At 72.0% G+C, this 57,671-nt stretch carries 46 protein-coding genes and 3 tRNA genes (2 of these 49 running past the window's edge); 26 read left to right on the forward strand and 23 right to left on the reverse strand.

All coding sequences use genetic code 11. The features are described 5' to 3' along the window. Positions 1–1,302 carry the start of a hypothetical protein gene (locus AB0E05_RS21210; protein ID WP_361965653.1) on the reverse strand. The gene continues 3,789 nt to the left of window position 1, outside the view, so only the first 1,302 of its 5,091 coding nucleotides appear in the window; it begins with the start codon at positions 1,300–1,302; its stop codon lies beyond the left edge, outside the window. Then, positions 1,299–2,174: a DUF4132 domain-containing protein gene (locus AB0E05_RS21215; RefSeq protein ID WP_361965655.1), complete on the reverse strand. Its 876-nt coding sequence runs from the start codon at positions 2,172–2,174 to the stop codon at positions 1,299–1,301. Before AB0E05_RS21215 ends, AB0E05_RS21210 begins: the two co-directional genes overlap by 4 nt. A 150-nt stretch (positions 2,175–2,324) precedes the next feature. Between AB0E05_RS21215 and AB0E05_RS21220 the strand changes: the two genes are divergently transcribed. From AB0E05_RS21220 to AB0E05_RS21235, 4 genes are all read left to right on the forward strand, one after another. Then, a complete protein-coding gene (locus tag AB0E05_RS21220; RefSeq protein WP_361965657.1) occupies positions 2,325–3,686 on the forward strand; it encodes a deoxyguanosinetriphosphate triphosphohydrolase in 1,362 nt (453 codons plus the stop codon). A gap of 147 nt (positions 3,687–3,833) precedes the next feature. After that, complete coding sequence (locus AB0E05_RS21225) at positions 3,834–5,108, forward strand: FAD-dependent oxidoreductase (RefSeq protein WP_361965659.1); 1,275 nt, start codon at positions 3,834–3,836, stop codon at positions 5,106–5,108. Between the two features lie 100 nt (positions 5,109–5,208). Then, positions 5,209–7,137, forward strand: coding sequence for a DNA primase (gene dnaG, locus AB0E05_RS21230; RefSeq protein WP_361965661.1), 1,929 nt, complete (start codon positions 5,209–5,211; stop codon positions 7,135–7,137). Positions 7,138–7,278: 141 nt separating this feature from the next. Continuing rightward, positions 7,279–8,601, forward strand: a complete 1,323-nt coding sequence (locus AB0E05_RS21235) for a sigma-70 family RNA polymerase sigma factor (RefSeq protein WP_361965663.1) — start codon at positions 7,279–7,281, stop codon at positions 8,599–8,601. A 32-nt stretch (positions 8,602–8,633) separates the two neighbouring features. Here the strand turns inward: AB0E05_RS21235 and AB0E05_RS21240 are convergent, their stop codons facing one another. The 4 genes from AB0E05_RS21240 to AB0E05_RS21255 all read right to left on the reverse strand — a co-directional run bounded on the left by AB0E05_RS21240 (position 8,634) and on the right by AB0E05_RS21255 (position 14,569). Beyond that, positions 8,634–10,622, reverse strand: a complete 1,989-nt coding sequence (locus AB0E05_RS21240) for an ABC transporter ATP-binding protein (protein ID WP_361965665.1) — start codon at positions 10,620–10,622, stop codon at positions 8,634–8,636. Beyond that, positions 10,619–12,352: an ABC transporter ATP-binding protein gene (locus AB0E05_RS21245; protein WP_361965667.1), complete on the reverse strand. Its 1,734-nt coding sequence runs from the start codon at positions 12,350–12,352 to the stop codon at positions 10,619–10,621. The genes AB0E05_RS21240 and AB0E05_RS21245 overlap by 4 nt, the downstream gene beginning before the upstream one ends. Before the next feature lie 343 nt (positions 12,353–12,695). Next, positions 12,696–14,198 carry an FGGY family carbohydrate kinase gene (locus AB0E05_RS21250; protein WP_361965669.1) on the reverse strand — a complete coding sequence of 501 codons (1,503 nt, stop codon included), beginning with the start codon at positions 14,196–14,198 and terminating at the stop codon, positions 12,696–12,698. Positions 14,199–14,269: 71 nt separating this feature from the next. Beyond that, complete coding sequence (locus AB0E05_RS21255) at positions 14,270–14,569, reverse strand: YtxH domain-containing protein (protein ID WP_361965671.1); 300 nt, start codon at positions 14,567–14,569, stop codon at positions 14,270–14,272. Positions 14,570–14,747: 178 nt separating this feature from the next. On the opposite strand from AB0E05_RS21255, the gene AB0E05_RS21260 reads away from it, so the two are divergent. From AB0E05_RS21260 to AB0E05_RS21270, 3 genes are all read left to right on the forward strand, one after another. Continuing rightward, a tRNA-Asn gene (locus AB0E05_RS21260) sits at positions 14,748–14,820 on the forward strand. Positions 14,821–14,825: 5 nt separating this feature from the next. After that, positions 14,826–14,898 (forward strand) — tRNA-Asn (locus AB0E05_RS21265). 216 nt (positions 14,899–15,114) lie between these two features. Then, positions 15,115–15,188: transfer RNA gene (locus tag AB0E05_RS21270), tRNA-Ile, on the forward strand. Between the two features lie 172 nt (positions 15,189–15,360). On the opposite strand, the gene AB0E05_RS21275 is transcribed toward AB0E05_RS21270, so the two are convergent. Continuing rightward, positions 15,361–15,783, reverse strand: a complete 423-nt coding sequence (locus AB0E05_RS21275; RefSeq protein WP_361965673.1) for a cupin domain-containing protein — start codon at positions 15,781–15,783, stop codon at positions 15,361–15,363. A gap of 49 nt (positions 15,784–15,832) precedes the next feature. On the opposite strand from AB0E05_RS21275, the gene AB0E05_RS21280 reads away from it, so the two are divergent. From AB0E05_RS21280 to AB0E05_RS21305, 6 genes are all read left to right on the forward strand, one after another. Then, positions 15,833–16,675 (forward strand): AraC family transcriptional regulator, encoded by an 843-nt coding sequence (locus AB0E05_RS21280; protein WP_361965675.1) that lies wholly within the window; start codon positions 15,833–15,835, stop codon positions 16,673–16,675. 216 nt (positions 16,676–16,891) lie between these two features. Next, entirely contained in the window at positions 16,892–17,131 is a 240-nt protein-coding gene (locus AB0E05_RS21285) for a hypothetical protein (protein WP_361965677.1), read from the forward strand. 247 nt (positions 17,132–17,378) lie between these two features. After that, positions 17,379–17,780: a helix-turn-helix transcriptional regulator gene (locus AB0E05_RS21290; protein ID WP_361965679.1), complete on the forward strand. Its 402-nt coding sequence runs from the start codon at positions 17,379–17,381 to the stop codon at positions 17,778–17,780. A 92-nt stretch (positions 17,781–17,872) separates the two neighbouring features. Continuing rightward, entirely contained in the window at positions 17,873–18,682 is an 810-nt protein-coding gene (modA, locus tag AB0E05_RS21295; RefSeq protein ID WP_361965681.1) for a molybdate ABC transporter substrate-binding protein, read from the forward strand. A 30-nt stretch (positions 18,683–18,712) separates the two neighbouring features. After that, the gene (locus tag AB0E05_RS21300) at positions 18,713–20,692 is read left to right on the forward strand and encodes an ABC transporter permease (protein ID WP_361965683.1); all 1,980 of its coding nucleotides are present in this window, start codon (positions 18,713–18,715) and stop codon (positions 20,690–20,692) included. A gap of 299 nt (positions 20,693–20,991) precedes the next feature. Beyond that, positions 20,992–22,767 (forward strand): ricin-type beta-trefoil lectin domain protein, encoded by a 1,776-nt coding sequence (locus tag AB0E05_RS21305; protein ID WP_361965685.1) that lies wholly within the window; start codon positions 20,992–20,994, stop codon positions 22,765–22,767. 31 nt (positions 22,768–22,798) lie between these two features. Here AB0E05_RS21305 and AB0E05_RS21310 read toward each other — a convergent pair whose 3' ends face one another. The 5 genes from AB0E05_RS21310 to AB0E05_RS21330 all read right to left on the reverse strand — a co-directional run bounded on the left by AB0E05_RS21310 (position 22,799) and on the right by AB0E05_RS21330 (position 29,132). Continuing rightward, on the reverse strand, positions 22,799–24,271 hold the full coding sequence (locus AB0E05_RS21310; RefSeq protein ID WP_361965687.1) for an acyl-CoA synthetase: 1,473 nt from the start codon (positions 24,269–24,271) through the stop codon (positions 22,799–22,801). Positions 24,272–24,337: 66 nt separating this feature from the next. Beyond that, positions 24,338–25,519, reverse strand: coding sequence for an MFS transporter (locus AB0E05_RS21315; RefSeq protein WP_361965822.1), 1,182 nt, complete (start codon positions 25,517–25,519; stop codon positions 24,338–24,340). Between the two features lie 119 nt (positions 25,520–25,638). Next, complete coding sequence (locus AB0E05_RS21320) at positions 25,639–27,168, reverse strand: GAF domain-containing protein (protein WP_361965824.1); 1,530 nt, start codon at positions 27,166–27,168, stop codon at positions 25,639–25,641. 218 nt (positions 27,169–27,386) lie between these two features. Continuing rightward, positions 27,387–28,433, reverse strand: coding sequence for a rod shape-determining protein (locus AB0E05_RS21325; protein ID WP_361965689.1), 1,047 nt, complete (start codon positions 28,431–28,433; stop codon positions 27,387–27,389). A 138-nt stretch (positions 28,434–28,571) separates the two neighbouring features. Next, on the reverse strand, positions 28,572–29,132 hold the full coding sequence (locus AB0E05_RS21330; protein ID WP_361965691.1) for a hypothetical protein: 561 nt from the start codon (positions 29,130–29,132) through the stop codon (positions 28,572–28,574). Positions 29,133–29,386: 254 nt separating this feature from the next. On the opposite strand from AB0E05_RS21330, the gene AB0E05_RS21335 reads away from it, so the two are divergent. Continuing rightward, positions 29,387–30,175: a hypothetical protein gene (locus AB0E05_RS21335; protein ID WP_361965693.1), complete on the forward strand. Its 789-nt coding sequence runs from the start codon at positions 29,387–29,389 to the stop codon at positions 30,173–30,175. A gap of 63 nt (positions 30,176–30,238) precedes the next feature. On the opposite strand, the gene AB0E05_RS21340 is transcribed toward AB0E05_RS21335, so the two are convergent. After that, complete coding sequence (locus AB0E05_RS21340; protein WP_361965695.1) at positions 30,239–30,694, reverse strand: MarR family transcriptional regulator; 456 nt, start codon at positions 30,692–30,694, stop codon at positions 30,239–30,241. Positions 30,695–30,802: 108 nt separating this feature from the next. On the opposite strand from AB0E05_RS21340, the gene AB0E05_RS21345 reads away from it, so the two are divergent. Further along, positions 30,803–31,822 (forward strand): NADP-dependent oxidoreductase, encoded by a 1,020-nt coding sequence (locus tag AB0E05_RS21345; RefSeq protein ID WP_361965697.1) that lies wholly within the window; start codon positions 30,803–30,805, stop codon positions 31,820–31,822. Positions 31,823–31,910: 88 nt separating this feature from the next. On the opposite strand, the gene AB0E05_RS21350 is transcribed toward AB0E05_RS21345, so the two are convergent. Then, positions 31,911–34,484 (reverse strand): M14 family zinc carboxypeptidase, encoded by a 2,574-nt coding sequence (locus tag AB0E05_RS21350; protein ID WP_361965699.1) that lies wholly within the window; start codon positions 34,482–34,484, stop codon positions 31,911–31,913. Between the two features lie 196 nt (positions 34,485–34,680). Between AB0E05_RS21350 and AB0E05_RS21355 the strand changes: the two genes are divergently transcribed. The 7 genes from AB0E05_RS21355 (at position 34,681) to AB0E05_RS21385 (ending at position 45,355) form a co-directional block, all read left to right on the forward strand. Next, positions 34,681–35,523 carry an EI24 domain-containing protein gene (locus AB0E05_RS21355; RefSeq protein WP_361965702.1) on the forward strand — a complete coding sequence of 281 codons (843 nt, stop codon included), beginning with the start codon at positions 34,681–34,683 and terminating at the stop codon, positions 35,521–35,523. 497 nt (positions 35,524–36,020) lie between these two features. Further along, positions 36,021–38,555 carry an ABC transporter permease gene (locus AB0E05_RS21360; RefSeq protein WP_361965705.1) on the forward strand — a complete coding sequence of 845 codons (2,535 nt, stop codon included), beginning with the start codon at positions 36,021–36,023 and terminating at the stop codon, positions 38,553–38,555. A gap of 206 nt (positions 38,556–38,761) precedes the next feature. Then, positions 38,762–38,929 carry a hypothetical protein gene (locus tag AB0E05_RS21365; RefSeq protein WP_361965708.1) on the forward strand — a complete coding sequence of 56 codons (168 nt, stop codon included), beginning with the start codon at positions 38,762–38,764 and terminating at the stop codon, positions 38,927–38,929. A 140-nt stretch (positions 38,930–39,069) separates the two neighbouring features. Further along, positions 39,070–42,303 carry a type 2 lanthipeptide synthetase LanM family protein gene (locus AB0E05_RS21370; RefSeq protein ID WP_361965710.1) on the forward strand — a complete coding sequence of 1,078 codons (3,234 nt, stop codon included), beginning with the start codon at positions 39,070–39,072 and terminating at the stop codon, positions 42,301–42,303. A gap of 79 nt (positions 42,304–42,382) precedes the next feature. Continuing rightward, positions 42,383–43,204: a class I SAM-dependent methyltransferase gene (locus AB0E05_RS21375; RefSeq protein WP_361965713.1), complete on the forward strand. Its 822-nt coding sequence runs from the start codon at positions 42,383–42,385 to the stop codon at positions 43,202–43,204. A gap of 77 nt (positions 43,205–43,281) precedes the next feature. Next, positions 43,282–44,343 carry a sulfotransferase gene (locus AB0E05_RS21380; protein ID WP_361965715.1) on the forward strand — a complete coding sequence of 354 codons (1,062 nt, stop codon included), beginning with the start codon at positions 43,282–43,284 and terminating at the stop codon, positions 44,341–44,343. Between the two features lie 280 nt (positions 44,344–44,623). After that, entirely contained in the window at positions 44,624–45,355 is a 732-nt protein-coding gene (locus AB0E05_RS21385; protein WP_361965717.1) for an AfsR/SARP family transcriptional regulator, read from the forward strand. A 363-nt stretch (positions 45,356–45,718) separates the two neighbouring features. Here AB0E05_RS21385 and AB0E05_RS21390 read toward each other — a convergent pair whose 3' ends face one another. From AB0E05_RS21390 to AB0E05_RS21400, 3 genes are all read right to left on the reverse strand, one after another. Further along, positions 45,719–46,447 (reverse strand): carbon-nitrogen hydrolase family protein, encoded by a 729-nt coding sequence (locus AB0E05_RS21390; protein WP_361965719.1) that lies wholly within the window; start codon positions 46,445–46,447, stop codon positions 45,719–45,721. Between the two features lie 31 nt (positions 46,448–46,478). Continuing rightward, positions 46,479–47,687 carry a pyroglutamyl peptidase gene (locus AB0E05_RS21395; protein WP_361965826.1) on the reverse strand — a complete coding sequence of 403 codons (1,209 nt, stop codon included), beginning with the start codon at positions 47,685–47,687 and terminating at the stop codon, positions 46,479–46,481. Positions 47,688–47,881: 194 nt separating this feature from the next. Beyond that, a complete protein-coding gene (locus AB0E05_RS21400; RefSeq protein ID WP_361965721.1) occupies positions 47,882–48,874 on the reverse strand; it encodes an SGNH/GDSL hydrolase family protein in 993 nt (330 codons plus the stop codon). Positions 48,875–49,133: 259 nt separating this feature from the next. Here AB0E05_RS21400 and AB0E05_RS21405 point away from each other — a divergent pair, with 259 nt between their 5' ends. Then, the gene (locus AB0E05_RS21405; protein ID WP_361965727.1) at positions 49,134–49,628 is read left to right on the forward strand and encodes a DUF3145 domain-containing protein; all 495 of its coding nucleotides are present in this window, start codon (positions 49,134–49,136) and stop codon (positions 49,626–49,628) included. A 125-nt stretch (positions 49,629–49,753) separates the two neighbouring features. Here the strand turns inward: AB0E05_RS21405 and fabF are convergent, their stop codons facing one another. The 5 genes from fabF to AB0E05_RS21430 all read right to left on the reverse strand — a co-directional run bounded on the left by fabF (position 49,754) and on the right by AB0E05_RS21430 (position 54,688). Next, a complete protein-coding gene (fabF, locus tag AB0E05_RS21410) occupies positions 49,754–51,016 on the reverse strand; it encodes a beta-ketoacyl-ACP synthase II (protein WP_361965729.1) in 1,263 nt (420 codons plus the stop codon). 88 nt (positions 51,017–51,104) lie between these two features. Further along, positions 51,105–51,353 carry an acyl carrier protein gene (locus tag AB0E05_RS21415; protein WP_361548325.1) on the reverse strand — a complete coding sequence of 83 codons (249 nt, stop codon included), beginning with the start codon at positions 51,351–51,353 and terminating at the stop codon, positions 51,105–51,107. A 98-nt stretch (positions 51,354–51,451) separates the two neighbouring features. Continuing rightward, positions 51,452–52,453 (reverse strand): ketoacyl-ACP synthase III, encoded by a 1,002-nt coding sequence (locus AB0E05_RS21420; protein ID WP_361965731.1) that lies wholly within the window; start codon positions 52,451–52,453, stop codon positions 51,452–51,454. 28 nt (positions 52,454–52,481) lie between these two features. Continuing rightward, positions 52,482–53,414 carry an ACP S-malonyltransferase gene (locus tag AB0E05_RS21425; protein WP_361965733.1) on the reverse strand — a complete coding sequence of 311 codons (933 nt, stop codon included), beginning with the start codon at positions 53,412–53,414 and terminating at the stop codon, positions 52,482–52,484. 89 nt (positions 53,415–53,503) lie between these two features. Then, on the reverse strand, positions 53,504–54,688 hold the full coding sequence (locus AB0E05_RS21430) for a helix-turn-helix domain-containing protein (RefSeq protein ID WP_361965735.1): 1,185 nt from the start codon (positions 54,686–54,688) through the stop codon (positions 53,504–53,506). 81 nt (positions 54,689–54,769) lie between these two features. On the opposite strand from AB0E05_RS21430, the gene AB0E05_RS21435 reads away from it, so the two are divergent. Next, positions 54,770–55,444, forward strand: a complete 675-nt coding sequence (locus AB0E05_RS21435) for a pirin family protein (protein ID WP_361965737.1) — start codon at positions 54,770–54,772, stop codon at positions 55,442–55,444. 228 nt (positions 55,445–55,672) lie between these two features. Here AB0E05_RS21435 and AB0E05_RS21440 read toward each other — a convergent pair whose 3' ends face one another. Further along, positions 55,673–56,500: a serine hydrolase domain-containing protein gene (locus AB0E05_RS21440; RefSeq protein ID WP_361965828.1), complete on the reverse strand. Its 828-nt coding sequence runs from the start codon at positions 56,498–56,500 to the stop codon at positions 55,673–55,675. A gap of 139 nt (positions 56,501–56,639) precedes the next feature. Between AB0E05_RS21440 and AB0E05_RS21445 the strand changes: the two genes are divergently transcribed. Both AB0E05_RS21445 and AB0E05_RS21450 read left to right on the forward strand, forming a co-directional pair. Further along, entirely contained in the window at positions 56,640–57,092 is a 453-nt protein-coding gene (locus AB0E05_RS21445; RefSeq protein ID WP_361965739.1) for a MerR family transcriptional regulator, read from the forward strand. Next, positions 57,089–57,671: the 5' portion of an aldo/keto reductase gene (locus tag AB0E05_RS21450; protein ID WP_361965741.1), read on the forward strand. 473 nt of this gene lie beyond the right edge of the window; only the first 583 of its 1,056 coding nucleotides appear in the window; the start codon lies at positions 57,089–57,091; its stop codon lies off the right edge, out of view. Before AB0E05_RS21445 ends, AB0E05_RS21450 begins: the two co-directional genes overlap by 4 nt.

The raw sequence follows: 57,671 nt of genomic DNA on the forward strand, positions 1-57,671 counted from the left end.
GACGCCGTCCGCCACCAGCCGGTCCGCCAACCGCTCCACCAGCACGAGTTCGTCCTCGATGCGGGCCGTCGCCCGCCAGCCCCGCTGCCGGTGCTCGGCCCACGCGGACAGCCACTGCGCCGCCGGAACCGTCCCGTCCAGGAGCAGGTCCACCGCGCCGCACGCCTTCAGCAGCGCCAGCCACGACGCGTCGAACGTCTCCGGGCTGTCACCGCCCGTCTGCGGCAGCAGCGCCAGCAGCCGCCGGCGCACGGCTTCGTCCTCGGCTGCCAGCACCTTCAGCGCCGGCAGCGCCGACCGCCAGAACCCGCCCGCCGCGCGGTTCACCGCGTCGGTGTCGATGATCTCCTTCACCAGGGAGCGCTCCACGGTCAGCGCGTCGTGCCCCGCGGCCTTCGCCAGCCGCCGCAGGTCCTCCAGCATCCCGGCGTACGGTGTGAGCCCGGAGGCACAGCGCTGCGAGCAGACCGTGCGGAACTCCTCGAACGCCCGCTCCGCGGGAAGGCGCTCCGCCAGCCCCTTCGCGTACTCCCGCAGCACTTTGCCGCTCAGCGCGCCCGCCCCGGCGAACTCCAGGAAGACCTCCCGCAGCCGCTCCTCGTCCACCGGCAGGGCGTGTCGCTGCTCGGCGGCGCGCGCCTTGCCGAAGAAGGTGGACGCCGTCTGCTGCGCCTCCGCTGCCAGGAACAGCCGCGCCACCTGCTCGTAGTACGTCGGCAGGAACTGCGGTACCGAACGGTCCAGCCGGCTCCCGATCTCGTCGAAGCCGTCCTTCGCCTGTCCCGGCTTGGTCGGCACGAGGCGGGTCAGCCGCTCCATCTCCTTCACGACCGCCAGGGCGTGGTGCCCGTTCTTCGGGTCGTGGACCAGGGCCCAGGCGGGGAAGCCCAGCGACTGCCGGCGCACCCGGCCCACCGGCTCCGCGCCGGTGCCCTCGAAGCCCAGGTACTCCAGCGCGAGGTCCTCGGCGGGGCCGATCGACTCCGGCACCAGCCGCACCACCGTGCGCCCCTCCAGCGCGGGATGGACGAACGACCGGGCCGTCAGGACGTCGCCGGCACCGCCCTCTCCCGCTCCTGGATCCGCCGACCTGCCGGCACGGGATCTCGCCGCGCCTTGCGGTCCCTTGGCATCCGGTGTGCCAACGGCACCCGCGGCGTCGAGCGGCAGCACCGCACCCGCCGCCAGCAGTGCGCTCTCCACCCGCTCGGCCCGGTCCACTGTTCCGATCCCCGTACCGTCCATGCCGTCCCCCACCGTCGACCCCTGCTTCCCGCCGTCCGTGTCCGCCGCCCCGCTCACCGCAGCGCCTCTTCCTCGTCCTCGACCACACGGCTCGCGTAGATCAGCGCGGCCATCCGGACGCCCTCGGACCAGGCGACCGGCCCGACCTCGGCGAGGGGCACCCGGCTCCCGCCCTCACCGAGCCACGTCAGCCCGCCCGTCATCGCCTCCGCGTCCGGATAGTCCGCCCCGAGCCAGTACGACGCCTCCAGTGGGCGGCCGTCCTCCACCAGCGGGCACACCGCCCGGCCGTCCCGCACCCGGTACCCCAAGGTGGTCGCGCGGGCGGTGGCGTGCCGAAGCTGGTGGAACCGACCGTTCTGATACGTCTCGCAGACGTCGCCGGAGACCGTCTCCGGCCGCCGCCACACCTCGCGGAACAACTGCTCGACCCGCTGCTCCACGCCCAGCTCCACCGCGAACTCCCGCAGGTCCTCCAGGTCGTCGAGGAGGACCGGATGCGGCACCAGCACCGTGGCGCAATCCCATCGCACCGAGTCACCGTCGAGGTCGACGACCCCCAGGCCCCGGGTGCCGTCCGCGTCCCGCAGGAACCCCGCCCGCGTCAGGTCCGCGGACCCGTCGTCCCCCACCGGGGCGACCACCAGGTCCCGCAGGGCCCGCTGCCACCCGGCGTCCGGCCAGACCTGGGAGAGCACCGCGACCGGCACCGGCAACGAGCGCACCAACCAGGCGTCCACCTGCTCGCGGCACTCGCGCTCATGGCGCTGCAACCACTCCGACAACTGGCGCAGCTGCACGACGACGGAGTCGTCCTTCAGCTTCGGCGGCACCTGCTTCAGCTGCCGCCCCGCCGCATTCCTGCACAGCACTTCGCTGCCGTCCAGCGACACGGTGTATCCACCGCTCTGTGTCTCGATCCAGCCCATGGCGAGACCGCCTCCCCGACGCTTTCGGTTTCGATGACGATCACATTAGGAGCAGCCTGTGACAGTCGCTTGAGCCTGTGGATAACTCACGCCCCGAGCACTCGCCGGCCGGACGGGCGGACAGGCATTCGAGCCGGTTACCTTCGGTGCATGGAAGGTACGACCAGCACACCCACCGGCCCCGCAACCCGCGGCCCGCATTCGTACGACAAGAGCACCTATTCGGAGGGGGGTGACCACCACGACGCCTACGACGAAGCGGCCACCGCCCGCTTCGCTCCCGAACCCGACAAGCGCCTCGGCCGCACCGCCTTCCAACGCGACCGCGCCCGCGTGCTGCACTCCGCCGCGCTGCGCCGCCTCGCCGGCAAGACCCAGGTCGTCACCCCCGGCACCCGCAACGAAGCCTGGGACGCCAGCCCCCGCACCCGGCTCACCCACTCCCTCGAATGCGCCCAGGTCGGCCGGGAACTCGGTGCCGCACTCGGCTGCGACCCCGACCTCGTCGAAGCCGCGTGCCTCGCCCACGACCTCGGCCACCCGCCCTTCGGACACAACGGCGAGGTCGCGCTCAACGAGGTCGCCGAAGGCTGCGGTGGCTTCGAGGGCAACGCGCAGTCCCTGCGCCTGCTGACCCGCATCGAGCCCAAGCGCTTCACCCACACGGCCGCCGGCGACCCGGTCAGCGTCGGCCTGAACCTGACCCGCGCCGCCCTCGACGCCGCCACCAAGTACCCCTGGCCGCGCGGCGGCCACCCCACCGACCCGACCTCCGTGAAGTTCGGGGTGTACGAGGACGACCTGCCCGTCTTCGCCTGGGTGCGCGAGGGCGCGCCCGAACACCGCAAGTGCTTCGAGGCCCAGGTCATGGACTGGTCCGACGACGTCGCGTACTCCGTCCACGACTTCGAGGACGGCCTGCACGCCGGCCACATCGACCCCGCGCTCCTGCGCGACGGGGCCGAACGCGCCGAGATCTGGCGGGTCGCCGTCGGCCGCTACGTGTCCGACGACACCGACCCCGAGGAGCTGGCCGCCGCCCTGGACCGCCTTATCGCCCAGGAGTGGTGGCCGCACCAGTACGACGGCTCCGCCGTGGCGCAGGCCCGCCTCAAGGACGCCACCAGCCAGCTCATCGGCCGCTTCTGCCTGGCCGCCGAGGGCGCCACCCGCAGCGCGTACGGCACCGGACGGCTCACCCGCTACGCCGCCGAACTGGTCGTCCCCCGCGCCGCCCGGAACGAGTGCGCGGTGCTCAAGGCCGTCGCACATCGGTACGTGATGCAGCGCGCCGAACAAAAGACGCTCCGGGCCGACCAGAGGATCCTGCTGGCCGAACTGGCGGAGGCGATCACCAGCCGCGCACCGGACAGCCTCGACCCCCAGTTCCGGGCCCTGTTCCTCGCCGCCCCGGACGACCGGGCGCGCGGTCGGGTGATTGTGGATCAGATCGCGTCGCTCACCGACGCCTCCGCCCGCACCCTCCACGCCCAGCTCACGGCGCGCCGCTGAGCCCCTGCGGGGCTCGTGGGCGGGGCCGCTGACGAGACACGCCAGACGCACTCCCCCTTTCGCCATCACGCTGCGTGCGGGACGCTCGCAGAAGGCTGCGCAGCATGGAACGGGACAGGCGCCGCAGAAGCACGAAGGAGGCATCAAGTGGTCGACGGGCATCGCACATTCGTCATCGTCGGCGGTGGTCTCGCCGGGGCCAAGGCCGCCGAGACCCTGCGTGCCGAGGGATTCACCGGACGAGTGATCCTCATCGGCGACGAAGGCGAGCACCCCTACGAACGGCCTCCGCTGTCCAAGGGATACCTCCAGGGCAAGGAGAGCCGCGACAGCGTCTTCGTCCACGAGCCCGGCTGGTACGCCCAGGCCGACGTGGAGCTCCACCTGGGACAGAGCGTCGTCGCCGTCGACCGCGCGGGCAAGTCCGTACGCCTCGGCGACGGCACCGTGCTGCACTACGACAAGCTCCTGCTCGCCACCGGCGCGGAGCCCCGACGCCTGGACGTCCCCGGCACCGGCCTGGCCGGCGTCCACCACCTGCGCCGGCTCGCCCACGCAGAGCGGCTGCGGCAGGTGCTCACCGCGCTTGGCCGCGAGAACGGCCAGCTCGTCGTCGCGGGCGCGGGCTGGATCGGCCTGGAGGTCGCCGCGGCGGCCCGCGGATACGGCGCCGAGGTGACCATCGTCGAGCCCGAGCCCACCGCCCTCCACCAGGTCATCGGCCCCGAGCTGGGCGCGATCTTCACCGAACTCCACCGCGACCACGGAGTCCGCTTCCACTTCGGCGCCCGCCTCGCCGAGATCACCGGCCAGGACGGCATGGTGCTCGCGGTCCGCACCGACGACGGTGAGGAACACCCCGCGCACGCCGTCCTCGCCGCCATCGGCGCCGCTCCGCGCACCGGGCTCGCCGAAGCCGCCGGCCTCGCGCTCGCCGACCGGGCGCACGGCGGCGGCATCGCCGTCGACGCCTCCCTGCGCACCTCCGACCCCGACGTCTACGCAGCGGGTGACGTCGCCTCCGCCCACCACCCCCTCCTCGACACCGAGCTGCGCGTCGAGCACTGGGCGAACGCGCTCAACGGCGGTCCGGCCGCCGCCCGCGCCATGCTCGGCCAGGAGGTGTCGTACGACCGCGTCCCGTACTTCTTCTCCGACCAGTACGACCTCGGGATGGAGTACTCCGGCTGGGCGCCGGCCGGCTCGTACGACCAGGTCGTCCTGCGCGGAGACGCCGGCCGGCGCGAGTTCATCGCGTTCTGGCTGAAGGACCGGCGCGTGCTGGCCGGCATGAACGTGAACGTGTGGGACGTGACGGAACAGATCCAGGCGCTGATCCGCTCCGGGGCGCCGGTGGACCCCGAGGCCCTGAGCGACCCGTCCGTACCCCTGACCGCGCTCGTCGAACAGCCCACGCCCTGACTCCACCCCGCACCCGGGCAGATCCCGCAGCACAGGGTGCCGGGAGCGAGGTTATCCACAGGCCAGCGGGAGGGCCGCCGGGAAACCGTAGACTTCACGCGTGGCAGGCAGGATCAACGATGACGACGTCAAGGCGGTAAGGGACGCGGTCCCGATCGATGCCGTCGTATCCGAGTACCTCCAGCTGCGCAACGCTGGCGGCGGCAATCTGAAGGGGCTCTGCCCCTTCCACGACGAGAAGTCGCCATCCTTCCAGGTCAGCCCCAGCAAGGGACTCTTCCACTGCTTCGGCTGCCAGGAAGGCGGCGACACGATCGCCTTCGTCATGAAGATCGACCACCTCACCTTCTCCGAGACGGTCGAGCGACTGGCGGCCCGCGCGGGCATCACCCTGCGGTACGAGGAGGGCGGATACAACCCGAGCCACCAGCGGGGCGAGCGCATCCGCCTGGTGGAGGCCCACAAGGTCGCGGCGCAGTTCTACGTCGACCAGTTGGAGAACGGCGCCGAGGCGGAGAAGGGCCGCGCCTTCCTCGCCGAGCGCGGTTTCGACCACGCCGCGGCCCAGCACTTCGGCGTCGGCTACAGCCCCCAGGGCTGGGACCACCTCACCCGTTTCCTGCGCGGCAAGGGCTTCAGCGACAAGGAGCTGGTGCTCTCCGGGCTCTCCCAGGACGGCCGCCGCGGCCCGATCGACCGCTTCCGCGGCCGGCTGATGTGGCCCATCCGGGACATCTCCGGCGACGTCGTCGGCTTCGGCGCCCGCAAGCTCTACGACACCGACAACGGCCCCAAGTACCTGAACACCCCCGAGACGGCCATCTACAAGAAGTCCCAGGTCCTCTACGGCATCGACCTGGCCAAGAAGGAGATCGCCAAGTCCAGCCGCGCGGTGGTCGTCGAGGGGTACACCGACGTGATGGCGTGCCACCTCGCCGGCGTGACCACCGCGATCGCCACCTGCGGCACCGCCTTCGGCGGCGACCACATCAAGATCCTCCGCCGTCTCCTGATGGACAACGCCACCGCCGAGGTGATCTTCACCTTCGACGGTGACGCGGCTGGCCAGAAGGCCGCGCTGCGCGCCTTCGAGGACGACCAGAAGTTCGCCGCGGAGACCTCCATCGCGATCACTCCGGGCGGCATGGACCCCTGCGAGCTGCGCCTCGCTGACGGGGACGACGCCGTGCGCGGCCTCGTCGACAGCCGTACGCCGCTGTTCGAGTTCGCCCTCCGCCACGTCGTCCGCCGGCACAACCTGGAGACCCCGGCCGGCCGGGCCGCCGCCCTCGACGAGGCCGCCCCCATCGTCGCCGGCATCAAGAACATCGCGATCCAGCACGAGTCGGCCGTACAGCTCGCGGGCATGGTCGGCATCCTCGACACCCAGTTCGTGGTCAAACGGGTCGCCCAGCTCGCCCGTTGGGCCCGGGACCGCGGTGGCCGCGGCCCGGCTTCCCCCACCCGCCCCGACGGATCCCGGGCGTCGTCCCGCGCCGGGCAGGCCCAGGCCGTCGCCGCACCGCCCGTGCCGGGCGGACCGGCGCTGAATCTGCGCAGCCCCGCCCACCGCACCGAGCGCGAGCTGCTGAAGCTCGCCCTCCAGCACCCCGATCTGGTCTCCCCGACCTTCGACGCCTACGGCGTGGACGAGTTCACCGCCCCGCCGTACGCGGTGGTGCGCCAGACGATCGCCGAAGCCGGCGGCGCCGAGCAGGGCGTGACGGACTCGGCCGGCTATCTGGCCCGGGTCCGCGACGCCGCGTCCGACGACACCGTCCGTGCCCTGGTCACGGAGCTGGCCGTGGAGGCCGTGCACTGCCGCACCGTCGACGAGACGTACGCCGGCGTCCAGCTCGTCCAGGTCCGGCTGCGCGCGGTCGACCGCCGCATCGCCGAGGTCCAGGGCACCCTCGCCCGCCTCGGCCAGCACGCGGACGCCGAGCAGCACGCCGCCGTGCAGAACGAGTTGTGGGTGCTCCAGCAGTACGGCCAGTCCCTGCGGAACCACGGCGCGGCTGCCCTCTGACCGACGGTCCACGGGGCCGCGGCAGCCGCCCGTGGCCGTCGCGGCACGCCATGGAGCGTAACCGCACGGTCACGGATCGGACTCAAAAAACCACCGCACGCCCCTCGTGGTGGGGATGTGCCGTACCCCACACTGGGGTCGGTGCCTGAGTCCTCGGAGCGCGGCCGACCCACCCCCGGTGGGCCAACCATCCCCGCGGATCCGCTCATCGTGTACGGGACGGACAGCGGCCCGGCCGCAGCCGTCCCGCTGCCGCATGCCCTCGAACCGGCAGCGATCACCCTGGAGGTCGCCCCCGTGCAGACCCAGACCCTGACCGAGACGGAGGCCGCTTCGGCGCCGGCGCCCGCGCCGGTGGCGGACGCCATCGCGGCCGTCCCCGCCCAGAGCCCGCCCCCGCAGCACCCCGAGACGATGCCGCAGGCACTCGTCGACGTACTCCCCGACGCACCCGGCCCGCAGGCCGGACCGGAAGCACGAAGCCCCGAGCCCGAAGCGGCGGAGCCGGATCCGGAGCCCGCGCGCGCGGCTCCCCGCGCCGAGAGCAGCGGCCCGTCCTCCGACCTGTTCCGCCAGTACCTGCGTGAGATCGGACGGATCCCGCTGCTCACGGCGGCCGAGGAGGTCGAGCTGGCCCGCCGCGTCGAGGCGGGCCTCTTCGCCGAGGAGAAGCTGAGCAACACCCCCGACATCAACAACTCCCAACTCGCCGTCGACCTCGACCGGCTGGTCGTCATGGGCCGGATGGCCAAGCGCCGGCTGATCGAGGCCAACCTCCGGCTCGTCGTCTCCGTCGCCAAGCGTTACGTGGGCCGCGGCCTGACCATGCTCGACCTCGTCCAGGAGGGCAACCTCGGCCTGATCAGAGCGGTGGAGAAGTTCGACTACGCCCGCGGCTACAAGTTCTCCACGTACGCGACCTGGTGGATCCGCCAGGCCATGTCCCGGGCGCTCGCCGACCAGGCCCGGACCATCCGCGTCCCGGTCCACGTCGTGGAACTGATCAACCGCGTGGTGCGCGTGCAGCGCCGCATGCTCCAGGAGCGCGGCCAGGAACCGACGCCCGACGAGGTCGCCGTCCAGCTCGACCTCTCGCCCGAGCGCGTCAGCGAAGTGCTGCGGCTCGCCCAGGAGCCGGTGTCGCTGCACGCGCCCGTGGGCGAGGAGGACGACGTCGCCCTCGGCGACCTGATAGAGGACGGCGACGCGGCGTCCCCGGTGGAGTCGGCCGCGTTCCTGCTGCTGCGCGAGCACCTGGAAGCGGTGCTCTCCACCCTCGGCGAGCGCGAACGCAAGGTGGTGCAGCTGCGGTACGGGCTGGTCGACGGCCGGCCGCGGACCCTGGAGGAGATAGGCCGGATCTTCGGCGTCACCCGGGAACGGATACGTCAGATCGAGTCCAAGACCCTCAACAAACTCCGCGACCACGCCTTCGCCGACCAGCTCCGCGGCTACTTGGACTGACGGCCCCCGAGGGCCGGGGCCAGACGTCCCGGCTACTCCACCTCCGCCACCGCGTGCGCGAACTGCGCCGAGTACAACCGGGCGTACGCCCCGTTCGCGGTCAGCAGCTCCTCGTGCGTGCCCTGCTCCACGATCGAGCCGTTCTCCATCACCAGGATCACGTCCGCGTCCCTGATGGTGGAGAGCCGGTGCGCGATGACGAAGCTCGTACGGCCGTGGGCCAGCCGCGCCATGGCCTTCTGGATCAGCACCTCCGTACGGGTGTCGACCGAGCTGGTCGCCTCGTCGAGCACCAGGATCACCGGGTCGGACAGGAAGGCGCGCGCGATGGTGATCAGCTGCTTCTCGCCCGCGCTCACCCCCGAGCCGTCGTCGTCGATCACGGTGTCGTAGCCGTTCGGCAGCGTCCGGACGAAGCGGTCCGCGTGCGCCGCCCGCGCGGCCTCCTCGACCTCCTCGCGCGTGACCTCCCGGGACGACCCGTAAGCGATGTTGTCCGCGATCGAGCCGCCGAAGAGCCAGGTGTCCTGGAGGACCATCCCGATCCCCGAGCGCAGCTCGTCCCGCGGCATCTTCGCGATGTCGACGCCGTCGAGGGTGATCCGGCCGCCCGTGACCTCGTAGAACCGCATCAGCAGATTGACCAGGGTGGTCTTGCCCGCGCCCGTGGGGCCGACGATGGCCACGGTGTGCCCCGGCTCCACGCTCAGCGAGAGGTTCTCGATCAGCGGCTTGTCCGGCTCGTAGCGGAAGGCGACCTCCTCCAACGAGACGTGCCCGAGCGGGCGCTTGAAGCCCCCGGCCCCCGGCCCCTCAACCGCCCGGGAAGCCGCGCCCGCCTTCGGGCCCGTGCCCTTCGTGAGGCCCTCCTCCCGCACCGGGTCCGGCTCCTGCTCCTCGGCGTCCAGCAGCTCGAAGACCCGCTCGGCCGACGCGACGCCGGACTGCACCAGGTTCGCCATCGAGGCCACCTGCGTCAGCGGCATCGAGAACTGCCGCGAGTACTGGATGAACGCCTGCACGTCACCGATCGACAGCGACCCGGACGCCACCCGCAGCCCGCCCACCACCGCGACCAGCACGTAGTTCAGGTTGGAGACGAAGAACATCAGCGGCTGCATCACACCGCTGTTGAACTGCGCCTTGAACCCGGCCTCGTACAGCGCGTCGTTCTGCTCGGCGAAGTCCCGGGCCGACTCCTCCTGCCGACCGAAGACCTTCACCAGCGTGTGCCCGGTGTACATCTCCTCGATGTGCCCGTTGAGCCGGCCCGTCGACCGCCACTGCTGCACGAAGTGCGGCTGCGAGCGCTTGCCCACCTTCGCCGCCACGACGATCGACACCGGCACCGTCACCAGCGCGACCAGCGCCAGCAGCGGCGACACCCAGAACATCATCGCCAGCACCCCGATGATGGTGAGCAGCGAGTTGATCAGCTGCCCCATCGTCTGTTGCAGCGTCTGCGCGATGTTGTCGATGTCGTTCGTGACCCGGCTGAGCACCTCGCCGCGCTTGGCCCGGTCGAAGTACGCCAGCGGCAGCCGCTCCAGCTTCGCCTGGACGTCCTCGCGCATCCGGTACACCGCGCGGTTGATCGCCTTGATCGAACATCGGGTGGCGACCAGCGCCAACAGCCCCGAGGCCAGGAACAGCACCAGCGCCAGCAGCAGCGCCTGGCCCACGGCGGTGAAGTCGATGCCCTCGCCGGGGGTGAAGGCCACGCCGGAGAGCATGTCGGCGAGCCCGCCGTCCCCCTCCTGCCGCAGCCCCTCGACGGCCTCCGCCTTGGTGAGGTCCTCCGACATGTCCCGTCCGACGACCCCGGCGAAGATCACGTCGGTGGCGTGCCCGAGGACCAGCGGCCCCACGACCGACAGGCCCACGCTCAGCACCGCCGCCGCCGTCATCATCCACAGCAGCGCCCGGTCCGGCGCCAGCTGCCGCAACAGCCGCTTGCCGGACCCCTTGAAGTCCAGGGACCGCTCGCCGTTGCCGGCCATCATCATGCGCGGCCCGCTCATGCGGCCTCAGCCTCCGTCAGCTGCGAGAGGACGATCTCCCGGTACGTGTCGTTCCCGTGCATCAACTCGTGGTGGCTCCCGACGCCCACGACCCGCCCCTCGTCCAGGACCACGATCCGGTCCGCGTCCCTGATCGTGGCCACGCGCTGGGCCACGATCACCACCGTCGCCTCGGCGGTCTCGCTCGCCAGCGCCGCGCGCAGCGCCGCGTCCGTGGCGTAGTCGAGCGCCGAGAACGAGTCGTCGAAGAGATAGATCTCCGGGCGCTGCACCAGCGTGCGCGCGATGGCGAGCCGCTGCCGCTGGCCGCCGGAGACGTTGGTGCCGCCCTGGGCGATCGGCGCGTCGAGCCCGTGCTCCAGGTCCCGTACGAAATCGGCCGCCTGCGCCACTTCCAGCGCGTGCCACAGTTCCTCGTCGCTCGCGTCCGGTCGGCCGTACCGCAGGTTCGTGGCGACGGTGCCGGAGAAGAGGTACGGCTTCTGGGGCACCAGCCCCACGGTGCGCGCGGTCAGCGCGGTGTCGAGGGAGCGCACGTCCACGCCGCCGACGAGCACCTGGCCGTCGGTGGCGTCGAAGAGCCGCGGCACCAGGCCGAGCAGCGTGGACTTGCCGCTGCCCGTCGAGCCGATGATCGCGGTCGTCTCGCCCGGCTGCGCGGTCAGGGAGACGTCGCGCAGCACGGACTCCTCCGCGCCGGGGTAGCGGAAGTCCACGTTCCGTACCTCCAGGTGGCCGTGGCGCGCCAGCTCGGCGACGGGCCGGGCCGGGGGAGCCACGCTGGACTCGGTGGCCAGCACCTCCTCGATCCGCTCGGCGCAGACCTCGGCGCGCGGCACCATCATGAACATGAAGGTGGCCATCATCACGGCCATCACGATCTGCATCAGATACGCGAGGAAGGCGGTCAGCGCACCGATCTGGATGGCGCCGCTGTCGATCCGCTGGGCGCCGAACCAGACCACGGCGACGGACGACACGTTCACGACCGTCATCACCGTGGGGAACATCAGTGCCATCAGTCGACCCGTGGCCATCGACACGTCCGTCAGCTCGGTGTTCTCCTTGCGGAAGCGCTCCTGCTCATACGCGTCGCGGACGAAGGCGCGGATGACGCGGTTGCCGGTGATCTGCTCCCGCAGCACCCGGTTCACCGTGTCCAGGCGCTCCTGCATGGTGCGGAACAGCGGGCGCATCCGGATCACGATCAAGGTGACCGCGATGCCGAGCACCGGGACGACGGCCAGCAGCACGGCGGAGAGCGTGACGTCCTGCCCGAGGGCCATCGCGATGCCGCCGACGCACATGATGGGTGCGGACACCAGCAGGGTGAACGCCATCAGCACCAGCATCTGCACCTGCTGGACGTCGTTGGTCGTCCGGGTGATCAACGAGGGCGCCCCGAAGCGTCCGACCTCGCGGGCGGAGAAGCTCTGCACCCGGTCGAAGACCCCGGCGCGGATGTCGCGCCCGATCGCGGCGGCGGTGCGGGCTCCGTAGAAGACGGCGCCGATGTTGCACAACACCTGCACAAGGCTGATGCCGATCATCACGGCACCGAGCCGGAGGATGAGGCCCGTGTCGCCCTTGACCACGCCGTCGTCGATGATGTCGGCGTTCAGGTTGGGCAGATAGAGGGTGGCGCTGGTCTGGAGGAGCTGGAGCGCCACCAAGAGGACGATGGGGACTTTGTACGGGCGCACATACGTCCGTAGCAGGCGTATCAGCACGTGCTCGTCTCTCGGAGTCGGCGAGGGCGGGTGCCCCGGAGGTCGTGGGCGGCATCGGACCTCGACCCGACACGATGACCTGCCGGATCAGGTACGGGCGACGCCCCGACCCAGTTTGCTTCACCGTGGCGCGGAACCCCAGGTGAATTCTGCCAAGTCAGGGTCAAGACGGCGCGCTGTGCGGGCGCCCGGGGCGAATGCGCACTCCGACTGCCGGACGTCGTGCTTCCGGATGCCGTTTGACCACCGGGGGCGACGGGCATGGCTCCGTCGCCCCGGCGGTGTGCCGGCTGCGTGCTGCCGTCGTGCTGTTCGAGTGCGGCTCAGCCGGTGGTGGCGTCCTTCACGGAAACAGCCCGAGCAGTCCCGGGTCCCCGCCCGGCAGCCCGTTCCCGTACGAACCCGGCACCGGACCGAACGCCCCCGGGTACAGCTGGTCGCGCGTCGCACCGTACTGCTGGCGCACCGCCTGACCGACCGGCCCGTCCTCGCCCGGCTCCAACACCTCCATCGCCGGCGGCTGCCACAGCGGCGGAGCGGTGGGGGAGAGGGACCCCTGCGAGACCCCGAGCGCCCAGGCGGCCTGCCGGGCCGCGCCGATCGCCGTGTAGTCCGCCGGCTGCGGCACGACGACCTGCGCCCCGAAGATCGCCGGCGCGGCCGACCGCACGGCGGGCAGATCGGCGCTCGCGCCCAGCAGGAAGACCCGGCGCACCGCGACCCCCCGCCCCCGCAGCACGTCCAGCGCGTCCGCGAGGGAGCACAGCATCCCCTCGAACGCGGCGCGCGCCAGGTGCTCCGGCCGCATCGACTCCCGGCGCAGCCCGCTGAGCGTGCCCGCGGTGTGCGGGAGGTGCGGGGTGCGCTCGCCCTCCAGGTACGGCAGGAACACCAGCCCCGAAGCCCCCGGCGTGGACGCCATCGCCAGTTCCGACAGCGCTTCGAGGTCGGCGATCCCCAGCATCTCCGCCGCGCCGCGCAGCACCCGCACCGCGTTGAGCGTGTGCACGACCGGCAGGTGCATGCCGGTGGCGTCGGCGTACGAGGTGATCATCCCGCTCGGGTCGGCCAGCGCCTCGTGGTGCACGGCCATCACGGACCCGGAGGCGCCCAGCGACACCACCGCGTCACCGGGGCCGACGCCCAGCCCGAGGGCCGCGGCCATGGTCTCGCCGGTGCCCGCGGAGATCAGCAGCCCCTCGGGTGTGGTCCCGGCCGATTCGGCGGGGCCGAGCACCTCGGGCAGCGTGCACGGCCGGCCCAGCGCCAGCTCGACGAGGTCGGGCCGGTAGGCGCCGGACGCGGCCGACCAGTAACCGGTCGACGAGGCGCCACCGCGGTCGGTGATGCGCCGCGCGGGCCGTCCCAGCAACTGCCACACCAGCCAGTCGTGCGGCTGGAGAACCCCCGCGACCTGCTGTGCGACCTCCGGCTCGGAACGGGCGAGCCACCGCAGCTTCGCCACGGGCAGCGAGGACTGCGGGACCGAGCCGACCGCCTCGGCCCAGGCGTGCCGCCCGCCGAGGGCGTCGATCAGATCGGCCGCGGCAACCTGCGCCCGCCGGTCGTTGCCGACCAGCGCGGGCCGCACCGGCGCGCCGTGTTCGTCGAGCGGTACGAGCCCGTGCTGCTGCGCGGAGACCCCGATCGCCTGCACGCCGTCCAGCAGCCCGCCCCCGGCGGCTTCGCCGAGCGAGAGCAGCCAGGACTGCGGGTCGACATCGGTGGACTTCGGGTCCACGGGGTGTTGGGCGTACCCCTGCCGTAGTACGGCACCGGAGTCCGCGTCACAGACGATGATCCGAGTGAAGGCGGACGAGCTGTCCAAGCCGGCGACTATCCCCATGGGCATGGATTGTGCCGCACGCCCGGAGCGCGGGTGCCACAAGCCGCCGGTTCCGCCCCTTGACCTTGTGGCTAGGTGTTGCTGGTGCCCCAGTCGTCCTCGCCGTTGTGGGTGCGCTCCCGCAGCGTGCGGACGCGTTCGGCGACGGACTCGGGCACGTGCTCCCCGACCTTGTCGCTCACCACGTGGAACGCCCGGCCCGCCACCTGTCGACCGTTGTGCGCGGCGGCCTCGGCGGCGTTGCGCACCGCCGGGTTCTGGGAGAACTCGCGGACCGACTTCTTCATCTGCTCGTAGCGTTCGCGGCCCGCACGCGTGCCGATCACATAGCCGATGGCCAGCCCGACGACGAACGTGAGCTTGTACCGCATGGGTCTGCCACCCTTCCCTGGTGTACCTCGGTGCCCGCCCGCCTACCCGGGCCGGACCGTGATCACCCGGGACCCTACCGATTGGCGGAGCACCCCCCTGCTTGCGCTAATGTATGTGTCGCAGCGAGCGCACGCCCTCCGGGAGCCCCCCGGTAGGTACGTTCGGTGCACGCAGCAGTCCCCTGTAGCTCAATTGGCAGAGCAGCCGGCTGTTAACCGGCAGGTTACTGGTTCGAGTCCAGTCGGGGGAGCGCGATCCCCTGTAGCTCAATTGGCAGAGCATTCGGCTGTTAACCGGAGGGTTGCTGGTTCGAGTCCAGCCGGGGGAGCACCTAACGGAACGGGACCCCTTCGAGGGTCCTTTTTCGTATGACGGGGTTCGTGTGATCCAGGTGTGATCCAGGTGACTTTTCCCGCCACCGGGAACCGGTGGGACCCCGGTGCGGTCTTCACCTGCGAGCGTTGCCGGCCATCCGAGGCAGGAGATCGTATGACCGGCTATGCTGCGGCAGACGGCGCGCACATTTGTGCGCGACGCGCCGTTAGGGGCGGTAGCTCAGCCGGTTAGAGCAGCGGACTCATAATCCGTCGGCCGTGGGTTCGAGTCCCACCCGCCCCACCGCGCGGCCGGTCGCAGAAACGATGCGACGGACCTTGTGCAGATGTCGGAGCGGGCCTCGTTCGGGTGGTCGTCGCCCGCCGGCGGGGCCCGTGGTGACGGTGATTCCCCATATCTTTCGGCGCCGTTGGTCATCGTGGGGCCGGGCCCTCTTCTTCACCGGCCCGGAGATTCATTCCAGCAATTCCGGCGCCCTGGTCAGCGGGCCGCCCGCGTCGCCCGTGTTGGGCGTGTCCTTGGGCTCCAGGAGCAGGATGGCCGTCTCCTCTTCGGCCACCGGGCAGTGCTCGGCGCCACGGGGCACGACGAACAGTTCGCCCGGGTCGAGGGTGACGTCCCCGTCCCGCAGGCGGATGGTGAGCCGACCGCTGATGACGAGGAAGAGTTCGTCGGTGTCGGGGTGGGAGTGCCAGACGAACTCCCCGCCGACCTTGGCGAGCTTGACCTCGTAGTCGTTGACGTCGGCGATCTTCTTCTGCGCCCACAGGTCGTTGAAGAGCGAGAGCTTGTGCGCGATGTTGACGGCGGCGCGGCCGGGGACGGCGGCGTCCGCCGCGGTGCGCGGGGTGGTCGGCGTGGGGTTCGAGGTGGTCATGGAACGAGCGTGCCGGCCATCGTGGACGCGGGTCTTGTACGTTCCTTGCATGAGCGGCGGACGGACCGGGGCGCGGGTCAGTGCGTGGCGGCCGGCGGTGGCCGGGATCGCCGAGTCGTTCCACGCGCACTTCGCCGACCACGCGTATCCCGTGCACACGCACGACACCTGGGCGCTGATGATCCTCGACGACGGCTGCGTCGACTTCGGGCTCGACCGGCACCGGCACGGCGCGGACGGGCTGGGCACGGTCGTCCTGCTGCCGCCCGGGGTGCCGCACGACGGGCGGACGGTGGGCGTGCGGGGGTTTCGCAAGCGGGTCCTCTACCTGGAGTCGGACGTGCTGCCGGAGCGGCTGACGGGAGCCGCCGTCGACATCCCCGTCCACCGGGACGCCCTGCTGCACCACCGCATCGGGCAGTTGCACGGCGCCCTCCGCGACGTTCCGCCCGCCGGAGGGAGCGGAACCGGGTTCGAGGCGGAGTCGCGGTTGGCGCTCGTGCGGGAACGGCTGCTGCGGCATCTGCGGGCACTGCCCGCCCACGACCCCGGCCCGCCGCCCGGGCCGCTCGCCGAGGCGCTGCGCGAACTGCTCGACTCCCGGATCGCCGCCGGCGTCTCCATGGCCGAGGCGGCCGGACTGCTGCACGCGCACCCCACGCACCTGATCCGCGCGTTCACCCGGCGGTACGGGATCGCGCCGCACGCCTATCTGACGGGGCGGCGCATCGACCGGGCGCGCCGGTTGCTCCTTGAGGGCCGGCGGCCGGCCGAGGTCGCCACCAGCGTGGGCTTCTACGACCAGGCGCATCTGAACCGGCACTTCACCCGCCACCTGCGGATAACCCCCGCGCGGTACGCGCAGTCGTACGGGCGCGAGGCGCCCGGGTAGCGGCGGCGGTCCGCGGCCGCGGGTCGCCGCCGTGGTCGCGGGGGGCTTCCACGCGGCCGAGCTGGTCGTCCAGCCCGGTGCGGGCCTCTATCCGTCGCTGGATGGCGCTCACGCTCTTCCGCCCGGCGTCGGGGGGCACGGTCGGGGACGGCGCGGGGCGAAAGGTTTCCGCGGCGTTGGCAGTCGTTCGTACGGGGCGCACATAAGATTTCAGCCATGGCTGAAATCGCACTAACGGATGAGTTGGTGGCCCTGGAAGTCCGGGCGTGGGAAGAGATCCAGGCCGGGGGGCTCACGTTGGAGACCGCGCAGGCGGTCCAGGCGGCGATCACCGCGCACGCCGCGGCCAGCGGGCAGGGGCGGTACGAGGTGGAGAAGGCGCTCAAGGTGCGGGTGCGGCACCCCGTCGAACCCGAGGGGGAGCAGGGCGCGGAGGGCGAGACCGGGGCGACGTGAGGGCGAAGGCCCCGACCGGAGGGGAGTCGTCGGGGCCTTCATGGGAGATGGTCCGTGGAATCGCCCGGCCCGTGGCGGGCGCACTTCGAGTCTCCGCCCGTACGTGCGACCGGTCAAGCGCCGGCGCCGCCAGTTGCGGCCAGGGCGATCGAGGTCGGCGCCGCCGCGAGCGGATGACCTTGCAGATGCCAGGGTTTTGCGATTATCTCCTTGTAGGTGCCAGTCTGATCCGCCTATCGTGCGGCATATGCAGTCTTATACGATCGGCCAGGCGGCGCGTCTGCTGGGCGTGAGCCCCGACACCGTGCGCCGCTGGGCGGACGCAGGCCGGGTGGCCACCCATCGTGACGAGAGCGGCCGTCGACTCATCGAGGGCCGGGACCTGGCCGCCTTCTCGATCGAGGTCGCCCAGAGCGGCAGCGGCGACGGCGACGAGGACCCGCCGTACACCTCGGCGCGCAACGCCTTCCCCGGGATCGTCACCGCGGTCAAGCTCGGGGACGTCGCCGCGCAGGTGGAGATCCAGGCCGGTCCGCACCGCTTGGTCTCCCTGCTGACCCGCGAGGCCGTCGAGGAACTGGGGCTGGAAGTCGGCATGACCGCCACGGCCCGGGTGAAGTCGACCAGCGTGCACATCGACCGCCCTTGACCACCCCTGACCGCGGCGCACCGCGTGCCGCCCGCCCGCGCTGCTCGTCCCCCTCGCGTCCCCGCGTCCCCCGGGCCCAAGGAGTGCTCCCCATGTCCGTGCCGTCCCCCGCCCGCCGCCGCGCCGTCGTCGCACTGGCCACCGCGCTGGTGCTGCCGCTCGCCGCCGCCTGCGGCAACGACGACTCCGAGAAGGACACCGGCGACTCCGCCACGGGTGCGGGGAGCCACCCCCCGAAGGCCGAGCTGACGGTGCTCGCCGCCGCCTCGCTCACGGACGTCTTCAAGGCGGCGGGCGCCGCGTACGAGAAGGCCCACCCCGGCACCGAGGTCACCTTCTCCTTCGCCGGTTCGCAGGAACTGGCCGCCCAGGTCAGGCAGGGCGCGCCTGCCGACGTGCTGGTGACCGCCGACACCAAGACGATGGACGGGCTGGCGTCCGACACCGGCACACCGGAGGTCATCGCCAAGAACCGGCTCGTCATCGCCACCGAGGACGGCAATCCGAAGAAGGTCGACGAGCTGAAGGACCTCGCCGACCCGGGCATGAAGGTGGTGCTCGCGGCGCCCGAGGTGCCCGTCGGCCGCTACGGGCAGAAGATTCTGGACGCCCAGAAGATCGTGGTGAAGCCGGTCTCCCAGGAGCCCAACGTCCGTGCCGTGCTCAGCAAGGTCGAACTGGGCGAGGCCGACGCCGGGCTCGTCTACAAGACCGACGCCGCCACCGTGCCGGACAAGGTGGACGCCATCGAGATCCCGGACGCGCAGAACGCGATCGCCGAGTACCCGGCCGCGACTCTGAAGACCTCCCGGCACGGCGAGGCGGCCACCGCCTTCGTGACCTGGCTGGCCGGCCCCGAGGCACAGAAGATCCTCCAGGACGCGGGGTTCCAGAAGCCCTAGGGCCTGTCCGCACCGAACCGTAGGAACGTGATGAAGTCCCGCCCCCGCAGCAGGCCCCGCCCCGGCCGCGGCCGTCCGCGCGGGGGCGTGCCGCTGGCGCTCGCCGTGCCCGCGCTGCTGGCCGTCGCGTTCCTGCTGATTCCGCTGCTCGGCATCCTCGTCCGTACCGAGTGGGCCGATCTCGGCACCCATCTGACCAGCCCCGGTGTCACCGAGGCGCTGGGTCTCTCGCTGCTCGTCTCCTTCTGGGCGCTGGGACTTTCTCTAGTGCTGGGCGTGCCCCTGGCCTGGCTGCTGGCCCGGGCCGATTTCCCCGGCAAGGCGCTCGTACGGTCCCTGGTGATGCTGCCGATGGTGCTGCCGCCCACCGTGGGCGGGGTCGCCCTGCTCCTCGGGTTCGGGCGGCGCGGGCTGATCGGGCCCTGGTTGGAGGACGCCTTCGGGATCACCCTCCCCTTCCACACCTCGGGCGCGGTCGTCGCCGCGACCTTCGTGGCGATGCCCTTCCTCGTCATCAGCCTGGAAGGCGCGCTGAACGGCCTGCGCCCGGAGTACGAGGAGACGGCGGCCTCCCTCGGCGCTTCTCCCGTACGGGTCTTCTGCACGGTCACCCTGCCGATGGTCGCCCCCGGGCTGATCGCGGGCGCGGCGCTCACCTGGGCTCGGGCGCTCGGGGAGTTCGGTGCGACGATCACCTTCGCGGGCAATCTGCCGGGGGTGACCCAGACCCTGCCGCTCCAGGTGTACCTGCTCCTCCAGGACGATCCGGAGGCGGCGACGTCCGTATCGCTGCTGCTGCTCGCCATCGCCATGGCGGTGCTGATCGCGCTCCGGGGGCGGTGGACGGGCGGGGCGACCGCCGACCGTACGGAAGCCGATGCTCCGGGCGGCGCGACGGAACCAGGGCCCGATCCCCTGCCGGATCCCACACCCGTGCGAGAGCAGGCGTCCGTACCCGGTGGGGAGGCAGGCGGACGCTGGTCCCTCGCCGCCGACGTCACCGGCTTCACCCGGCTCACCCTCGACGCCGAGCCCGGCACCGCCATCGCCGTCGTCGGCCCCAACGGCGCCGGCAAGACGACCCTGCTGCGCGCCCTCCTCGGCCTGACCGACCGTGCCCACGCCGAACTCCGCCTCGGCGACGACGAGGTGACGCAACTGCCGCCGCACCGTCGCAAGGTCGCCTGGGTGCCGCAGAGCGGTGCGCTGTTCCCGCATCTCAGCGCGCTCGGGAACACCGCGTACGGGCTGCGCGCCCAGGGCGTCCCGCGCGCCGAGGCCCGGCGCACCGCGCAGACGTGGCTCGACCGCCTCGGTGTGGGCGTGCTCGCCCACCGCAGGCCGGCGCAGCTCTCCGGCGGGCAGGCGCAACGCGTGGCGCTCGCCCGGGCCCTCGCCACCCGTCCCCGGCTGCTGCTGCTCGACGAGCCGCTGGCCGCGCTCGACCAGACCACCCGCGCCCGGGTGCGGCACACGCTCCGCGGCCACCTCGACGGCTTCGGCGGGGTGTGCCTGATCGTCACCCACGACCCGGTGGAGGCGGTGTCCCTGGCCGACCGGGTCCTCGTCCTCGACGACGGCCGGGCCCTCCAGGACGCACCGCCCGCCGAGGTCACCCGCCATCCGCGCTCGCCGTGGGTGGCCCGGATGCTGGGACGCAACGCCTGGCCCGGCACGGCGGCGGGCAACGGCCTCGACCTGACCGGCGGCGGTCGGCTCGTCGTCGCCGATCCGCTGCCCGAGGGCACCCGGGCGCTGGCGATCATCGCCCCGGAGGCGGTCTCCGTCCACCGGGAGCGGCCGGGCGGGAGCCCGCGCAACGTCTGGCCCGGCACCGTACGGGAGATCACGGCCAGCGGCAGCCGACTGCGCGTGCTCGTCACCTCGCCCGACGCCCCCGACCTCGTCGCCGAGATCACCCCGCAGGCCGCGGCCGAACTCGCGCTCGCCGAGGGCAGCGCGGTGTGGACCAGCGTCAAGGCCACGGAGGTCACTGTCGTCGCGCTCTGAGCCCGAAGGACGCCTCGGGACGTTCTCCGCGTGTCGACGCAGAGCGACCGGGCTATCGCTCGGAGAAGTCTTGTTGCACATGTGAGGGCTGTGCAAAGGTGAGCGTCCGCGCGCCCGGACCAAGGGCGTTGGTGATCGACCGTTCGCATGGGACGGTGGCGAGACCCGCGTGCGCCCCGAGGCGCCCGCCCCATTCGGCAGCCGACCACCTGACCTGTGCCCTCGGCATCCGCCCCTGACCAGGGCCCGGAAGACACCGGTCGACCCCCCACCGCACTGCCCCGGATGGAAGACGTCCCATGCAGCAGCCACCCCTCCCGCCGCCCCGACCCGCCTCCCGCTCGGCCGTCGCCGGCGCCGGCACGTCCGATGCGGAGCTGGCGGAAGAACTGCGGAACGCCACCCGACAACCACCCTCGGAAGCGCGCCAAGAGGCCCACCCCACAGCCGTTCTGATGGCGCGCCACTGGCAGTCGGTCCACGACTACGCCTCGATCGCGACCCCCTCGACCAAAGCCGCCTCCCTGCTGGCAACGGCGGCCTTCAGCAAGGGACTTGAGCAACTGCGCCGACCCGGCGCCCGCATACCCAACGGAACACCGACCGCGCCGCGTCCGCTGCTCCTCGTCACCGCCCGCCGCATCGCCCGGACCTGGGCCCTCGACGACCGGGTGACCGCCTTGCCCGACTTGCAGAACCCCGAGAGCGGGCGCGCCGTCCCCGCCGAACTCTTCAGCCCCGCCGCGGACCGCACGCTCGTCGCCCGGGCCTTCCTCGCCCTGCGGGAGACCGATCAGTGCCTGCTCTGGCACGCCGAGGTGGAGGGCGAGGCGATCTCCGTCCCCGCCGGTCTGCTGGCGATGGACCCGGGCACCGCGGCCGTCCAACTGGAGCAGGGGCGGGAGCTCCTGCGGGCCGGGGTGCTCCGCAGCCACCTGGAACTCGCCCCGGACGGGGAGTGCCGTGGCTACCACCGCCTCATCGACGTCGCCCTGCGCCGCCGCCGAACCTTCCTCCCCGACGTCCGGGCCCACCTCCGCGCCTGCCGGCACTGCCGGTCCACCGTCGAACAGCTCGACCACCGAGGAGACCGACGAGGGCTGTTGCTCGCGGAAAGCCTGCTCGGCAGGGCAGCGCGGCCCTACGTCGACTCCCGGCCCGCCCGAAGAGCCGCCGACCCCGGAATCCCCACGCCGTCGCGCGCGGTGCGCGGCGCCCGACGCCACAAGCGCGCCGAAAGCACCGGCCCACCAGCATCCAACGGTGCGTACGACCCGGGCGGCCCGAGCAGCCCCATCGCCCCGGTCAGCCTGACCGGTCCCGGCCGCTCGGCCCGCCGACGCCGGGCACGGCGCAGTCGGGCGTCTCTCGTCACCGGATTCGGTCTGGGCGTCGGCCTGCTCCTGGTGGCGACCGCGGTGTCCCGGCCGTGGGCCGACGAGGGCTCCAGGGCCAACGCGGGCCCGGGCACCTGGCCCTCCTCCGTGTCCGCACCGGGCTCCATCCCCGTCACCGACCCGGCGCCGCCCCTGAACGTCCGGCTGCGCCACATCGCATCCGGCCTCTGCCTCGACGTACGCGACCGGGTGCCGACCGCGGGCGCCGAACTCGTGATGGCCGTCTGCACGAAGTCGGCCGCCACCCAGACGTGGACCTACGGGGACGACGACCTGCTGCGCAGCGCATCGGCGCCCGGGCTCTGTCTCGACTCCCGGCAACTCGATGCCGTACCCGAACTGAGCCCCTGTGCCGGCCACTCCATCAGTCCCAGCAACCCCGGCAGCCCCGAGGCCAGCGGCACCGGCGGCAAGACTCCGGGTGTCGACCTGCGCCACGACCTCACCGTCCGGGGACACCTGCTGCCCGGCTGGAGCGCGGGGCTGGCCCTCGTTCCCAGCGCACCGGACGTGGGAGCCGTGACCGTGGTCAAGGTCCGCAACGGCACCCCGGAGCAACGCTGGCGGGCGGAGGACGCCACATCCGCAGCGGCCAGGGGCGGCAGGCTCGGCGAGCCCCTTCCCGGCGTGGACGGAACGACCGCACGCGCCTTGGCACCACCGAGCCGTACGCACTAACCAGCCGGCTGCCGCACCGCCTGACGACGGCCTACTCACGGAGCGCCCGCTTCATGACCTTGCCCATGTCATTGCGGGGGAGCGCGGTCAAGAAGCGCACCTCCCGCGGGCGCTTGTGCGGTGAGAGCAGCCCCGCGACGTGCGCCGCGAGGGCGTCCGCCGACGGTCGCGCGGACGGGTCCGCCAGCTCCGTCGGCACGATCCACGCGACCACCCGCTCCCCGAGGTCGGGGTCCGGCTCACCCGTCACCGCGGCCTCGCGGACACCGGGGTGGTCCAGGAGCGCGTTCTCGATCTCGCCCGCGCCGATCTTGTAGCCACCGCTCTTGATCAGGTCCGTGGCCCTGCGGCCGACGAGGCGCACGGAGCCGTCGGGGTCGCGCACCGCCATGTCGCCGGTGCGGAACCAGTCGCCGTCGAACGCCTCCGCCGTCGCGTCCGGCCGATTCAGATACCCGGAGAAGAGATTGTCGCCGCGCACCTGGATCTCGCCGATGGTCTCCCCGTCGTACGCCGCGACGGGCGCGCCGTCCTCGTCGACGAGCCGCAGCTCCACACCGGGCAGCGGCACCCCGACCGAACCGGGGCGCGGCTGCGGTGCGTCGACGCGGACGCTGGTGTTCATCAGGGTCTCGGTCATGCCGTACCGCTCCACGACCGTGCGGCCGGTGGCGGCGGTGATCCGGGTGTGGTCGTGCAGGGGGAGGGCGGCGGAGCCGGACACCAGCAGCCGGGCCCCCGCCAACGCCTTCACCAGCGCGGGATCGTCGGCCAGGGCCTCCGCCAGCCGGTGGTACATCGTCGGGACGCCGAACAGCATGGTGCCGCCGTCGCTCAACTCGCGCGCGACGCCGTCGACGGAGAACCGGCCCAGGTGTCGCACCTGGGCGCCGCGGCGCAGCGGGCCCAGGATCCCGAGGATCAGCCCATGGACGTGGAACAGCGGCAGTCCGTGCACCAGGACGTCATCGGCGGTCCACGCCCAGGCGTCCTCCAACGCGTCCAGGCTGGCGGTGATCGCCCGTCGGGAGAGCACCGCGCCCTTGGGCGGGCCGGTCGTCCCCGAGGTGTAGACGACCATGGCCGGGGCGGTCGGGTCGACGGGCACACCACCCCGCGGCGACGGCGCGGTGCCCTCCGCATCCGCACCTTCACCGAGGTCGACCGTGATGCGCTCCAGTACGTCGAGCGCTGCCGGGAGCCGGTCATCCGGACCCGCCAGCACCGCCGTGGGCGCGCTGTCCCCGACGATGTGGGCCAACTCGCGCTCGCCCGTCTTCGGATTCAGCGGCACCACGGGCACGCCGGCGAGCAGCGCCGCCACCGCCCCCACCGCCGTGTGCGGCGTGGGCGTCGCCCACAGGGCGACCCGGGACGCAGCCCCTATCCGCCGCGCCACCACGCCCGCCACCGCCGTCAGCTGCCCGTACGTCAACGAGCGCGCGGGGAAGTGCAGGGCGGTTCGGTCGGGGGTGGAGCGCAGCGCGGGAAAGAGGTCACTCACGTCGATCGTCCTCCATCGGAAGCCGGCGGCCTGGGACCTCCATTCTCCCCACCGCACCGCCGCCGGTCATCGCGTCTTCGAGCTAGCTCCATTGGGGGAGGCGGGCTCCGGAGCCATCGGGCGCGCGGTGCGCATCCGCCCGTACGCGTACACGCAGCCGGCCAGCGCCAGGTCCGAGAGCAGCATGAACCCGATCGCGTAGGACCCCTTCGCGCTGTAGATCGCGCCCATCACCAGCGGCGGCACGAAGCCGCCGAGCCCGCCCATCGCGCCGACGATGCCGGTCACGCTGCCGACCTGGGCCTGCGGTGTGACCTGGGCGACCAGCGCGAAGACGCTGCCGGACGCGGTCCCGAGGCCCGCGGCCATCAGCAGCAGCGCGATCGTGCCACCGGGCTGGAGCTGCGGTTCGAATGCCTGCACGATCGCCATCAGCGCCACCAGGCCGAGGGCGACCGCGGTGACGTACGCCGGGTGGATCCGGTCCGACAGCCAGCCGCCGAGCGGCCGGAAGACCACCGTGACCAGCGCGAATCCAGCCGCCTTGGTGCCCGCGTCCGTCAGGCTCAGGTCGTACCAGGTCCTCAGGTACGTCGGCAGGTACACCCCGAAGGCCACGATCCCGCCGAAGCCGATCGCGTACAGCGCGGACAGCTCCCAGGTCACCCGCAGCCGTCCCGCGCGCGCGAGCCGCGTCGCCAACGACTCCGTGGGGACCGGTCGGTCGGGCCGGTCGGTGATCAGCAGTGCGCCGAGCACGGCGAAGGCGGCGAGGGCGATCGCGACCACCACGAAGGGCAGGTTCTCGCCGTGCTGGGCGATCCGCGGGGTGAAGTACCCCGACAGGGCCACCCCGCCCATGCCCATCCCGAAGATCCCGATGGCGAAGCCGCGCTTGGCGGGCGGGAACCAGGAGTTCACCAGCGGCACGCCGATCGCGAAGGTCGTGCCGCCGAGACCCAGGAGGAAGCCCACGACCAGCATCAGCGGATACGAGTCCTTCACCCAGATCAGCAGCAGCACGGGCACGATCGTGCCGGCCGTCACCAGCGGGAACATCAACCGGGCGCCGTAGCGGTCGGTGAGCGCGCCCACCGGCACCCGGCCCAGTGACCCGACGATCACCGGCACGGCTACCAGCAGGGACTGCTGGAAGGAGGTCAGGTCCAGCCGGTCCTTGTAGAAGCTGCCCAGCGGGGAGATCAGGTTCCACGCCCAGAAGGTGAGCGTGAAGCCGATCGTGGCCATGACCAGGTTGCGATAGGCCGAGAAGGGCGTCCGGGCGGGGGCGGTGTCCACACCGCCAGTCAAGGACGGCCCGGCGGGCGGGGCGCGCTGGACTGCGCCGTACGGACCACGCGCGATCCCTAGCGCGGCGCCTGCCAGGTGAACACCGTGCCGGCATCGCCGCCGTCCTCGCGCACCCCGTCGTCCGTGACCGTGAGCCGTACCCCAAGACGGCCGTCGTCCAGCCGGGCCGCGGCGTCCACGACGACCTCGACCGCGGTGGCGCCCACGCGCCGGTGCGCCGCGGCGAGCGCCCCGCGCAGCGCCGCGATCAGCTGTTGGTCGGTCGGCTCCCGCACGAGCGTGTCGACCGGCCCTCGGAAGTGCACGGACGGTTGGAAGCCGAGCAGCGCGGCGGCACCGGCCGTCTCCCGCAGCACCCGTCCGCGGAAGCTGCTCTGTGCCTCCGCGGGCGGCTGCTGGAGGGCGAAGATCGTGGTGCGGACCTCCTGGATGGTGGAGTCCAACTCGTCCACGGCCCGGCCGAGCAGCTCGTCCGCCTCGCCGGCCGCCGCCCGCCGACGGGTGGACTCCAGCATCATCTCGGTGGCGAACAGGCGCTGGACGACCAGGTCGTGCAGATCGCGGGCGATGCGGTCGCGGTCCTCGTACACCGCGAGCCGTTCGCGGTTGTGCTGGGCGTCCGCCAGCACCAGTGCCAGCGCGGCCTGGGAGGCGAACTGCGAGGCCAACAGGCGGTCGGCGGAGGTGTACGGGCGGCCGTGGCGGCGCCTGGGCAGCGCGAGGGTGCCGATGAGCCGGCCGCCGGACTGGAGCGGCAGCATCATCGAGGGCCCGAAACGGGTCCGTACGTGCGTCGTCATCCGCGGATCCGTCGCGGAGTCCTCGATGAAGACCGGTTCGCCGCCGAGGAGCTGGACGAGCACGGGGGAGCCGGGCGCGATGGTCGTGCCCACGATGTCGCCCGGGTCGTCCACGGTGGACGCGGCGACGATCTCCATGCCGCCCTCCGCGGTGGGCTGGAGGACCACGCCCGCGGACGCGTCGGCGAGGAGCCTGGCCCGTTCGGCGACCGTCGTCAGGGCGTCCTCGGCGCTGCTGCCGGTCAGCAGCGCGGTCGTGACGGCCGCGGCGCCCTCGATCCAGCGCTCCCGCCGGCGGACCGACTCGTACAGCCGGGCGTTGCCGATCGCGATGCCCGCCTGGGAGGCGAGCACCCGCAGCAGCGCCAGGTCGTCCTCGGTGAAGGTTCCGCCGCGCTTCTCGGTCAGGTACAGATTGCCGAAGACCTCGGTGTGCACCCGGATCGGGACGCCGACGAAGGAACGCATCACGGGGTGGTCCGCGGGCACGCCCGAGGACCGCGGGTCGGCTGCGAGGTCGTCGATCAGCAGCGGCTGCGGATCGCGGACGAGCAGGCCGACGATGCCGGCGTCACCGCTCGGCAGATCGCCGATCCGGGCCCGCTCCTCCTCGGTCATGCCGTACGTGAACAGGTCGGAGAGGGTGCCGCGCTCGGGGTCGATGACGCCGAGCGCGCCGTAACGGGCGTCGGTCAGGCCCGCGGCGGTGTCAACGATGTGCTGGAGGGTGGTGGCGAGTTCCAGGTCGGTGCCCAGGCTGAGCACGGCCTCCAGCAGTGCCGACAGCGTCGACGCCGACGCAGCCGAAGCTGCCGGCGGGGAAGCCGGGGCCGGGGGCGCACCCGGGGGAGCGGGCGCCTCGTCGTACGGGCCCCGGCTCACCCCGTCGCCTTCCCCGCTCTGCCTGAACGCCACCGCAGCCCTACCCGATCGAAACCGACGCCGTACCCGAACGAACCCGACGAACCCGACGAACCGTCCGGACCCTCCCGGCGCACCGGGCTCTACCCGGAGACTTCGGCCAACGGATTGAGGACCAGTGGCTGGATCCGGCCCTCCAGCATCGCACCGAGGCCCAGGATCGCGCAGACGTCGGGCCGCTCGGCGATCTCCACCGGCATCCCCGTCGCGTCGCGCAGCATCTGGTCAAGGCCGGGGAGCAGCGCACTGCCCCCGACCATGGTGATGCCGCGGTCGGCGAGGTCCGCGACCAGGTCCGGCGGGCAGTCCCGCAGCACCTTCCCGATGCCGTCGAGCACCGAGGTGAGGGGGGTGTGGATGGCGTTCAACACGGCCGCGGTCTCGATGTGCACCGTTCGCGCGAGCCCGGTCGCCACGTCCCTGCCGTGGATTTCGGTGACCGCGGGACCCTGGGAGGTCAGGCCGTTGCCGCTGAGCGCCAGTTGCAGCGGGCGCACGGACTGGCTGGGCAGCATCAGCTCGTGCTGGGTGCGTAGGTGTTGGATGACGGCGGCGTCGATGGCGTTGCCGCCGACCGGCAGCCGCTCCGCCGTCACGATCGAGCCCAACGAGAGCACCGCGACCTGGGTCGTCGCCGCACCGCACACCATGATCATCGTCGCGGTCGGCTGCTCCACGGGCAGCCCGCAGCCCACGGCTGCCGCGATCAGGGTGTCGACCAGCTCCACCCGGCGCGCCCCCAGTCCCACCAGCGTCTCGACCGCGGCGCGCTGCGCCAGCGGGTCCGCGTCGTGGGGCGTGCAGGCGGCGGCCCGCAGCCGCAGATTGCGCCGCAGCTGCCGGCGCAGCTTCTCGCCGAGCAGGTGCCGCAGCATCCGCTGGGCCATCTCGATGTCGACGACCGTGCCGCCGGAGACGGGGCGGACGACCCGGATGTAGTGCGGGGTGCGACCCGTCATCTGTTCGGCGAGCGCGCCGACCGCGATCAGGGATCCGGTCCTGGTGTTCACCGCCGCGACGCTCGGCTCGTCGACGACGAGCCCGGCCCCCTTGACGAACACCCTGGTGCGCGCGGCACCGAGGTCCACCGCCACATGGCAACGGCGCAACTGCTCCAGACTGACACTCACGACGGATCCTCCCGGGCGCGGCGGATTGGGTTCGCCTTCGCATCGTCCGTCCGTGGCGGTCCGGGCGCTCGCTGGGTGCGCCGGTCGGGTGACCCCGACGGCTGACGCACCGTCACCAGAGGTGGGTGGCAGGGAGGCTCACAGCAGGCGTTGCAGCAGGCCCCAGCAGAATTCGGCCACGCGCGGCTGCCCCCCGGGAACCGTCAAGGACAGTTGCCAGCGTGTCGGGGCAGATCCCTCCATCGGAGTCGCGGGGGCGAAGGCGCGGGCGGCCTCGTCCACGGTGCAGGACCAGGGGGCGAGGTCGTCGACCGTACGGAGTACGGGAGGGGCGGCGCCCGGGGCCCGGACCAGCCACTCGTTCCAGACCGCCCCGCCGCGGGCCGCGGCCAGGACCTCGAAGCGCAGATCGGGCCAGAGCGATACGGGCCACAGGTGGGCCTCGCACTCCAGGTCGCCGATGCGGCGGCGCACGGTCGTCTCCGGCGGGCCGAGGACGGAACGGTAGCGGGAGAGCGGGCCGCGCGCGCCCCGGGCCCGGCTCATCGCCTGCCAGTGGCGGTTCGCCTCGCGCATCTCGGTCGTGGACGCGTCCAACGCGCGGCGGGCGTCGTCCACCAGGGCCGGCTGGTGGTCCGCCATCCGGCGCAGCAGGACGAGTTGGAACTCACGGGGACCGAAGGGCGCGGGCGTGCTCATGCCCGACATCCTGCCGGATGCGCGGTGTCCCGCCGAATGCCCCAGGTACCGCCCTTTGCGCTGGTCGCACCTGTCAATCTGCTAAACCCGAAATCACTCGAAGGTGGAGAGTCCACACACGATCCTCACAGGGCCCGTCACCGCTGGCCTCTTGCGCCACATAACCTGCGGGCGCCATGGATTACTGCCACCAGTGCCGACGACACCTCAACGGAGCCCTGGCCTGCGCGGGTTGTGGGACCCCGACCCAGGAGTTGCGTCAGCAGGGCCCCGGCCCGCAAGGGGAGGGGCACGTCATCGAGTTGGACGACGTCGCCCTCTTCGCCGCGGGGCGGGGTCGGGACGGCGTCCCCGCCGGAAACGGTCAGACGGTCGGCGCGGGCGCCGAGCCGGCTGACGACGGCAGGACCCATGACCCGGCGGGCGATGACGACGGCAGCGGCGGTGGCGAGGGGCGGGCGGCGCGACGGGCGGAACTCCGTCGGGGCGCCCGCAAGGGAGGCGCGCGCCCCCGCGGAGCCGGGCGCCGCGCCCGTAAGAAGCGCGGTCGCAAAGTCCTCGTCGGCACCCTCGGGCTGGCGCTCGCGGCCGGTGCGCTGAGCCTCGCCGAGCTGGCCACGGAGGGCGGTGACGACGGCTCCGCCACCTCCGTCAAGGAGCGCGAGGACCAACTCGTCGAGCCGATGCCCGACGCCACGAGCGACGGCGCCACGCCGGACGCCCCCGCCAGGGTGAGCCAGCGGCCCACCGACGGGGCGGGTTCGCGCGGCTCCGTACGGCCGACCGGCACCCGCTCCGGCGCACCGGGCGGATCGTCGCCGACCGGCGCGAAGGGACGCCCGGCGAAGCCCAGCGGATCCGCGGCCAAGCCGCCGGGCGCATCGCAGAAACCGCCCCCGGTGCCGGGGCCCAGCTCCACATCCGACCCCGGCGGCACGCCGTCGGCGCCGTCAGTACCGTCAGCGCCGTCTACGGGGCAGCCCACCCCGCCGGAGCCCACGCCCACGGAGACCTGCAAGCCGGTCCTGTGGTGGTGCTGGTGAGGCCGCGCGGCTGACGAAGCGCCGCCCCGGCCCGTCGTGCCCCGGGGCGGCCGTCGGCTCCGTCTACCCCAGCAGCCGCTTCAGCAGGTCCCGGAGCAGCCGCTGCTCCACCGCCGTCATGTCGGCGAGCGGCGCCAGCGCCTCCAGCTCCCTCAGGGAGCCCTTCAGGCGCTGCGTCGTCTCCGCGCCCTCGTCCGTCGCCACGGCGAACTTCACCCGGCGGTCGTGCGGATCGGGGTGGCGCTCCACGAGCCCGCGCAGCTCCAGTCGGTCGACTATGCCCGTGATGTTCGACGGCTCGCAGACGAGTCGGTCCGCGAGCTGCCGCATCGGCAGGGGCTCCTTGGTCAGCAGGGCCAACACCTTGGCCTGGGCGGCGGTGAGGGAGTGCTCTGCGGCGGCGCGGTCGTACGCCGTGATGTAGCGCGCGACGAGTGCGGTGAGGAGGTCCAGCACCTCCGAGGAAAGAGCGTCGACGGACTCGGTGACGTCGGCGCCTTCGATGCGCGAAGTGGCCATGCCCATCAGAGTACTCCGATACTTGACAACATGAAATATCGAGGGGCATGGTTGTTTCAGGACCTGAAATGTTTCCGTCGTGAAAGCTATCGCAGGAGGTAGCCCAGCATGTCCGCACTCCCCACGACCAGCCGTGAATGGCAGCTCGTCGCCCGCCCGCACGGTTGGCCCGCGGCGGAGGACCTGGCTCTGCGTGAGGTCCCGGTCTCCGAGCCGGGTGAAGGCCGGATCCTCGTGCGCAACCTCCACTTCTCCGTCGACCCGTACATGCGCGGCCGGATGAACGACGTTCCGTCGTACATCCCGCCGTTCCAGATCGACCAGCCCCTGGAGGGCGACGCGGTCGGCGTGGTCGTCGCGTCCGCCGCGGAGGGCTTCGCCGTCGGTGACACCGTGGCCCACTTCCTCGGCTGGCGGGAGTACTCGGAGGTGCCCGCAGCCCAGGCGCGCAAGATCGACACCTCGCTCGCCCCCGCCTCCGCCTACCTCGGCGTGCTCGGCATGCCCGGCCTCACGGCGTACGCGGGCCTGTTCCGCACCGCCGGCATCAAGGAGGGCGACGCCGTCTTCGTCTCCGGTGCCGCCGGCGCCGTCGGCAGCCTCGTCGGACAGATGGCGCGGGTCAAGGGCGCCTCCCGGGTGATCGGCTCCGCCGGCTCCGCGGCCAAGGTCCGGCACCTGACCGAGCGGTACGGCTTCAGCGCCGCGTTCAACTACAAGGACGGCCCCGTCGCCGAGCAGCTGGCGAAGGCCGCCCCCGACGGCATCGACGTCTACTTCGACAACGTCGGCGGTGACCACCTGGAGGCGGCGATCGGCGCCCTCAATCTGCACGGCCGGGTCGCCCTGTGCGGTGCCATCGCCCAGTACAACGACACGGAGCCGGCCCCCGGCCCGCGGAACCTGTTCATGGCCATCGGCAAGCGGCTGCGCCTCGAAGGTCTGATGGTCAGCGACCACCAGGACCTGCGGCCCCAGTTCGTCCAGGACGTCGCCGGCTGGATCGCCTCCGGCGACGTCGTCTACGACGAGACGGTGGTCGAAGGCATCGAGCACGGCTTCGACGCCTTCGTCGGCATGCTCCGCGGTGAGAACACCGGAAAGATGGTCGTCTCGCTCCCGCAGTGACGCGGAAGGGCCGCACCCGTGTCGCCGTGCGTCACGAGTGCGGCCCCACGGGCCGGGCGGCTGAGCCCGGCCCGTCATCAGGAGACGGTCAGCGGGTGACCAGCGCCCGTCCGACCTGAGCGAAGGAGCCCTTCGGATGGTCACGGAAGAGCGGCTCGGTGCCGATCAGCACCGCCGGGACCCCGCCCGGCCCCTTCGCGCTGACGATCGACGGCTGGCCCGCGGCGTCCGTCGGGCCGCCCGTGCCCGCGGCCGTCGCCCGCCAGTGGCCCGACACCAGCGGGTTCCCGGTGGCGTACGACTGGTCGACGCGCACGCCCGGGCCCAGCTCGGTGAACCACACCGGCGAGTACACGAAGGTGTGGCCCGGCGCACCGGCGGTCAGCGGACCGCCCGCCCCCGCCACCCGCACCACGCCGTTCGCGTCCTCGTTGCCCTGCACCGCCGTGGCGGAGATCAGCCCGGCCGCCTTGCCGAAGGCGGCACCGGCCTGCCCGATCCCGACGAAGCCGGCGCCGCTCGCCGCGAAGGCGTCCCGGGCGGCCTGGGTGAGCCCCGCGTGGGACAGCCCGGTCGACACCACCAGCACGTCCGCCCCGGACCAGTCGAAGCCCGCGTTGAGGGCCGCCGTCGACACCGGCACCACCTCGAAGCCCATCTCCCGCAGGGCGAACTGCTCGCCCGACGTCACCGCGGCGGCCACCCGCACCCGCTCCAGCGGTGCGACGCCCCGCTCCTTCGTCGCCGCGAAGACCACTCCGTAGCGCTCCGCCACCACCTTCGCCGCCTTGTGCGCCGACGCCGGGACGACGGCCGCGCCGTCGTCCGTACGCCGTACGGGAACGCCCTGCGCGAGCAGCGAGTTGAGCGCCGCCAGCTCCTTCGGGTCGTCCATCCGCAGCTTCAGGTCGCCCCGCGGAGCCACGTAACCGGTCGCCGCCGCCGCGGGCACCGGCCTGCTGATGACCCGCAGGTCCCCGCCTGCGGTGACCTTCTCCACCGTGGCGCCCCACAGCAGCCCCAGGCTCCAGCCCGAGATGTCGTACATCGTCGACACGTCACCGCTGATGTCCCGGCCCTCGGCGAGCATCACATTGGCGATGCCGCGCTTCGGCTGCTCCATGTCCACCAGGTAGGAGCCCGCCGGGTACGCCTTGCCGCCCAGCTTGAACGGCAGCACCGCCCGCTCCACCCGCACGTCGTTCGCGACCAGGTGGTCCACCAGTCGGGCCGCCGCGACCGAGCTGCGCTGCCCCGTCCCCGTCGGAATGACGTACGCGCGCGGGAAGGTGGTGGTGTACACGTCCTCCGGGCCGATGCCGGGCACCCCCGGCACGGTCTCCGGCGACACCGGCCGCTGCGCCTCGCCCGCCGCGCCGCGCCGGAAGGTCTCGATCTGGTCGGCCAGCACCTGCGTGCGGTTGGTGCGGGTGAAGTCCAGGGTGGCGCGCATCGCGGCGCCCGCGATCGCGGTGTTGATCGACGAGCGGCGCCGCAGCTCCGGCACCGGAAGGCTCTCGTACGAGCTGCCGTTGACCCGCATCGGGAACTCGATGGTGTGCGAGGCCACCGCGCCCTGGAAGGGCATGTACTGCGGGGTGAAGATGGGCGGCCAGTCGTCCCAGCCCTCCGCCGAGTCGCGGAAGGGGATCTCCGCCGGCAGCACGCCGTCCTTCTCGGCGGTGTAGCCGAGGGCGTTCACGGCCTTCTCCATCCCGAGCGCGTTCGCGTACGCGTTCTTGAGGAAGAGGTCGTACTCGTAGTTCTCCCCGTGCGGCGGCGTCGTCGGCTCGATCAGGGTGCCGTTCACGTATCCGTGCAGGTCCAGCATCACCGCGGGCTGCTTGTCGATGGCGATCTGCCGGATCGCCCGCGTCTCGGGCTGGGTCGCGGTGATGAAGTCGCGGTTCAGGTCGAAGCCGTTGGCGTTCGCCCGGGTGCCCGCGATCCGGCCGTCCGGATTGGCGGTCACGTTCAGATAGATCCGGTTCTTCGCCAGCAGCGAGAGGGTCTTTGCGTCCTTGGCCTTCGCCAGCTCCTCGATGAGCTTCAGGGCCGCGTCCGTGCCCTCCCACTCGTTGCCGTGGATGTTGTTGTTGATGAAGACCGGCGTCTTGTACGCCTTCTTGAGGTGCGCGTCCCGCGCGGCGAGGGCGGGCGCGTTCTCTATTCGCTCCCGCATCCGTTCCTGCTCGCGCGTCTCGCGGGCGCTCTCCGGCGCGGTCACCGTCACCAGGTACAGGTCGTTCCCGGACGCCGACGTGCCGGCGACCTCCACGCTGACGCGGTCCCCGATCTCCTGAAGCTCGTTCAGCTTGGGGGCTATGGAGTGGTACGGGACGAGGCCCAGCTTGATCGACTTGTCCGCCGGGTTGGCCGCGGGCTCCTTCAGGGCCGTGCGCCGCGGATATCCGCCGGGCCGGTGGAAGGAGGGCGCCGGCGCCTCCAGGGCGTTGCGCGCCGTGCCCGGGCCACCGCGGGCGGGCGCGGAGTCGGTCGCGCCCTTGTCGCGTACGGGGTCGCGGTCGCCGCGCAGTTCGCGACCCGGCGCGGTGGCCGGACCGCCTGGTTCGTCGGGCAGTGCGACGGCCGGGACGGGGGCGAGGAGGACGGCGACGGCGAGCGCCGCGGTGGTGACCAGAGCGGATCTGGGAATGCCCATGCGTGGTGCCTCCGGGGTCGAGGGTGCGACTGCTGTTACGGGAGTGCCCAGGTGGGGCGCACGAGTCGTGGCTGTCGTTGACGCAGGGTCTACCGGTTCAACTCTGAAACAATCAAGGGGTATACAGCACGTATTCCGGACCACAGGGCTCAAAGCGCGCTCGGGTGGGGGCGGGAACGGGCCTTAGGGTGACGACATGCGTGATTTCGCCAGGGGCTTCGGCTATCTCCTCAAGGGCCAGCGCTGGGTCGGCGCCCACGGCCGCCAGTTCGGCATCGGGCTGCTGCCCGGACTGATCACCCTCGTGCTGTACGCGGGTGCCCTCGTCGGGCTCGCGTTCGGCGCGGACGACCTGGTGGGGTGGGCCACGCCGTTCGCCGACGACTGGTCGTCGCCCTGGCTCGGGATCTTCCGGGGCACCCTGACGGTGCTGGCGTTCGCCTTCGGGCTCTTCCTCGCGGTGATCACCTTCACCGCGGTGACCCTGCTGATCGGCCAGCCCTTCTACGAGTCGCTGTCGGAGGACGTGGACCGCTCCGAGGGCGGCGACGTGCCCGAGTCGGGCCTGTCGCTCTGGCGCGATCTGGTCGTCTCGGCGCGGGACTCCCTGCGGATCCTGGTGCGCGTGGTGCTGTACGGGGTGCTGCTGTTCGCGCTGGGCTTCGTGCCGGTGCTCGGGCAGACCGTCGTGCCCGCCATCGGCTTCTGCGTCTCCGGCTTCTTCCTCGCGGAGGAGCTCACGGCGGTGGCGCTCCAGCGCCGCGGCGTCGAACTGCGCGAGCGGCTGGTGCTGTTGCGAGGCCGCCGGATGCTGGTCCTCGGCTTCGGCGTCCCGCTGACGCTAGCGTTCCTGGTGCCGTTCGTCGCGGTGTTCCTGATGCCGGGGGCGGTGGCGGGGGCGACGCTGATGGTGCGGGACCTGTTGGGGGAGACGGGGGAGCCGGCGCCGACGGCTGAGGACGCCCCGGCCCCCCACCCGCCTCACCAGCAGGGCGGGCCCTACGCGCCGCAGCCGCCGAATCCTTACGCACAGCCGTAGTTCGGGACGGTCTGGCGGCTCTCCGCGGGTGTGGGTGCGGGCCTGCTGTGGTTGTTCGCGCAGCCCCCAGCGCCGCCGAGATCTCCGCGTACCCCTACGCCCCCACGTTCACTGAGCGTGGGGGCGTTTCTTGCGTACGGGCACGTCCACGGCCGCGGAGGTGGGCCCGAAGGCTCAACCGGCCGCCTCGCGCCGGGAGTTCGTGCCCGGCGTCGGGTGAGGGCGCGCTTTGGCGGGGTCATACCTGCGGACGATTCGAGGGGCGGCGGGTACGACTCAAGTTTGTCGTCGAACGACCACCAGAGGCTGACTACCCGAAGCATCGGCGACCCCGACGATGTATGGCATGCCGCCTCGTACCCCATGCACCGACAGTCCGACGCGAGCCACGGCCACCAGCGCGCTTCGACACAGACGCAGTTCGGAAGGGGCCCGGGACCCGGGCACCGACCCCGCTGAAGTCGAAGACCGCGCCACTGCTCGTCGATAGGGACCCCATGTTACGTATCGCCCTGCGCAACGTTCTTGCACACAAGGGCAGGCTGTTGATGACGGCCTTGGCCGTCATGCTCGGCGTCGCGTTCGCCTCCGGAACGCTGATCTTCGCCTCCACCATCTCGGCGGCCTTCAACAAGAGCACCGACAAGGGCTTCGACACCCTCGACGTCGCCGTCCGCCCGGATGACGGCAACCGGCGGTCGAGCCCTCCGGGGGATGCTCCGCTGCTCGACCAGGAGCTGTTCGACCGCCTCCGGAAGGCGCCGGGGGTCCGGTCCGCCACCGGTGTCGTGTCCGGGTTCACCGCGGTGGCCGACCGCGAAGGCGGGCTCGTCGGCAACGGCTTCCTGACCATGGGCGGGAACTACTCCTCGGGTGTGGACGGCAGTGACGCCCGCTATGACGTCACGGAGGGCCGGGCACCCCGCAAGGGGGACGAGGTGGCACTCGACGAGAAGACGTCCGAGCGCACCCGCTACGGGGTCGGCGACACCATTCGGGTGTCCGTGGACGGCCCGGTCCTGCGGCAGAAGGTGGTCGGCGTCTTCTCCACCGACGACGGCAACGTCTCGGCCGGCGGCTCGCTCGTCCTGTTCGACACCCGCACCGCGCAGCGGCTGCTGGCTGAGCCCGGCCGCTTCACGGAGATCCAGTTGGTGGCCGATCCGGGCATCTCCCAGGAGTCGCTGCGCTCCTCCGTCGCCAAGGTGCTGCCGCAGCGGACCGAAGCGCTGACCGGGGAACAACTGGCCGCCGACCAGGCCGCGGAGTTGCGGACGAGCGTGGAGAGCATGCGCACGGGACTGTTGGGGTTCGCCGCCGTGTCGATCTTCGTCGGGATCTTCATCATCGCCAACACCTTCACCATGCTGGTCTCCCAGCGGACCAAAGAGCTGGCCCTGGTCAGGGCGGTCGGCGCCAGCCGGCGCCAAGTGACCTCGTCGGTCCTGCTGGAGGCGTTCGCCGTGGGCCTCACCGCCTCGGCCGTCGGACTCCTCGTGGGGATCGGCATCGGTGCGCTGCTCGCGCCGCTGCTGCGCTCCACCGGCGCACTCATCCCGGAAGGGCCGCTGGTCGTCTCCCCGGCCACCGTCGTCGTCGCCCTGATCATCGGGGTCGGCGTGACCATGGTGGCGGCCTGGCTCCCCAGCCGCCGTGCCGCGAAGATCCCACCGGTGGCGGCTCTGAACAGCGTGCACGCCGCGGCCGTGACGCGTGGCCTGGTGCTGCGCAACTGCGTCGGCCTGCTGCTCGGCGCGGCCGGCCTGGCCCTCGTGCTCACCGCCGCGCTCACCGACGACGACGGCCGGGTGCGCATGGCGGCCGGCACCGCCGTGCTGCTGGCCGGCGTCATCGTGCTCACCCCGCTGCTGTCACGGCCCTTCATCGCCGTCGCCGATCGACTGCTCCGCGGGTACGGGACCACGGGGCGGCTCGCCACCCAGAACGCGTTGCGCAACCCCCGCAGGACGGCCGCCACCGCCTCCGCCCTGATGATCGGTCTGACGCTGGTCACGAGCCTCACGGTGATCGCCGTCAGCGTGCGGCAAGGCATCGAGAACATGGCCACCAGCTCCCTGAAGGCCGACTACATGGTCTCCATGGCGAACCAGGAGCCGCTCTCCCCCGAGATCGAGGAGACGCTGCGCGAGGTGCCCGGAGTCGTCGCCACGAGCCCCCTGCGCAGGTCCGTCGGGCGCGTCGGCGACCAGTCGGAACAGCTGACCGCGGTGCGCCCCGACACGATCGACCGACTGGCGCGGTTCAGCGTCGCCCAAGGCTCCCTCGACGGCCTCGGCGGCGACCGGGTGGGCGTCGACGTCCACACGGCCGAGGACCGGGGTTGGAAGGTCGGCTCGACGCTCACCGTGATGTACGAGGACGGCCGCGAGGGCCGGCTCACCGTCGCCGGGCTGTACGAGGGGAACAACCTGTTCAAGGGCATCATGCTCGACCTGGCCACGCTGATGCCGCACCAAAGGACCGTCGGCGACGCGGAACTGCTGGTCAAGACCCGGGAGGCCCCCTCGGACGGGACCAAGGCGCCGTTGGTGGAAGCGCTGGGGGAGAACCCCGCCGTCAAGGTGCAGGACAAGGAGGAGGTCTCCGACTCCATCTCCAAGATGACCAACCTCCTGCTGAACATGCTGTACGCGCTGCTCGGGATGGCGGTCGTCGTCGCCGTACTGGGCGTCGTCAACACCCTCGCGATGTCCGTCTTCGAAAGGACGCGGGAGATCGGCATGCTGCGCGCCGTCGGCCTGAGCCGTACGGGCGTCAGGCGGATGGTCCGGCTGGAGGCGGTGATCATCGCCATGTTCGGCGGCTCGCTCGGCGTGGGACTCGGCGCGTTCCTCGGTTGGTCCGTGGGCACCCTGGTCGCCCGGCACATGGCCTCGTACGAATTCGTCATGCCGTGGGGACGGATGGCGATGTTCCTGCTGTTCGCGCTCGTGGTCGGCGTGCTCGCCGCCCTGTGGCCGGCGCGGCGGGCCGCGAGGACCGATCTGCTGGCAGCGATCAAGGCGGAGTAGGCCGGCGACGGGGGAAGGGCGACCGCCGCAGGGCGGGCGGGCCGTGTGCCCGCCCTGCGCGCGGGTGACCGGCTCACGGGCATGACCAGCAGTGCTACGTGCCTGCTACCTGTCCACTACACCGGCTGGGACAGACTTTTTCCCAGCGCTTCCGCGGGAGTTCCTTCCGCCAGCGCACGTCATGTTCTCAACCAGAGGGAGGAAACATGAGCGTCGAGTCGAGCACCTGGAAGGACGCCGTCGCCCAGGACGAGACCAACCCGGCCGGCGCCGGCTTCGGCGAGCTTTCGCTCGCCGACCTGCGCGAGGACCACTCGGCCCACATGATCAGCAGCGGCTACATCTGCACGTACACCACCGAGTGCTTCTGCTGAACCCCGTCCCGGAGATGGACGCCACCGGGTCCACGGGCCTGGTGATCGCTTGACGGGCGGCGGGCAGGTGGTGACACCTGCCCGCCGCTCGGCGCCGTCAGAGCCCGGTTGCCGCCGAGCGGCAAGGACCTTGGAGTGACATGGCTGCCGTCAGAAGGACCACCCTCGCCCGCGCCGACAAGGCCGCGTACAGCCACGAACGCACCCCGGTGTCAGGTGGTTCCCCCGACGACCCGTCGGGCGTGCTGACCGCCTGGCGCGAGTCGGCCTTCATGTCCGAGGAGACCTTCCAGCTGCGGTTGAGCCGGGCCGGCACCACGGCGCGGGACTTCGCCCGGCGGATCGCCGCGGACTCCTTCGTCCCGGCTCCGCAGGCCGTCGCCTGGGAGGCGGAACTCCTCGCGGTGCTGTCCGCACCGGCCGGGCGACCGCTTCCGCCGCTGCACACGCGCCAGTTCGGCCACGACTTCAAGCGGCAACCCTTCGAACCGCTGCTCGCCCGCTTCCTCACCCACTTCGACGGGCGGTTGCAGCAGGTCCTCACGGCCGGCCCGCCCCTGGTGCGCGACCTCGCCGGCAGGCTGCGCGGCCAGTTGCTCGGCTCCCTGGCCAACCGGCTGCTGCGCATCAGCGTGCGGACCCTGATCCTGGAACTGAACGTCGCCCGCGTCGAGCAGCGCCTCGACGGCGCCACCCCCGAAGAGCGCTACGACGCGTACTGTCGCGGCCCGCTGCGCGACCCCGCCTATCTGCGGCAGCTGTTCGAGGAGTACCCGGTGCTCGGCCGATCGATGGTCGAATGCGCCGAACAGTGGGTCACGCACATCGCCGAGGTGTTGAACCGCCTGGTCGAGGACGAGACGGAGCTGCGGGCGGCCGGACTGACGAACTCGCCCGTCGCGACCCTCCGGGACGTCCGGCTGGACCTCGGGGACGCGCACAACGAAGGGCGCTCGGTCACCCTCGTCACCTTCGACGACGGAACGCGCCTCATCTACAAGCCCCGTTCGGTCGCCACCGAGGCGCTGTACAGCCGTGTGGTGGAAGCGGTCAACGGGCACGGAGCCAGCTTCGGCAACCTTCCCATGCGCGTCCTGGAACGCCGGGACCACGGCTGGTGCGAGTTCATCGAGCACGGCCCCTGCGCTTCGTCGGACGAAGTGCCCGAGTTCTACTGGCGGATCGGCGGCACCCTCGCCAACCTCCTCTTCCTCGGGGCCATCGACTTCCACCTGGAGAACGTCATCGCCGCGGGCGCCCGTCCCGTCCCGATCGACATGGAGACCTTCTTCCAGCACCCCCCGTACGAGGACGACGCCACCACGGCCCATCAGAAGTCCGTCCACATGCTCTTCGAGAGCGTCCTCGCCACCGGCATGCTCCCCGCCCGGGTCTTCGGCGACCACCGGCGCGAGGGCGTGGACCTCAGCGGCATCAACGGGGGCATGCCCCAGGAGTCCTCCCGGCCGGTACCGACCATCGTCGACGCGTACCGCGACACGATGCGGATCGAAGGCCGGTACGTGACGTTGGAGAAGGCCGCCAACCGCCCCTTCACCGAGGACGGGGACATCCGCCCGGAGGACCACCTGGAGGAGATCGTCTCCGGGTTCACGGAGACGTACGACATCCTGGTGAAGCACCACGACGAGTTCCGCGCACTGCTCGATGCGGCGGCCGGGACGGAGATCCGCCACCTCGCCCGGCAGACCCGGCGGTACGGGCTCTTCCTGACGGAGAGCTACCACCCCGACTACCTGCGGGACGCACTCGACCGGGAGCGGCTCCTGGACAAGCTCTGGGCCACCGCCGAGACCCGCCCCGACCTGGTGCCCGTCATCGAACTGGAGAAGCGGCAGCTCCTGCGCGGCGACATCCCGTGCTTCAGGACCCGGCCGTCCAGCACGGCACTGCACGCCCCGGCCTGCGGGGAGGCGCCGGAGTACTTCGGGAGGGCGAGCCTGTCCGTCCTCCAGGAGCGGTTCGCCGGATTCGGCCGCGAACACCGGGACCTCCAGGAGAAGATCATCCGGGAGACGATGAGCACGCTCGTCACCGATGCCCGGGCGGTGCCCGCGGGACCGCTCGTCGAGGGTGCGCCCGACAGCACTCCCGAGGCGGCCCGGGCCGCCGCCCACAGGCTCCTGTCCCGCCTGGCGGACCAGGCCGTCATGGGCCGGGACGACTGCGGCTGGATCGGCGTCAGCATCGACGGCGGTCGCGAGGACGCCCTCACGTACAAGCCCCTCGGCACCGCCCTGTACGACGGAATGTCGGGGATGGCCCTGACCTTCGGCTACGCGGCTGCCCTCTTCGACGACGACCGCTACCTCGACCTCGCCCGGCGCAGTGCCGTGCCGCTGATCGAGCAGCTCAGGGATTCCCGGGAGAACGGTCTCCGGCCGTCGCCGGGGGCGTTCGACGGGATCGGCGGGGTGCTGTACGCCCTGGACCACCTGGAGTCGCTGACGGGCGACGCCGGGTACGCGGAGGAGATCGCCGCGGCGGCGCCGCTGTTCCGCCGCACCGTCGAGGAGGAGGACTCGCCGGACGTGGTCGGCGGTCTGGCGGGGTGCGCGGTGGTCGCCGCGACGCTGTACCGGCGGCACGGGCTTGAGGAGTACCGGCAGGTGGCCGAGGTGTGCGCCCAGCGCCTCCTGGAGCGGAGCATCGACGTGGCGGGGAGCGCGGCCTGGAAGCCGGCTGCCCAGTCCGAACCGCTCGGCGGGTTCTCCCACGGCTCCGCGGGCATCGCCTGGGCCCTGTTCGAACTCGCCTCCTTCCTCCAGGCACCGGAACTGCGCACCCTCGCCTGGAAGGCCGTGGAATTCGACCGTCGCCTCTTCGTGCCCGCGGAGGGACGCTGGCGGGACCTCCGCCATGAGCAGGGCATCGTCTCCAGCAAGGTGCTGCGGAACGCGGGTTGGTGGTGCAACGGCGGTGTCGGGGTCGGCATCTCGCGGCTGTTGATCGCACGGGGCGAGGAGGAGCCGGAGCTGTCCGACGAGGCGAGGGCGGCCCTGGCGGCGGCGTACGACAGGGGTTTCGGGGAGAACCAGAGCCTGTGCCATGGGGACTTCGGCAACCTGGAGCTGTTCACCCTGGCCTCGCAGGTGTTCCCGGATCCGGCCGAGGCCGCGCACTGGCGGCAGATCAGGGACCGCGTCGCCGGTGCCGCCACGGCACGGATCGACCGGGCGGGAGTCCGGTCGGGGGTGCCGGGCCACGCGGTCGACGTACCGGCCCTGATGATCGGCAGTGCGGGGGTGTGCATGGGGTTGATGCGGCTCGCGGCTCCGGAGCGGGTGCCCGGCCCGCTGTGGCTGGAGGCTCCCGTCCCCGACGGGCCCCGGTCCGCGCCTCGGACCGTCTGAGCCCGGTGACCGTCCCCCCGCCTCCTCGACTCGACCGCCCGGCACCCGTCCGACCGACCATGGAGCTCTGCCAGCAGACATGACCCAGTCCACCGTGTCCGCGGACCTCTACATCCACGCCCTGGCCGATGTGTACGACACGCTGAAGACGCCGAAGGACTACGAGCTCTGGGCCGACCTGTTGGAGGGGGTCCTCGGGGAACACGGCTGCCGGGGGGTGCGTTTCCTCGACGTCGGGTGCGGTACGGGCAGCAGCAGCCTCGTCTTCCAGCGCCGCGGCTTCGAGGTGGTCGGCTGCGACATCTCCGCGGAGATGCTCGCCGTCGCACGGCGCAAGGACCCGGCGCACGACGTGCCGTTCCTCCAAGCCGACATGCGCGAACTGCCGGCCTCGCTGTCCGGGTTCCACGTCGTGCACTGGATGGACGACGTCGCCAACCACCTGCTCGAAGCGGACGACCTCACCGCCGCCGTACGCAGCAGCGCGGGCGCGCTCGCCCCGGGCGGCCTGCTCGTCTTCGACGTCAACACCGAGGCGACCTTCGGGGCCCACTTCGCCCGCGGGCGGCAACTCGTCGTCGAACGGGACGACGTCGTGCTCATCTGGCGGGGGAGGACCGAGCGGCCGGCCCCCGACTCCCCGGCACAGGCATTGATCACCGTCTTCCGACACCGGGGCGAGGACCTGTGGACCCGCGAGTCCGGCGCGGTCGTGGAACGTCACCACAGCGATGCGACGGTCCGGCGGGCCATCACCGACGGGGGTCTCGACGTCGTCGGCGCGTACGGCCTCGGCGGCGGGCCGCGCTCCGGCACGTCGCTGGAACCCGCCGACGAAGCGGTCCATCCCAAGATCCTCTACGTCGCCCGACGGCCCGGTTCCGCTCCGGTGGACGCCTGATCCCGCGGCGGGCCGTCGCGGCGGCACCCGCGGGCGACCGACAGCCCTGGCAGGACCAACACCGATGGAGCGTGGGCATGAGACCACTGGCGTTCGTCGTGGGGACCGGGCGAACCGGTTCCACCGCACTCTCCGACGTGCTCGGCAAGCATCACGACGTGCTGAGCCTCAACGAGTTGTTCGTGTCCCTCAACGGTTCGCAGGCGCTCCCCGAGGGACCGATCACCGGCGAGCGGTTCTGGCGGCTCCTTGCCGATCCCCACCCGGTCTTCCACGCGATGCTCCGCCAGGGCACGTCCCTGCCGGAGATCCTGTACACGCGGCGGCCGGGCCGGTACTCGGCCCGGACCACGGGCATCCCCGCACTCAGCCTGATGGTGCTTCCGCACCTGACGGACGACCCGGACGGGCTGTTGGACGAACTCGGGGGCACGATCGCCTCGTGGCCGGTGCGCCCTGCGGCCCTCCATCACCAGGCGCTCTTCGAGCTGCTGGCCGACCGGCTCGGCCGGAAGGTCGTGGTCGAACGCTCCGGACACTCCCTGACCTGGGTGCCGATGCTGCACAGGGCCTTCCCGCACGCCCGGTTCGTCCACATGCACCGGCACGGGCCCGACTGCGCGCTCTCCATGAGCCGCCACCCCGGCTACCGCGCCGCCGGGCTCGCCCAGGAGATCCTGGAGCGGACCGGAGCGCGGAGCCTGCCGGAGTTGACCGAGACGCAGCTGCGGGAGCTGCCGGACTCCCTGGCCCGGGTGGTCACCGACGGGTTCGCCCCCGAGAGCGTCATGGACCGTTCCGTTCCGGTGCACGTCTTCGGCGCGATCTGGTCCCGGATGATCATCGAGGGCGTGGCCCATCTGATGGACGTGCCGGAATCCTCCCGCATGAACCTCTCTTACGAGAACCTCGTGGAGAGCCCCGAACGGGAACTCACGGCACTGGCCGAATTCATCGGGGTGGCACCCGATGAGGAGTGGCTCGCCGGGGCGCGGCGGCACTTCGACGCCGGCCGCCGAGGCGCGTCGGGGCACTTGCCCCCGGAGGAACTGTCCACCCTTGAGGAACGGTGTCTGCCGGGGGTCCGAGCCTTGAGCGAAACGTTGCCATCCGCCGAGGGGCATATTTCAGCCGGATGAAATTACGGTCTCTCTGCTCGTTCGAATGGCACGAACAATCGATTACACTGTGATGGTTCCCCAGTGTGCGACTCCACGGAACGAGACGACAAGTCAGAGGGGTTCGGACTCGTGAACTTATCCGTTGCCTTCCACCGGCTGAGAAGAGGCATCGAAAAGGAGGGGAGTTTGATTTCGGACTGTCCCTGGTCGGCACCGGGGAGTCACCTTGGAGGTTAGACTCCTCGGAACTGTCGACGTCTTCGATGACCAGGGCCATCGCTGGACGGTGCGGGCTCCCATGCTGCGCAGCACGCTCGCCGCCCTCGCCCTGGGCCGTGGAACGGTGCTCACCTCGGCCCAGCTGGTCGATCAACTCTGGGGCCTGACCCCGCCCGTCACCGCCGGCGCCACCTTGCGCAACTACATCAGACGCCTGCGGCAGGCGCTTCCCGCGCCGCTCATCGAGACCGGGTCGGGCGGGTACACCTTCACGGCCCACTCCGACCAGGTGGACGTCGAGCGGTTCCAGCAGCTGCTCCAGTGCTCCCGATCCCTGCGTGATGAAAGCCCCGTCGAGGCCACCGCGTTGTTGGGCAGCGCCCTCGGCCTCTGGCACGGGACCCCGTTGACGGGGGTGGGCGACGGTCCTCTGCTCGCCATGGAGCGGGCCCGGTTGGAGGACCTGTACGTGACGGCGGTCGAGGAGCACTTCGACCTGATGCTGGGACTCGGCCGACACGAGGTCGTCGTCGACGAGATCATGGCCTGCACCCGCGTCCACTACCACCGGGAACGGCTGGTCCGACAGCTCATGATCGCTCTCTACCGCTGCGGTCGGGCGGCGGACGCGCTCGCGGCGTACCGCTCGACCCGTGAGCGGATGGTCGAAGAACTCGGCATCGAGCCCGGCGTCATGCTCCGTGAGGCCGAGCAGTCGATCCTGCGCTCGGACCCCGCGTTGCTGGGCCCGCTCGGCGTGACGACGCGCTCGCGCCGCCTCACTCCGTGTTCGCTCCGTGCGACCGGCTGAGGAAAGACACCGCCTTACCCACCGGCTTGAGCGGTTCCTGCACCGCATTCCGTATGGCACATCCCGTCGTGGAGAAGCATGCGGCGCGGGGCTTGTCGATTTCAGCTCCCTCGCACCCTTCGCCGGTGTCGATTCGACACTTCGGTTTCGATTCCCCGACAGGGAAAATATTAAGGAATTCGAGCCTGGAAGGCCACAGTTGAAGCAAGGGCCGGTACTTCTTGCCCGATTTCTTTCGGTGGGCGAGAAAACCGTACTGCCGAGTCGCCCCGGAAGAGCAGTGCTTCCGGGGCTTGCAGATTGGCCAAAATGGAACGGAAACATCCGGGCGCCACGGCGCGGTCGACGGCTGCGGGCCGGTCGTCAGACGAGGTCGACCGTCACGCAGCCCGGCGATTCTTCGCCCGCCGTCGTGAGGAGGGAGCCGTCGGGAGACCACGCGCCGCTGGCGCCTGCGCAGCTGCCGCCCTCGTTCGTGCCCACGGTGTTCGCGAGGAGGACGTACAGGCCGTTGTCCCTTGCGCGTACGGGGTACACAGACTCGAACGAGTCGTTGCCGCGCTCCAGGACCGAGCTCGCCAGGTAGGCGGTCGCTCCCGCCGCGCGGGCGCGGGCGGCGAGGGCCGGGAAGCGGTTGTCGTAGCAGACGGCCAGGGCGAAGCCGACGCCGTCGAGGGTGAAGTGGCCGTCGCGCGTGCCCGCGACGAACAGGTCGTTCTCCACGCCGTGCAGGTGCTGCTTGTCGTAGCGGGTCAGCAGGGTGCCGTCCGGGGCGAGGACCAGGGAGCTGATCGTCGGAAGCCCGGACGGCGTGCGGACCGCTGCGTTGACCACGGCCGCCGTGGCGGTCTCCCGGCATGCCTCGCGCAGCGGAGCCAGCCGGGCGTCGCCCTCGTCGCCCTCGTCGGGCGAGAGCGCGAGCGCCGGGTCGTGGGCGAGGAGGGTGAGGAAGTAGCCCGTCGTCGACAGTTCGGGGAAGACGACCAGTCGGGCGCCCTGCCCGGCGGCCGTGCGGACCAGTTCCGCCATCGCGCGGACGTTGGCCCCGACGTCGCCGGGGACGGGCTCGAACTGCGCTGCTGCGATCCTCATGGGCCCATCATCGCTCAGCCCGCCGGGCAGCTCACCGGGCGGACTTCCGGCCGTCCTGCGCCGCCGCGACGCGGATGATCTCCCGTACCTGAGCGATGATGTCCAGCCGGTTGCGGACGAACTCCGGGTCGGTGACCTCCGTGGTGTTGCCGGTGCCGAAGCGCAGCACCGGAGTGTGCACATGGCCGCCGGGGGTGGTCAGGCCCAGTCGGTCCCGCAGCAGCGTGGCCCGGTAGGCGATCTCGTTCGACAGGTAGTCGCCGCCGCCGCCCGCGCGGGCCGCGGAGCCCGGGGTCGGGCCGTCGGGCCGGACGACGGGGGTGGTGCCGCCGGCCGGTATCTCCGTCACGGACGTGTTGTCGTACACCGGGAAGCGGCCCGTGGGGGCGGCCACGATCGCCGTGTGCGGCAGCGTCGAGGACGTCCACTGCGGCTGCGTTGCCGGATCGCGCACCGGGACGACCTCCAGCCGGGACACGTTGTCGTTGTCGCCGAAGCCGCCGCGCCAGGCGCCGTTGGTCCGCTCGATGTCGAAGCGGTCGGGCCGCCCCTGGCTCACGGTCGTGAACAGGTCCGCCTTCGGGAGCTGGCGCCGCAGGGTGCGCTCCACCGTGCCGTCCGCGAAGTCGGCCCAGCGGACGGGGAAGACGGCCGTCTCGATCCGGGCGGGCCCGTCGGCCGTCTGGAGCACGGTCCCGTCCAGTGCGAGCGCGGTGGCGCCCGACGGGTTGCTGATCCGTACGTCACGGTCGAGCGTGAACGGGTCGAAGCCGGTCATCACGATCCGCTTGTACCGCTTGCCGCTGTTCGGCAGGGAGAGGGAGTCCTGGCCGCGCGAGGCCCGCTCCAGGCGGTCCAGCAGCCGGGCGCGGTCCGCTTCGGTGAACGCGAAGGAGGGCTGCCACTGCCGCAGTTCGCGCGTCATGCCGAGCCGCGCCCAGTACAGCGGCCGGTCGTCGTCCCGGCTCAGGTCGCCGAGCAGCGGCCCGCGCCCCTGCGCACGGTCCACGGCCCGCTGCCACAGCGCGCCCGCGTGCCGCGCGACTGCCTTCTCGGCCTGGCGGTACGACGTCGAACGCGTCAGGGACCCGGCGAAGGAGGGCGCCACGGAGTCGAAGCCGCTGCGCCGCAGGATCTCCTGCGGTACGGCCCGCTCCAGCCGCGCCTCCTCGACGGTGACCGGCCCGGGGGCCGCGGCCGGCTCGGCCGTCGGGACGGCGGCCTGTGCCGGGACGGCCAGGGCGAGGGAGAGGACGACGGTCACGGCGGCCGTACCGGCGGCCCCGACCCGTACCGGAGGCGACGCGGCGGACGACGAACGAGACGCGGGCGAGGAGGACAAGGGAGGTGATCCTTCCGTTGACGGTGGCGGAAGTATCACCTCGGGACGGCCCCGCTGGCTACGGCGCTACGACCCCACCGTGCGGCCCGCGGTCACCTCGGCGCCCGCGCCGCCGTGATGTTCCGGTACGCGATCTCGGCCAGCTCGCCCTGCCCGTTCTTGTTCGGGTGGAACCAGTCCCAGCGGCTGAGCTGCTCGTCGTCGAAGCGGTAGTCGAAGACCGCGCCGCCGTCGTACCGGCACCGGGGGTCCTTGCCGCACACGTCCTTGAGCACCGCGTTGTACGCCACCACCCGGTTCTGCACCGACGTCCGGCGCGCACCGGCCTTGGCGCTCACGTCCTGCGGCTCCGACAGCATCGACGCGCAGATGCCGAGCTTCCAGATCTGCCGGCTGAGCGGATTGTCCCGGCCCGTCTGCCACAGCCGCTTCAGGTCCGGCACGCTCGACACGTACACCTGGGTCGTCGGCGCGGCGCGGCGCAGGTCGCGCAGCGCGGTGGTGAACGACGCGCGGAAGTCCGCCACCGGGGTCATCTCCTCGGCGGTGTCCGCACAGGCGTCGTTGGCGCCCACCAACACCGTCACCAGGTCGGGGCGGTGCTTCGCCGACCTGGCCATCTGGGCGGGCAGCTCGGCGACCTTGGCACCCGTGCGGGCGTAGTTCCAGGTGCGCTGGGAGATGGCGGCGGGCTCGCCGAGGAGCCGTAGCGCCAGGCTCTGCACCGCGGCGTCCGTGCCGGTCGCCCAGGACACCTCGGGGCAGTCGGAGAGCACCACGCAGGCGTCGAAGCCGCGGGTGATGGAGTCGCCCACGGCCGCGATGGAGCCGGGGCTGCGGTCCCAGACGACCGCGGGCTTCTTGGCGGGCGCGCCCTTCGTCTCGGCGCCGGTGGTGTCGTCGCAGGCGGTGAGGGTGCCGGTGGCGAGCAGGGCGGCGCCGAGGCCCAGGGCGTACGTCCGGGTCCTCGTCCGGCTCCGGCGCCGCACCGCGGTCGCGGGCCCCGTGGCCGGGTCGGGCGTGGTCGTGGTCGTGGTGGCGGGCTCGTACGGCTCCCCCGTGCGCCCCGTGCGCTTCTCGCGCATCCCCGTGTCCCCTCCGTGTCGATGCCCCCGAGGTCCTGCCGAGTGAAAGCTTGGTGCGTACCACCCTCCGGACCGACATTACGTCACCCCGCGGGCACCCACTCACGGTAGCTTTTCCCCGTCGGCCCAGAGGCGTCGTGCCCGTTGGCTCCTGTAAATTACATCACGTCACATGCTGTCCCTTTTGTGGAGATTCACTCCTGATGATGTTTACTGAGACCGCTGGGAAGGCGACCCTCGTCCCACACTGGAGGTCCCGGTGACGACACGCGGCGTTCTCTACGTCCACTCCGCCCCGCGCGCGCTGTGCCCGCACGTCGAATGGGCGGTCGCGGGTGTGCTCGGCGTACGGGTGCAGCTCGACTGGATCCGTCAGCCGGCGTCCCCCGGCACCTGGAGAGCGGAACTGTCCTGGCGCGGCGAAGCGGGTGCCGCGTCCAAACTGGCCTCCGCGCTGCGCGGCTGGCACCTGCTGCGCTTCGAGGTGACCGCGGAGCCCTCGGCCACTGCCGAGGGGGAGCGCTACAGCGCCACCCCCGACCTCGGCATTTTCCACGCCGTCACCGGCATCCACGGCGACATCCTGATCCCCGAGGACCGGCTGCGGGCCGCGATGGTCCGCGCGGCGCAGGGCGAGACGGACCTGGAAGCCGAGTTGCACAAGCTCCTCGGCAAGCCCTGGGACGACGAGCTCGAACCGTTCCGCTACGCCGGCGAGGGCGCGCCCGTGCGCTGGCTCCACCAGGTCGTCTGACCTCCCCCGGGACCCGGCTGGTCAACCCGACCTGCCGACCCGTCAACAACGACGACAGGGCCCGTACGTCCACGAGGGACGTACGGGCCCTGTCACTGCGTCAGCGACGGTTCACCCGCGGCGGGTCACACGGAGCGGAACGCCAGGCTCACGTTGTGGCCGCCGAAGCCGAACGAGTTGTTGATCGCGGCGATCGTGCCGTCGGGCAGCGCCCGCGCCTCGCCGCGCACCACGTCCGCCTCGATGTCGGGGTCGAGGTTGTCCACGTTGATCGTCGGGGGAGCGAGGCGGTGGTACAGCGCGAGGACCGTCGCCACGGTCTCCACGCCGCCCGCGCCACCGAGGAGGTGGCCCGTCATCGACTTCGTCGAGGTGATCGCGATGTGGTCGAGGTCGTCGCCGAGCACCTGGCGCAGCGCCTTCACCTCGGCGGCGTCACCGAGCGGGGTGGACGTCGCGTGCGCGTTCAGGTGCACGAGCTGCTCGGGCTTGAGGTCCGTCGTCTCCACCAGGGCGCGCACCGCTGCGGCGATGCCGCGACCGGTGGGCTCCGGCTGGGCGATGTGGTGGCTGTCGGCCGACAGGCCCTGGCCCAGGACCTCGCAGTAGACCTTGGCGCCGCGCTTGGCGGCGTGCTCGGCCGACTCCAGGACGATCACGCCGGCGCCCTCGCCGAGGACGAAGCCGTCCCGGGCGGTGTCGAAGGGGCGCGACGCCTTCTCGGGCTCGTCGTTGTTCTTCGACATCGCCATCATGTTGGCGAACGCGGCCACCGGCAGCGGGTGGATCGCCGCCTCCGTGCCGCCCGCCACGACGACGTCCGCACGACCGGTGCGGATCATCTCCACGGCGTACCCGATGGCCTCCGCGCCGGACGCGCACGCCGACACCGGAGTGTGCACCCCGGCCCGTGCGTTGACCTCCAGGCCGACGTTGGCCGACGGGCTGTTCGGCATGAGCATGGGCACGGTGTGCGGGGAGACCCGCCGCGCGCCCTTCTCCTTCAGTACGTCGTACTGGTCGAGCAGGGTGGTGACGCCGCCGATGCCGGAGGCGATCACCGTGCCCAGCCGGTCCGGGTCGACCGCGTCGCCCTCACCGGCCGGAGCGGTGTAACCCGCGTCCGCCCAGGCCTCCCGGGCCGCGATCAGCGCGAACTGCGCCGAGCGGTCCAGCTTGCGGGCGACCGGCCGGGGCAGCACGTCCCCCGGCTCCACCGCGACGGGCGCGGCGATGCGGACGGACAGCTCGGCGAAGCGCTCACCTTCCAGGTGCTTCGCTCCGGAGCGCCCGGCCACCATGCCCTCCCAGGTCGTTGCGCTGTCGCCACCCAACGGTGTGGTTGCGCCGATACCGGTGACGACCACGGTGCGATTGGTCGAGTTCACAGGAATTCTCTCTCCACGTGTATGGGGGTGCGAGTCTCACGACGCCACCGACGGGTGGCGACCAGCGCGCCCTGGATCCGGCTGGTGATCAGCCCTGGTGCTTGAGGATGTAGTTGGCGGCGTCCCCGACCGTCTTGAGGTTCTTGACGTCCTCGTCGGGGATCTTCACGTCGAAGCGCTCCTCGGCGGCGACGACGACCTCGACCATGGACAGCGAGTCGACGTCCAGGTCGTCGGTGAAGGACTTGTCCAGCTGGACGTCCTCGACCGGGATGCCGGCGATCTCGTTCACGATCTCCGCGAGACCTTCGACGATCTCTTCCTGCGTGGCGGCCATGTGGCGCTCCTTCGATTCTTTTCGGTGTCAGAGGTGTGGCGTCCGGATGCTCGGGCGCCGGTCCGGAAGATTCCGGGCCGGATCGGGAGATCCGGTGCCTAGGGGAGGGTAACGACCGTGGCGGCGTAGACGAGACCCGCCCCGAAGCCGATGACGAGCGCCGTGTCGCCGCTCTTGGCCTGCCCGGTCGCCAGGAGCCGCTCCATCGCGAGCGGGATCGAGGCGGCCGAGGTGTTGCCGGTGGTCTCCACGTCACGGGCGACCGTGACGTGCTCCGGCAGCTTCAGTGTCTTCACCATCGAGTCGATGATCCGCATGTTGGCCTGGTGCGGAATGAAGACGTCCAGGTCGTCCGCGCTGATTCCGGCGGCGTCCAGCGCCTGCTGGGCCACCTTCGCCATCTCGAACACGGCCCAGCGGAAGACCGCCTGGCCCTCCTGGGTGATCGCCGGGAACCGCGCCACGGTGCCGTCGCGGTAGTCCGTCCACGGCACGGTCTGCTTGATGGTCTCGGACTTGTCGCCCTCCGAGCCCCACACCGTCGGGCCGATCATCGGCTCCTTCGCGGGGCCCACGACGACCGCGCCGGCGCCGTCACCGAACAGGAAGGCCGTCGCACGGTCCTCCAGGTCGGTCAGGTCGCTCAGCCGCTCCACACCGATGACCAGTACGTACTCCGCGGAGCCGTCGGTGATCATGCCGCGGGCGAGGGTCAGCCCGTAGCCGAAGCCCGCGCAGCCGGCGGAGATGTCGAACGCGGCGGGCTTCGCCGCGCCGATCCGGTCCGCGATCTCGGTGGCCACCGCGGGCGTCTGCTTGAAGTGCGACACGGTGGAGACGATGACCCCACCGATCTGGTGCGGCTCGATGCCGGCGTCCGCCAGCGCCTTGCCCGACGCCTCGACGGACATCGCGGTCACGGTCTCCTCGTCGGAGGCCCAGTGGCGGCTGGCGATGCCGGAGCGCGACCGGATCCACTCGTCCGACGAGTCGATCTTCTCCAGGATCACGTCGTTCGGGACGACCCGCACCGGGCGGTAGCCGCCGACCCCCATGATCCGTGCGTAGGGAGCGCCCTTACCGGGCTTGATCTTCGCCATCTGTACGGCTCTCCTTGTCCAGGCTGCGTCAGGCCGCCGACCGACCGGCGTGCTCGGCGATCAGGGCGCGGGCCGCTTCCAGGTCGTCCGGGGTCTTCAGCGCCAGCGTCTTGACGCCGGGCAGCGCCCGCTTGGCGAGACCGGTGAGCGTACCGGCCGGGCACACCTCGATCAGCGCGGTGACGCCGCGCTCGCGGAAGGTCTCCATGCACAGGTCCCAGCGGACCGGGTTGGCGACCTGCCCGACGATGCGCGCGAGGACCTCCTCGCCGCCGGTGACGACCGCGCCGTCCTTGTTCGAGACGTACGGGAGCACCGGATCCGCGACGGTCAGCTGCGCTGCCGCCCCTTCCAGTGTGGCAACCGCGGGAGCCATGTGTGCCGTGTGGAAGGCACCGGCCACCTTCAGCGTGATGACGCGCGCCTTCTCCGGGCGGTCCGCGGACAGCGCCGCGAGCTGCTCCATGGTGCCGGCGGCCACGATCTGACCGGCGCCGTTGACGTTCGCCGGGGTCAGTCCGAGCCCTTCGAGGTGCCCGAGCACGGCGTCCGGGTCCCCGCCGAGCACGGCGGACATGCCCGTCTCCGTGACGGCGGCGGCCTCGGCCATCGCCAGACCGCGGGTACGGACGAAGCGGAGCGCGGCCTCGTCGTCGAGGACGCCGGCCAGGGCGGCGGCGGTGATCTCGCCGACGCTGTGGCCCGCCACCGCGTCGGGTGCGATCGGGGCGCCGTCACCGAGGGCGCCGGCGGACAGCAGACCGGCTGCCACCAGCAGGGGCTGCGCGACGGCCGTGTCCCGGATCTCGTCCGCGTCGGCCTTCGTGCCGTAGTAGGTGAAGTCGAACTCCAAGGCGTCCGACCAGGCCGCGAGGCGGTCGGCGACACCGGGGAGGTCGAGCCAGGGGGTCAGGAAGCCGGACGTCTGAGCGCCTTGGCCGGGAGCGACGAGTACGAGCACCCTCACACTCTCTCTTGTGAGCGGTCCCCGACGCCCGTGGGGACAGGGACGAAGAACCGTTGGGGGAATTGTTGGTGTCCAACAAAAGTCTAGGACTGTGGATCTCCGTCGGCCAAGCGTCCAAGGATGAGCGCGATTCGCAGGGTGAACGCGGACCGCACGTCGGAGGGTGACCAGCCGGTGACGTCAGTCACACGTCGTAGCCGGTAGCGCACGGTGTTGGGGTGCACGAACAGCATGCGCGCCGCGCCCTCCAGGCTGCTCGCCTGCTCCAGGTACACACTGAGGGTCTCCAGCAGCGCGGAGCCCGCTTCCTCCAGCGGTCTGTAGATCTCCTCCACCAACTGCTCCCGCGCCGCCGGATCGGCCGCGATGGCGCGCTCCGGCAGGAGATCGTCCGCGAGCACCGGACGCGGCGCGTCCTGCCATGCCGAGCACGCCTTCAACCCGGCCGCGGCGGCCTGTGCCGAGCGGGTGGCGGCCAGCAGGTCCGGCACCACCGGGCCCGCCACCACCGGACCCGCCGCGTACGGCCCGATCAGCGCCTTCGCCACCTGAAGGGGGTTTTCGCTGCCGCCCGCGATCACCACCAGGCGGTTGCCCAGCACGCCCGTCAGCACCTGGAGCTTGGCGTGCCGCGCGGCCCGTCGGATCGCCTCCACCGTCAGCTCGCTGTCCCCGTCCGGGGCGGTGCCGAGGATGACGCACACGTGGTCCGGCGCGTTCCACCCCAGGGCCGCGGCGCGCGACACCGCGCCCTCGTCCGCCTCGCCGGAGAGCACCGCGTTGACGACCAGCGACTCCAGCCGGGCGTCCCAGGCGCCGCGGGCCTCCGCGGCCTGCGCGTACACCTGGGCGGTGGCGAAGGCGATCTCCCGCGCGTACACCAGCAGCGCCTCGCGCAGCACCGCCTCGTCGCCGGGGGCCGCGACCTCCTCGATCGCCGACTCCATGACCTCGATGGTGGTGCGCACCATCTCCACGGTCTGCCGCAGCGTGATCGCCCGGGTCAGCTCGCGCGGCGCCGTGCCGAAGACGTCCGTCGAGATCGCCTGCGGGGTCTCCGGACGCCGGAACCACTCCGTGAACGCGGCGATGCCGGCCTGCGCCACCAAGCCGATCCACGAACGGTTCTCCGGGGGCATCGCCCGGTACCACGGCAGCGTCTCGTCCATCCGCGCGATGGCGTTCGCCGCGAGGCGCCCCGAGGACTGTTCCAGTCGCTTCAGGGTCGCGGAATGGGGGTGGGCGTCGTTCGATCCAGGTTCGGGCACGTGACAAGACTGCCTTATCCGGGGGGCCGGACGGATTGCCGGGGCACAAGTGCCGCCGCCGCGCAGGCTACGGTTGCCGGTGTGATCGACGTACGACGCGCCGCGCAGCGGTACCCCGGCGGGGAGCCGACCGCCGGCATCGAGAGCGCGCACGCCTTCTCCTTCGGCGGCCACTACGACCCCGACAACCTCCGCTTCGGGGCGCTGGTCGCCTGCAACGAGGAGCGCCTCGCCCCGGGCGCGGGCTTCGCCGAACACCCGCACAGCCACACGGAGATCGTGACCTGGGTGGTCGAGGGCGAACTGACGCACGAGGACTCCACGGGCCGCGCGACCGTGGTGCGCCCCGGCGACCTCCAGCGACTGAGCGCGGGCGACGGCGTACGCCACGTGGAGCGCAACGCGGGCGGGGTCCCGCTGGTGTTCGTCCAGATGTGGCTCGCGCCGAGGGAGTTCGGCGGCGAACCGTCGTACGAGGTCGTCCGCGGGTTCGCGGACGCGACGCCGTACGCCCTCTCCGGGGCGGACGCGACCCTCCACGTGCGCCGCGTGGCCCCCGGGGAGCAGGCGTCCCTGACGCTCGCGCCCCGCGCGTACGTCCACGTGGTGCGCGGCGAGCTGTCCGTGCGGACGGCCGAGGGCGACGCGGTGCTGTCGCCGGGCGACGCGGCGCGCCTGGTGGATGCGGGGGTCGTCACGCTAGCGGCAGTCTCCCCGCGGCCCGCGGAGGCGCTGATCTGGAGTTTCTCCCACTGAGGCGGCGCCCTTTCGCTCGGGCGGGCGCGCCGTTTCTCCGCGGGTGCGTTGGTCGCCGCGGCCCGGTGGTGGGCTTGTCGCGCAGTTCTCCGCGCCCCTGAAACCCCCACTCCAGCCCGCAGACAAAGCGACGGGGGCGGCGATGGGGGTCCCCACTCCCTCCGGGCGCAGGTGGGGGTGCTCCCGTGCCCGCAGGGACATGGCGCGTACGTCGGGCCGGGCCAGGGGCTACGCGCGGGTGCGCAGCTCGGTGAGGACCGCGTCCGTGAAGCGGGGCCACGCGTCGATCGCCCAGGGGCCGAACGCGCGGTCCGTCAGGGCCACGCACGCCGCGCCCGCGTCCGGGTCGATCCACAGGAACGTGCCCGACTGGCCGAAGTGGCCGAAGGTGCGGGGGGAGGACGTCGCGCCCGTCCAGTGCGGCGACTTGGCGTCGCGGATCTCGAAGCCGAGGCCCCAGTCGTTCGGGGTCTGGCGGCCGTAGCCCGGCAGCAGGCCCGCCAGGCCGGGGTGGGTGACCGTCATCGCGTCCAGGACCGTGCGGGGGTCCAGCAGCTTCGGCGCCTGGACCTCCGCGGCGAAGCGGACCAGGTCGTCCACCGTCGACACCGCGTCCTTCGCCGCGGAGCCCGCGCCCTCCAGGGCCGTGGCCGTCATGCCCAGTGGCTCCAGGACGGCCTGCCGCAGGTACTCGGCGAAGGGGATGTCCGTCGCCGCGGCGACGTGGTCCGCCAGCACCTCGAAACCCGCGTTGGAGTAGATCCGGCGGGTGCCGGGCTCCGCGCTCACGCGGTGTTCGTCGAAGGCGAGGCCCGAGGTGTGCGCCAGCAGGTGGCGCACCGTCGAGCCCGCGGGGCCGGCCGGCTCGTCCAGTTCGACCGCGCCCTCCTCGTACGCGACGAGGACCGCGTACGCGGCCAGCGGCTTGGTCACCGACGCCAGCGGGAAGCGGTGGTCGGTGGGGCCGTGGCGGCCGGCGGTGGTGCCGTCCGCCAGGACGACGGCGCTCGCCGCGGTCGGGACGGGCCACATCTCGGTCAGCGCCAGGCTCTGCATGGTCACGAAGCCTACGGGGTGGCCCCGGCGCGGCGCCGCGGGGACCCGGCCGGTCACGCCGTGCACCCGGGCGCCATCACCGCGTACTCACCGCTCCGCGCTTGCTTAGAGCGCACTCGAAGGTCCTAGCGTGGAAGGCATGACGCTGACCCAGGACGACCGCGTCCGTACGGACACCCCGGTGGACTTGTGCCTCGCCGAATCCGGCCACCCCCGCCCCGACGGCTCCGACCGCTACACGATCGGCGAGGTCGCCGCGTGGACCGGGCTGTCCGCGCACACGCTGCGCTGGTACGAGCGGATCGGGCTGATGTCGTACGTGGACCGCTCGCACACCGGGCAGCGCCGCTTCACCAACCAGGACCTCGACTGGCTCGCCTTCGTCGGCAAGCTGCGGCTGACCGGGATGCCGGTCGCGGACATGGTCCGCTACGCCGAGCTGGTGCGGGCGGGCGAGCACACCGTGGACGAGCGGCGCGAGCTGCTGGTGCGCACCCGTCGCACCGTCCTCGAACGCGTCGCGGAGCTGCACGGCACCCTCGCGGTCCTGGACCACAAGATCGAGTTGTACGGAAGGACGGACCCGACGTGACCGAAGACAACGCGACCGACGCACGCATCGCCCCCATCGCCCAGGTGCGCCTGGGCACCGACGGACCACTCGTCGGGGTCCAGGGCCTGGGGTGCATGGGCATGAGCGAGTTCTACGGCGGTACGGACGAAGGCGCCGCCCGCGCCACCCTGGACGCCGCGCTGGACGCCGGCGTCACGCTCTTCGACACCGCCGACATGTACGGGCGGGGCGCCAACGAGCGCTTCCTCGCGCCCTTCCTGGCCCGGCACCGCGACGAGGTCACCATCGCGACCAAGTTCGCCATCGACCGCTCCGTCGACGGCAGTTCCGACGTCGAGGTCCGGCACGTGCGCAACGACCCGGCCTACATCCGGCGGGCCGTCGACGACAGCCTCCAGCGGCTGGGCGTGGACGTCATCGACCTGTACTACATGCACCGGCGCGACCCCGCGGTGCCGCTCGCGGACTCCGTCGGCGCCATGGCCGAGCTGGTGCGGGCGGGCAAGGTGCGGCACCTGGGGCTGAGCGAGGTGACCGGCGCGGAGCTGCGGGAGGCGCACGCAGTGCACCCGATCGCCGCGCTCCAGTCGGAGTGGT

Source organism: Streptomyces sp. NPDC048057, from assembly GCF_040653095.1.
GTDB lineage: Bacteria > Actinomycetota > Actinomycetes > Streptomycetales > Streptomycetaceae > Streptomyces.

Bases quoted from the DNA above. Each gene is read 5' to 3' on its own strand.
- AB0E05_RS21215 (WP_361965655.1), bottom strand. From the start codon at position 2,174: ATGGGCTGGATCGAGACACAGAGCGGTGGATACACCGTGTCGCTGGAC.
- AB0E05_RS21220 (WP_361965657.1), top strand. From the start codon at position 2,325: ATGGAAGGTACGACCAGCACACCCACCGGCCCCGCAACCCGCGGCCCG.
- AB0E05_RS21240 (WP_361965665.1), bottom strand. From the start codon at position 10,622: ATGAGCGGGCCGCGCATGATGATGGCCGGCAACGGCGAGCGGTCCCTG.
- AB0E05_RS21250 (WP_361965669.1), bottom strand. From the start codon at position 14,198: ATGGGGATAGTCGCCGGCTTGGACAGCTCGTCCGCCTTCACTCGGATC.
- AB0E05_RS21255 (WP_361965671.1), bottom strand. From the start codon at position 14,569: ATGCGGTACAAGCTCACGTTCGTCGTCGGGCTGGCCATCGGCTATGTG.
- AB0E05_RS21275 (WP_361965673.1), bottom strand. From the start codon at position 15,783: ATGACCACCTCGAACCCCACGCCGACCACCCCGCGCACCGCGGCGGAC.
- AB0E05_RS21280 (WP_361965675.1), top strand. From the start codon at position 15,833: ATGAGCGGCGGACGGACCGGGGCGCGGGTCAGTGCGTGGCGGCCGGCG.
- AB0E05_RS21285 (WP_361965677.1), top strand. From the start codon at position 16,892: ATGGCTGAAATCGCACTAACGGATGAGTTGGTGGCCCTGGAAGTCCGG.
- AB0E05_RS21290 (WP_361965679.1), top strand. From the start codon at position 17,379: ATGCAGTCTTATACGATCGGCCAGGCGGCGCGTCTGCTGGGCGTGAGC.
- modA (WP_361965681.1), top strand. From the start codon at position 17,873: ATGTCCGTGCCGTCCCCCGCCCGCCGCCGCGCCGTCGTCGCACTGGCC.
- AB0E05_RS21300 (WP_361965683.1), top strand. From the start codon at position 18,713: ATGAAGTCCCGCCCCCGCAGCAGGCCCCGCCCCGGCCGCGGCCGTCCG.
- AB0E05_RS21305 (WP_361965685.1), top strand. From the start codon at position 20,992: ATGCAGCAGCCACCCCTCCCGCCGCCCCGACCCGCCTCCCGCTCGGCC.
- AB0E05_RS21315 (WP_361965822.1), bottom strand. From the start codon at position 25,519: ATGGCCACGATCGGCTTCACGCTCACCTTCTGGGCGTGGAACCTGATC.
- AB0E05_RS21330 (WP_361965691.1), bottom strand. From the start codon at position 29,132: ATGAGCACGCCCGCGCCCTTCGGTCCCCGTGAGTTCCAACTCGTCCTG.
- AB0E05_RS21340 (WP_361965695.1), bottom strand. From the start codon at position 30,694: ATGGCCACTTCGCGCATCGAAGGCGCCGACGTCACCGAGTCCGTCGAC.
- AB0E05_RS21345 (WP_361965697.1), top strand. From the start codon at position 30,803: ATGTCCGCACTCCCCACGACCAGCCGTGAATGGCAGCTCGTCGCCCGC.
- AB0E05_RS21350 (WP_361965699.1), bottom strand. From the start codon at position 34,484: ATGGGCATTCCCAGATCCGCTCTGGTCACCACCGCGGCGCTCGCCGTC.
- AB0E05_RS21355 (WP_361965702.1), top strand. From the start codon at position 34,681: ATGCGTGATTTCGCCAGGGGCTTCGGCTATCTCCTCAAGGGCCAGCGC.
- AB0E05_RS21360 (WP_361965705.1), top strand. From the start codon at position 36,021: ATGTTACGTATCGCCCTGCGCAACGTTCTTGCACACAAGGGCAGGCTG.
- AB0E05_RS21365 (WP_361965708.1), top strand. From the start codon at position 38,762: ATGAGCGTCGAGTCGAGCACCTGGAAGGACGCCGTCGCCCAGGACGAG.
- AB0E05_RS21370 (WP_361965710.1), top strand. From the start codon at position 39,070: ATGGCTGCCGTCAGAAGGACCACCCTCGCCCGCGCCGACAAGGCCGCG.
- AB0E05_RS21375 (WP_361965713.1), top strand. From the start codon at position 42,383: ATGACCCAGTCCACCGTGTCCGCGGACCTCTACATCCACGCCCTGGCC.
- AB0E05_RS21380 (WP_361965715.1), top strand. From the start codon at position 43,282: ATGAGACCACTGGCGTTCGTCGTGGGGACCGGGCGAACCGGTTCCACC.
- AB0E05_RS21385 (WP_361965717.1), top strand. From the start codon at position 44,624: ATGCTGCGCAGCACGCTCGCCGCCCTCGCCCTGGGCCGTGGAACGGTG.
- AB0E05_RS21390 (WP_361965719.1), bottom strand. From the start codon at position 46,447: ATGAGGATCGCAGCAGCGCAGTTCGAGCCCGTCCCCGGCGACGTCGGG.
- AB0E05_RS21400 (WP_361965721.1), bottom strand. From the start codon at position 48,874: ATGCGCGAGAAGCGCACGGGGCGCACGGGGGAGCCGTACGAGCCCGCC.
- AB0E05_RS21415 (WP_361548325.1), bottom strand. From the start codon at position 51,353: ATGGCCGCCACGCAGGAAGAGATCGTCGAAGGTCTCGCGGAGATCGTG.
- AB0E05_RS21420 (WP_361965731.1), bottom strand. From the start codon at position 52,453: ATGGCGAAGATCAAGCCCGGTAAGGGCGCTCCCTACGCACGGATCATG.
- AB0E05_RS21440 (WP_361965828.1), bottom strand. From the start codon at position 56,500: ATGCAGAGCCTGGCGCTGACCGAGATGTGGCCCGTCCCGACCGCGGCG.
- AB0E05_RS21445 (WP_361965739.1), top strand. From the start codon at position 56,640: ATGACGCTGACCCAGGACGACCGCGTCCGTACGGACACCCCGGTGGAC.